Genomic DNA, 55,354 nt, shown 5'->3' with positions numbered 1-55,354 from the left:
CGATCTCGGTGACGGTCTCCCCGTCGTGGTCCCCGAGGGGCGGGGCGACGGGCACTCCGAGTGACTGGAGGCGCCGCGTCGCGCGGTGCTGGCGGACGATGGTGGCGCGGTCGCGGGTGGCGTCGTCCGAGTGGTGCTTGAGGAAGTACGAGCCCCGCGTGGTTGACACCCGGTAACCGTGGTTGAGCAGGCCCTGGGACAGCGGGGTGCAGGTGAGCGGCTCACCGGCGTCCGGGTAACGGCGAAGCACCTCGCCGACCGGGGGAACCGGCGGGGAGGCTACAGATGAGCGCGACACGCGTCAGATGTTAGATCACGCTGCGTTGCGGATCCGCCGGCTTGCGTGGAAGTCCAGAGTGTGCACCGTGACGAAGTGAGGTTCGAGCCAGAGGTACGAGGGGGTGAACGGTTCGCCGTTGACCTCGACGGGGGAGGGGCCGAAGCGCTCGCGCTGCGCGGGGGTCGGCTCGCCGATCCGGGCCGGGCCGGTGAACTGCACGGACCACAGGTCCTCGGTCCCGGCGGGGGCCGCGTTGAAGTTGTCCGCGCCGTAGGCCACGACCGCGCCGTCGCAGGCGCCGTGATGGCCGAGGCCGCTGTGCATGCGCAGCACGACGCGGCCGTCGATGACGATGTGCCGGGCCACCGTCAGGGTCGGGAGGGCCCGGATGCTGGTCGCCAGACGGCCGTAGGGGACCCGGCCGAGCAGGTCGATCGCGTGGAGTTCCTCGTAGGACATACCTCCCACTGTCGGCCACGCCGTGAGGGCCGGATAAGAGGCCGGGGCCCCGGTTCGCCCGGGACCAAAGTCCCTCTCAGCGCTTCTCCGCCTGGAGCCGTGCCACATACGCGGCGGCCTGCGAACGGCGCTCCATGCCCAGCTTGGACAGCAGGCTGGACACGTAGTTCTTGATCGTCTTCTCGGCGAGGTGCAGCCGCTCGCCGATCACCCGGTTGGTGAGGCCCTCGCCGATCAGGTCGAGGATCCTGCGCTCCTGGTCCGTCAGGTTCGCCAGCCTCTCGTCCCCCTGGCCCCTCTTCCCGTCGCGCAGCCGCTCCAGCACCCGCGCGGTGGCCACCGGGTCGAGCAGCGACTTGCCGGCCGCCACGTCCCGTACGGCCGCCAGCAGCTCGTTGCCGCGGATCGCCTTGAGCACGTAACCCGCGGCGCCCGCCATGATCGCGTCGAACAGCGCCTCGTCGTCGGCGTACGAGGTCAGCATCAGGCAGTGGATGGACTCGTCCTGGGAGCGGATCTCGCGGCAGACCTCCACCCCGCTGCCGTCCGGCAGCCGTACGTCGAGCACGGCCACGTCGGGGCGGACCGCCGGAATCCGCACCAGCGCGTCGGCCGCCGTGCCGGCCTCGCCGACCACCTCGATGTCGTCCTCCATCGACAGCAGCTCATGGACCCCGCGCCGGACGACTTCATGGTCGTCGAGCAGAAAAACGGTGATTTTTCCTTCTTCGCGCACAATCGCAGTCTCACACACTCACCTCTTCCCTGCCGCTGTCGGGCGGGATAACGTGCCGTTGTTCCGGCGGCCTGCGAGGCTGTGATCAGTGCTGTGACCAGCGAGAGTTCCCGAATTCCTCGATTTACTTGGATATCCAAGCAAAATCGCAGGTCAGGAAGGGTTTCGCAGTTACGGGACCCACTGGGTAACGTGCCTTGGACAGGGCGCTCGCCGGGGCACCTGTCACGCCTGTTTCCCGGACCGAGCGGCACCCACCCCGTGCACGGGTACGGACACAGGCGAGCCGCACTGGTCTCCCGGCAGACCCCGGGGGCCGGACCGACGGAGGAGCACGCACGTGACCGTGGAGAGCACTGCCGCGCGCAAACCGCGACGCAGCAGCAAGCGGACCAGCGCCGCGAAAACGCCCGCGAAGACGCCGGAGGGTTCGACGCCCGAACTCGTACAGCTGCTGACGCCCGAGGGCGAGCGCGTCGAGCACCCGGACTACTCGATCGACCTGAGCGCGGAAGAGCTGCGCGGCCTGTACCGGGACATGGTCCTCACCCGCCGCTTCGACGCCGAGGCCACCGCCCTCCAGCGCCAGGGCGAGCTGGGTCTGTGGGCCTCCCTGCTGGGCCAGGAGGCCGCCCAGATCGGCTCCGGCCGGGCCCTGCGCGACGACGACTACGTCTTCCCGACCTACCGTGAGCACGGTGTGGCCTGGTGCCGGGGCGTCGACCCGACCAACCTGCTCGGGATGTTCCGCGGCGTGAACCACGGCGGCTGGGACCCGAACAGCAACAACTTCCACCTGTACACGATCGTCATCGGCTCGCAGACCCTGCACGCCACGGGTTACGCCATGGGCGTGGCCAAGGACGGCGCGGACTCGGCCGTGATCGCGTACTTCGGGGACGGCGCCTCCAGCCAGGGCGACGTCGCGGAGGCGTTCACCTTCTCCGCCGTCTACAACGCCCCGGTCGTCTTCTTCTGCCAGAACAACCAGTGGGCGATCTCCGAGCCCACCGAGAAGCAGACCCGGGTGCCGCTCTACCAGCGCGCCCAGGGCTTCGGCTTCCCCGGCGTCCGGGTCGACGGCAACGACGTCCTGGCCTGCCTGGCCGTCACCCGCTCCGCCCTGGAGCGGGCCCGGCGCGGCGAGGGCCCGACCCTGGTCGAGGCGTTCACGTACCGCATGGGCGCCCACACCACCTCCGACGACCCGACGAAGTACCGGGCCGACGAGGAGCGCGCGTCCTGGGAGGCGAAGGACCCGATCCTGCGCCTGCGCACGTACCTGGAGAAGCAGGGCGCGGCCGACGAGGCGTTCTTCACCGCCCTCGACGAGGAGAGCGAGACCCTCGGCAAGCGCGTCCGCGAGGCCGTACGGGCGATGCCCGACCCGGACCGGATGGCGATGTTCGACCACGTCTACGCCGACGGCAACCCGCTCGTCGACGAGGAGCGCGCCGAGTTCGCCGCCTACCAGGCATCGTTCGCCGAGGAGGGCAAGTAACCATGGCCGTGGAAAAGATGTCCCTCGCGAAGGCGCTCAACGAGTCGCTGCGCAAGGCCCTCGACACCGACCCGAAGGTCCTCATCATGGGTGAGGACGTCGGCAAGCTCGGCGGCGTCTTCCGGATCACCGACGGCCTCCAGAAGGACTTCGGCGAGGACCGCGTCATCGACACCCCGCTCGCCGAGTCCGGCATCGTGGGTACGGCGATCGGCCTCGCCCTGCGCGGCTACCGGCCCGTCGTCGAGATCCAGTTCGACGGCTTCGTCTTCCCCGCGTACGACCAGATCGTCACGCAGCTCGCGAAGATGCACGCCCGCGCGCTCGGGAAGATCAAGCTCCCCGTCGTCGTGCGCATTCCGTACGGCGGCGGCATCGGCGCCGTCGAGCACCACAGCGAGTCGCCCGAGGCGCTGTTCGCGCACGTCGCGGGCCTGAAGGTGGTCTCCCCCTCCAACGCGTCCGACGCGTACTGGATGATGCAGCAGGCCGTCCAGAGCGACGACCCGGTCATCTTCTTCGAGCCGAAGCGCCGCTACTGGGACAAGGGCGAGGTCGACACCGAGGCCATCCCCGGCGCGCTGCACGCCGCCGCCGTCGCCCGCACCGGCACGGACCTCACGCTCGCCGCGTACGGCCCGATGGTGAAGGTCTGCCTGGAGGCCGCCGCGGCCGCCCAGGAGGAGGGCAAGTCGATCGAGGTCGTGGACCTGCGCTCGATGTCCCCGATCGACTTCGACACCATCCAGGCGTCCGTCGAGAAGACCCGCCGCCTGGTCGTCGTCCACGAGGCACCCGTCTTCTACGGCTCCGGGGCCGAGATCGCCGCCCGCATCACCGAGCGGTGCTTCTACCACCTGGAGGCGCCCGTGCTGCGGGTCGGCGGCTACCACGCCCCGTACCCGCCGGCGCGCCTGGAGGAGGAGTACCTGCCGGGTCTGGACCGGGTGCTCGACGCCGTCGACCGCTCGCTGGCGTACTGAGGAGAGGAGCGTGACCACGATGACCGACACTTCCAACGCTGCTCGCTTCCGTGAGTTCAAGATGCCCGACGTGGGCGAGGGACTGACCGAGGCCGAGATCCTCAAGTGGTACGTCCAGCCCGGCGACACCGTCACCGACGGCCAGGTCGTCTGCGAGGTCGAGACCGCCAAGGCCGCCGTCGAGCTGCCGATCCCGTTCGACGGGGTCGTCCACGAACTGCGCTTCCCCGAGGGCACCACGGTCGACGTGGGCCAGGTGATCATCGCGGTGGACGTGGCGCCGGGCTCGGACTTTGCCGCCGCGGAGCCCGAGGCCCCTGCTCCGGCCCCCGAGGCCGAGGCGCCGAAGGGCCGTCAGCCCGTCCTGGTGGGTTACGGCGTCGCCGAGTCCTCCACGAAGCGGCGGGCCCGCAAGGGCGCCGAGACCGCTCCCCCGGCCGCCGCCCCCGCGGCGGTCCAGGCCGAGCTGAACGGCCGGGGCACGGCCGCGGTCCCGGAGGCCCGCCCGCTGGCCAAGCCGCCGGTCCGCAAGCTCGCGAAGGACCTGGGCATCGACCTGGCGACGGTCACCCCGACCGGCGCGAACGGTGTCATCACCCGCGAGGACGTGCACGCGGCGGCGACGCCGGTGGCTCCGGTGGCGCCTTCCGCGCCGGTGCCGTCCGTCGAGTCCCCGGCGCCCGTGTCGGAGCCCGTCCCGGCCGGCGCCCGCGAGACCCGTATCCCGGTCAAGGGCGTGCGGAAGGCGATCGCCCAGGCGATGGTCGGCAGCGCGTTCACGGCTCCGCACGTCACCGAGTTCGTGACCGTCGACGTCACGCGCACGATGAAGCTGGTGGCGGAGCTGAAGGAGGACAAGGACATGGCGGGGGTGCGGGTCAACCCGCTCCTCGTCATCGCCAAGGCCCTCCTGGTCGCGATCAAGCGGAACCCCGGGGTCAACGCGGTCTGGGACGAGGCGAACCAGGAGATCGTCCAGAAGCACTACGTGAACCTGGGCATCGCCGCCGCCACTCCGCGCGGCCTGATCGTCCCGAACATCAAGGACGCCCACGAGCAGACGCTGCCGCAGCTGGCCGCGTCCCTGGGCGAGCTGGTCGCCACGGCCCGCGAGGGCAAGACGTCCCCGGCCGCGATGGCGGGCGGCACGGTGACCATCACCAACGTGGGCGTCTTCGGCGTCGACACCGGTACGCCGATCCTCAACCCGGGCGAGTCCGCGATCCTCGCGGTCGGCGCGATCAAGCTCCAGCCCTGGGTGCACAAGGGCAAGGTGAAGCCGCGTCAGGTGACCACGCTGGCACTGTCGTTCGACCACCGTCTGATCGACGGTGAGCTGGGCTCCAGGTTCCTGGCGGACATCGCCGCGATCCTGGAGCAGCCGAAGCGGCTGATCACCTGGGCGTAGGTGGGTACGAGGGGCCCGCGCGATGTCGCGCGGGCCCCTTCGCATGTCCGTGGCCGCCGGACCCTGTGCGTCGCGGTTGTTCTCCGGCTGTGTAACAGGGATGTAGTGGACACATGTGGGGCGCAACGGACCTCGTCCCGGACGGTTCTTGTTGGTCAGAAGCGTTCGCTCGTACGACTTCCCAGCGAGCGGGCGGCACTGTCAACGGACACTGAGGACGGAACAATGCGCGCACACAAGATCACCTTCGCCGCCCTGGTCGTCGCCGCGGGTCTCTCGCTCACGGCCTGCCAGAACGACGACGCCGCCGCGGCGCAGACCGACCCGTCGTTCGTCGCGACCGCCTCCCCCTCCGGCGGCGGTTCGGGCTCGGGCGGCTCGGAGCCGGGCAGCGGGACGGAGTCCGCCGGGACGAGTTCCGGTGGGAAGGACACCGCTTCCGGGGGCGGGTCCGGCGAGCCCGCCGAGGCCGCCAAGTGCCGTACCGACGGGCTGGAGATCACGGCGAAGGACAACTTCATCGACGGCGATCCCGACGGGACCGTCGCGGTGGAGCTGAAGAACACCAGCGGCCAGGACTGCGTGATCGCCGGATTCGCGGGCGTCGACCTCAAGACCGACATGGGCCCGATCTCCGCCGAGCGCAAGGGTTCGCCCGCGGACCCGTACGTCCTCGAGAACGGGAAGACGATCGCCTTCGCCGTCAACTACCCGCTCAATGAGACGGGGGGCTCGGGCGTCCGTATCACCGGGCTGGTGGTGACCCCGCCGAACGAGACGAGGTCGGTCACCCTCGCCTGGCCGGGCAAGGCCTCGCTGCCCGTCACGGACGGTTCCGGCGCCCCGGTGACGGTCGGCCCGATGGGCAGCGCCGGCCAGGGCGGCTGAGCCGGTACGCGTCACCCGGCCTTCCGTGCAGGTGAGGGGTCCGCGCCGAGCCGGTGCGGGCCCCTCGGTGTGCCGGGCGGACTCAGCGCCAGTTCGGCGAACACGGTCTTCCCCACGGTGTGGGGCTCGACGCCCCATCGGTCGGCGATCCCGTCCACGACGAGGAGCCCGCGCCCGTAGCACTCGTCGCTCTCGGCCGCCCGAATCCCGGGCAGCCGCTCGCCCCGGGGGTCGGTGACCTCGATGCGCAGGGCGGTGGCGGTGAGGCTGAGGTGTACCCGGAAGAGCCGCCCGCGGAGGCTGCCGTGCAGCAGCGCGTTGGTGGCCAACTCGGACACCAGGAGGGCGACTTCTCCGGCGCGATCGGCGTACCCCCACGCGGTGACGAGTCGCGCGGCGCGCCGACGGGCGAGGGTGACGCTGCGGGCGGTGGGGGTGTAGTCGAGGCGGTCCTCGTGGAGCGCGGGGTTGCCTTGGGATGCCTCTGCGGTTGCGGACATGGGTGGGCCTCTCTGGGGTGGGGGCGGTGGCATTGCCGCGCCTGCGCTGGGCAGCGCGCGGTGCGCTTCCGCCGGGATCGCTACGTGATCGGCGTGCAACCGAAAGTAGTGGAGGTGCTCCTTGGGCAGCAAGTGATTCGTGCAGAGAATTTTCTGCCCTAATTGGTGTTCGAGCCGTCGGAGCTTCAGACTGAGGCGGATCGTGCGGGAGGGAGTTGTCTGTGGCGGGTAACAACCCGGATCGGGGGCGTACGGTCTCCACCGTGCTCGGACGCCGGCTGGGCGGAGAGCTGCTGCGTATGCGGGAGATGCGGTCGCTGCGCCAGGCGCACGCGGCGGAGGCGCTCACGGCATCGGTCGCCAAGGTCGCGAAGATCGAGCGTGGGCTCGTTCCCATGCGGGATCCGGACGTCAGGGCCCTTTGCCATCTCTACGGTGAGACCGACGAAACCACGATCGGCAGGCTGCTGGCGCTGGCCAAGACCGATCGCGAACGCCGCAAGGCCAGTGGCTGGTGGAACCAGTACCCGGGGCTTGAGGCGATGGTCGAGTACGTGGCGTTGGAAGACATCGCCACAGGCCTGCGGACGTGGCAACTCGCCATCGTGCCGGGCCTCTTGCAGACGGCCGACTACGCCCGTGCGCTGGCTGTGGGCAACGGGTCGTGGGAGGACCTGGACGAGATCGAACCTTTCGTCGAGGCCCGCATGGCACGCCAGGCCCGCCTGACCGGCGACCGCCCCCTGGAGCTGTGGGTGCTCGTGCAGGAGAGCGCGCTCCGTCAACTCGTCGGCGGGCGCCAGGTGATGCGGGATCAACTCGGCCACCTGCTGGACACGGCCCAGCGCCCGAACGTGAAACTCCAGGTCATGCCGTATCTTGCGGGCGCACATCCCGGAATGACGAGTGCCTTCACCATTGTGTCCTTCGCCGAGCCCGGCGCGCTCGACGTGGTTCACATGGATACCACCTCGACCACTCTCTGGCTGGAGAGCGATACTGATGCCGAGCGCCACGACCGGCTCTTCGATCGCATGACGCGAGTCGCGCTCGCACAGCGCAATTCGCTCGTGCTCATCGATGGAATCCGCAAGGAGCTGTAGATCGCGTGCCCGCGTACGAGTTCGTCAAGTCCAGCTACAGCGGAGGAAACGCCGGTCAGGAGTGCGTTGAGGTCGCCCTGAACGTGCCCGGCGCCGTCGCCGTCCGCGACTCCAAGCGGGCCGCCGGGCCCGTACTCGTACTCGCCCCCACCGCGTGGGCCGCGTTCCAGGCGGCCCTGCGCCGGCCGTAGGCGCGCGCTTCCGGTCGTCGCGAAAGGGCGGCGGTGTCAGCGGTGTTGCTCGGGGCCCTGGGCCCTGAGCAGCGCCTGCCAGGTGTCCTCGTCGGCGACGCCCGTGGAGGGCAGGGCGTGGGAGGACTGGAACTCCTTCAGTGACCGCATCGTCGAGGGGGTGTACGTCCCCGTGTTGTCGGTCGGCACGCCCGCGTGGTGGAGGAGGTACTGCACGGCGGTGACGGCGTCCGGCTGGGTGGTGCGGGCGTCGACCGGGACGATCAGCAGGGGCCAGGTGTCCTTGCCCACCTTGCCGTCCGGGTTCAGCCCGTGGGCGGACTGGAACTGCTTGACGGCTTCGGCCGTGGCGGGGCCGTAGTCGGCGTCGACCTTCACCTCGTGACCCCTGGCCCGCAGCAGCAACTGCACCGTGCGGGCGCCCCAGAGGACGGAGCCCTTGCGGACGAGGGGCCAGTCCGCCGCCGGGGAGGCCTGGTTCGTCGTCCCCGCGGCCGCCTTGGCGTCGGTCTCTCCCGGGGCCGGGACCGCCCACCACACCAGGCCCCCGACCACCAGCAGGAACAACGTGGTGATGGCCAGCCCGGGGAGGGTGGCGGAGAGGCGGAAGCGGCCGGTGCGGCGGGGCGCGGGCTTCTCGGCCGGCTCGGGGGCGGAGGGGCGAGCGGTCGTCGTACGCCTGCGGCCGGGGGCGGCCTCGGCCGCCGCGTCGGCCAGGGCGCACGCCCGCGCGAGGTCGTCCGCTGGGGCGCGGAGTACGTCGTGCAGGCGTTCGACGATCCTGCGGGGCGCGTTGGAGGAGTGAGAGGGGTTCAGGTAGCGCGACAGCGTGGTCTGGTCGATCCCGAGCCGTTTGGCGAGTGACTGCTGGGTGGGCTTGTCGCGGCCGTCCCGCGCCGACGCCTCCCACCAGTCCCTCAGGAGTTCGGCGAGGGCTCGTCCCGGATGGTGCCCGCGGTCGGCCCCCGTGGTCTCCGTCATGCGCCTCTCCTCAACTCCCGTATGCATAGCCGCAGGTCAACGCCCTGCATCAGGAGCATGCATAGGCGCATCGACGTGCGGGACGCAGATCGTAATGAAAGCCGCGTTCCGTGCGGCACAGTTGAGGAGCGGCCGGCCCGAGAGCCCCGCGACCCCCACCCCTTCCCACCTCCTTCGCGGCGGTGCTCCTGCCTGCGTGTTTCGCGGACGACGGGGAGATACGGGGGCTCTTCGCCTCAGGAACAAGGAGTTCGGCGTATGCATCCGACATCACCCGTACGAGTGCGTGCCGCCCTGGCCGGAACGGTCGCGGGGGCAACCCTGCTGGCGCTGGGCGGCACCGCTCCCGCGGCCCAGGCCGCGCCACTCTCCTCGTACGCGGTCACCGGCGTGGACACCAGCCATCACAATCACGAGAGGAGCGGGAGCAAGGACACGGCGATCGACTGGAAGCGGGTGGCGGGCGGCCACAGCTTCGCCTTCCTCAAGGCGACCCAGGGCGTCTCCGCCAAGGACGGTTGGTTCGCACGCGATTACGCGGCAGCCTCGGGGACCTCGCTGCTGCGCGCGCCGTACCACTTCTTCGATCCCCGGAGCACGACCGACGGCGCCGCCCAGGCCCGCCACTTCGTCACGACCGTGCGGGCCGCCGGTTACCGGGGCGGCGGGACGGGCGAACTCCCGCCGGTGCTCGACGTGGAGAAGCTCCCCGCCAAGGGCGGCGGCGAGGTCTGCCCGAAGTCGCTGCGCGCCGATCAGGTGAGGGCGTTCCTGAACGTGGTGGAGGAGGAGTTCGGGGTCACCCCGATCGTCTACACCCGCGCGTCCTTCGTGAAGGAGTGCATGGGCGGCAAGGGCGAGGTGTTCGCCGGCCACCCGCTGTGGCTCGCCCGGTACGGCAGTGGCGCGAAGGAACCGCAGCAGGTGCCCGGCGCCGGCCGCGCCTGGACGTTCTGGCAGTACACCGACAGCGGTCGCGTACCGGGCATCGACGGCCCGGCCGACCGCAATGTCTTCCGGGGCAGCGCGGCGGAGCTGCGGGCCCTGGCGCAGGGCGGCAGCGCGCGTCCGTGACGCGCGCACGCCGCAGCCGGTCCGAGGCGAACACCCTCACCGCCCTCACGATCACCACCCCCATCAAGTCGAGGAGTCACCCATGTCCCTGTCCCCCGCTTCCCCCACCGCCCGTGCCCTTCCCCCGGCTCGCACGCCCCGCACGACCCGTGCGGCGGCCCGTCTCCTGGCGGGCGTCGTCGCCGTGGCCGCGCTGACCGCACCCACGTCGTCCTTCGCGACGGAGGGCGGCGCCCCGGCCGCCCGGACGGTCACCACCACCGCTGCGGCCGACTGGCCGACCCTCAGGGCCGGCAGCAGGGGAAGCTCCGTCACCGCGCTCCAGTACCTGCTGAACTCCCGGGGCCGGTCGGTGAAGGCCGACGGCGCCTTCGGCCCGGCGACGACAGCGGGGGTGAAGGCGTTCCAGAAGGCGCAACGCCTGGCGGCGGACGGAGTCGTAGGCCCCCGTACGTGGGAGGCGCTGGTCACGACCCTGCGCGGGGGTGCGAAGGGCCCGGCGGTGAAGGCGGCGCAGACCCTGCTGAAGGCGCGCGGCCAGGCAGTGCCGGTCGACGGCGTGATGAGCGCCGCCGTGACGGCGAAGGTGAAGGCCTTCCAGAAGGCGTCCGGCCTGACCGCCGACGGTGTGGTCGGCGACCGTACCTGGGCGGCCCTGCTGAACGGCGGCCCGTCGTCGGGCGGCAACAGGGCGGCGCTGGCCCGGCAGATCCTGGCCCAGAAGCAGATCGCGCTGGCCACGGTCCACCCGGGCGGCAAGCACGCGGGCTCGACGGCCCGGCAGAACATCGTCGACACCTCGAACGGGAAGGGGGCCCTCACCAGCCCCTGGGGCGACAAGCCCAACCGCCGCGTCCCGCTCGACCCCCGCATGCTGAACGGTCTGCTGAAGCTGCGCACCCAGTACGGCTACCGGATCTCCGTCTCCGAGATCGTCGGCGGCGACCACAGCGGCACCTCCCGTCACTACGCGGGGATCGCCTTCGACGTCAACTACATCAACGGCCGCCATGTGGGCAGCGGTGCGCCGCACAAGCAGTTCATGGCCGCGTGCAAGAAGCTGGGCGCGCGGGAGGTCCTCGGCCCGGGGAACGCCGGCCACAGCCGCCACGTGCACTGCGCCTGGCCCCGCTGACGGGCACGGTCTCCCGCCGGGCCGCCGGGCCGTCAGTTCGCCAGACCGCCAGACCGCCAGACCGCCAGACCGCCAGACCGCCAGACCGCCAGACCGCCAGACCGCCAGACCGCCAGACCGCCAGACCGCCAGGCCGTCAGTTCCCCAGACCGTCAGACCGTCAGGCCGCCGGCCCACGAGCCGACGGCCTGACGCCGCGCCGGGCGCTGCTATCCCCGCCGGGCCTCGGCGTCGCCGTTGACGGTGCGCAGGGTCAGCCGGGGAGTGCGGTCCGACGGCGCGGCGGTCGGAATCGTCAGCGTCGAGCGTCCGTTGACGGTGCGTGCGTCGGCCGCGTACGCGGGGGCGTCGGCCGGCAGGGTCACGCTGACGGAGCCGTTGCGGGTCACGCCGTCGAGCGTGCCGGGCGAGGTGGTGCACCGCAGATCGACGTCGCCGTTGACCGTCTCGGCGTCGACGCCACGCCCCTTGAGGCCGGTCGCGCGGACGGAGCCGTTGCGGGTCACCAGGTGCTGGCGGGCACTCTTCGCCCCGGAGTCCTGCACGGTGACGTCGCCGTTGACGGTGCTCAGGCTCAGCCCGCCCCGTACGGCGCTCACGTCGATCCCGGCGTTGCGCGCCCGTACGGTGAGCGTGACGCCCGTGGGCACGCGTACGAGCGGCATGCCCCCGCAGTTCTCCCTGGCCCGGTCGTCGCCCTCGTCGCAGGGCAGGTCGAGGGTGTACGTACGCCCGTCCCCGTCTCCGTCTCCGTGCGCGAGGACCGAGTCGTCCACCGCCACATGGCCGGCGTCCGTCCCGACGACCCGTACGCCGCCCTGGGTGGTGATGACGAGACGGGCGTCCTGCGCGAGGGTGGCCGTGCGGAATTCCGCTCCCTGTGCGTGGTGCGCCGTCCCGTCCGCGCCGCCGTGACCGCAGGCGGCCAGTGCCAGCAGCGGCAGCAGCGCGCATCCGGTCCGGACCGCGCGTCCGGCATTCCGGTTCTCCCGCCGGGAAGGGCGGCGGCTCGCTTCGCTCCGCGATGAGGTCATGGGACGCGTGTGCCCCGGGAAGCGGGGTTCAGCAGGCCGGGGCCGCGCCGACTCAGGCCGAAGGGGCGATCTCCGCGATCAGGTGTTCGACGAGGGTCCTGATCTCGTCGCGGATCGGGCGTACCGCCTCGACCCCCTGGCCGGCCGGGTCGTCCAGCTTCCAGTCCAGGTAGCGCTTGCCGGGGAAGACGGGGCAGGTGTCACCGCAGCCCATGGTGACGCACACGTCCGACTCACGGACCGCGTCGGTCGTCAGGATCTTCGGCGTCTCGCCGGAGATGTCGATGCCCACCTCGGCCATGGCGGCGACCGCGGCCGGGTTGACGGCGGCGCCCGGGGCGGAGCCGGCGGAGCGGACCTCGACACGGTCGCCGGCCAGGTGGGAGAGCCAGGCGGCGGCCATCTGGGAGCGGCCGGCGTTGTGCACGCAGACGAACAGGACGGACGGCTTGTCGGCCATGGTGGGCGGTCTCCCTTGCTGCGGCTGTCACATCAGTGCGTGCTGATGTGACAGTATCAGCGCATGCTGACTTCAGTCGATCCTGATGTGATCCGGGCGCTGAGCGATCCGCTCCGCCTGAAGATCGTGAACCTGCTGGCGCGCGAGACGCTGTGCACGACCCACCTGGTCGAGGAGACCGGAGCCCGCCAGACCAACCTGTCCAACCACATGAAGGTGCTGCGCGAGGCCGGGATCGTGGAGACCGAGCCGTGCGGCCGCTTCACGTACTACAAGCTCAGGCCCGAGGTGCTGGCCGGCCTGTCCGAGCGGTTCGCCGCGCTGGCCGCCTCGGCGCGCGGCGCCGTCGAGAACAAGAGGGCCTGCCCGTGACCGCCACCGATCCCGCCCCCGCCCGGGAGGAGGCGCCCTCGGTCGTCGGGAAGCTCTCCACCCTCGACCGCTACCTCGCCGTGTGGATCCTGCTCGCCATGGGCGCCGGCCTCGGCCTGGGACGCCTGGTCCCGGGCATGAGCGGCGCGCTCGCGGAGATCGAGGTCGGCGGCGTCTCCCTGCCGATCGCGCTCGGCCTGCTGGTCATGATGTACCCGGTGCTGGCCAAGGTCCGTTACGACCGGCTCGACCGTGTGACCGGGGACAAGCGGCTGATGGTGTCGTCGCTGGTCGTCAACTGGCTCGTCGGGCCCGCCGTGATGTTCGCGCTGGCGTGGATCTTCCTGCCGGACCTCCCCGCGTACCGCACGGGCCTGATCATCGTCGGGCTGGCCCGCTGCATCGCCATGGTCATCATCTGGAACGACCTCGCGTGCGGGGACCGCGAGGCGGCGGCCGTGCTGGTCGCGCTGAACTCGGTGTTCCAGGTGGTCGCGTTCGGCCTGCTCGGCTGGCTCTACCTCGACCTGCTGCCGAGGTGGCTGCATCTCGGTGACGGGCAGGGCCTGGACGTGTCCGTGTGGCACATCGCGCTGAACGTCGTCGTCTTCCTGGGCATCCCGCTGCTGGCCGGCTTCCTTACCCGCCGCCTCGGCGAACGGAAGCTGGGGCGCGCGGAGTACGAGGCGAAGGTCCTGCCGAGGCTCGGTCCGTGGGCGCTGTACGGGCTGCTGTTCACGATCGTCGTGCTGTTCGCCCTCCAGGGGGAGACGATCACCTCGCGACCGCTGGACGTCGCCCGGATCGCCCTGCCGCTGCTGGTCTACTTCGCGGTGATGTTCTTCGGCACCTTCCTGCTCGGCAAGGGCCTCGGGCTCGCGTACGACCGCACCGCGACCCTGGCGTTCACGGCGGCCGGGAACAACTTCGAGCTGGCCATCGCGGTCGCCGTCGCCACCTTCGGCGTCACCTCCGGCCAGGCGCTGTCCGGGGTCGTCGGCCCGCTCATCGAGGTCCCGGTGCTGATCGGTCTCGTACACGTCGCGCTCGCCTGGCGCCGGAGGTTCCCGGCCGACGGGGTGGCGACGGGCCTCTGACGCCGGCGCGGCCGGGAGCCGACGTGGTGACGACGACCCTCCTGACGCCGGGGCGGCGCTCCGGGGTCAGGGGGCGCGGGGCTGCGGCGCTCCACCAGGACGACGTCGCGCCAGACGCCGCGATGCCGCCCGATCCGTTCCCGTGTGCCGAGGACGCGGAAGCCGGCGCGCCGGTGCACGGCGAGGGCGGCGGTTTTCTCGGGGGAAGATCCCGGACCGCACGGTCCGGATCTCCGCCCGCTCCGTGGAGTCGGTCAGCGGCCGTTCCCCCGGCCGCCCGTGAACGCCGTGATGATCCAGATCACCAGCAGGGCGAGGAAGACGATGACGATGATGGTGGGAAGCGCTGACACCCTGGTCTCCCTCGGGGTCGTGTGACCGGTTCCGCCGTGACCCCATGAGGCTCATGGGGCCGACCGGATGGTACGCGCCTGCGGCGGCCTCCACCAGGGTTCCGTCACGCCTGTGGGGCAAGCCGCTTCTCGAACCAATGGCGGGCGTACGGCTCGTCGTTGAAGGCCGGGATCTCGTCGCTGCCGCTGTTCCGACAGAGCTGGACGGCCGCCGCGAGCGCCTTGTCGGTGTCAGGCGGACCGGGCCCCGGCCGTGGGCGACGGCCCGCTCCTCCAGGGCGCGCAGCAGCCGGCTCGCGTAACCGGAGTCGAGCCCCAGCCACGCTCGTACGCTCCGGACGTGGTGAGTCTCGCCGTCCCCGATCTGCCGGAGCAGCCGTGCCCGGCCGTAGGGCGCGTGCCGTCGAGGTACTGGTCCTGGAGCACGCCGGCCCCGCCGGGCTGCGGCCCCGGGTGTCCGGGCTCCTGATGGCGGCCGGGCGCACGGCCGCTGCGGCGCAGCTCGCGGAGGGCGGGGCCGTCCTTCGCGAGCTGGCGCGCGTCGAGCACGAGGCGATGGAGGTGCGCCGTACCGGCTGGTGCCGCGGGAGTGCGTGCCTGGCGTCGCGACGGGGCGAACCCCGGCTACCGCGGCACTAAGGGCTGTCCCGTCATCCCTGGCGGGCGCGCAGCGCCTCCGTGCCCGCGTACCGGGCGCTCGTGCCCAGCTCCTCCTCTATGCGGATCAGCTGGTTGTACTTCGCCGTGCGGTCCGAGCGGGACAGGGAACCGGTCTTGATCTGGCCGCAGCCCGTGGCGACCGCAAGGTCCGCGATCGTGGTGTCCTCGGTCTCGCCCGAGCGGTGCGACATGACGACCGTGTAGCCCGCGCGGTGGGCGGTGGAGACCGTGGCCAGCGCCTCCGTCAGGGTGCCGATCTGGTTGACCTTCACGAGGACGGAGTTGGCGACGCCGGAGGCGATGCCCTCGCGCAGGAGGGTGTCGTTCGTGCAGAACACGTCGTCGCCGGTGAGCTGGCAGCGGTCGCCGACGCGGGCGGTCAGCTCGCGCCAGCCCTCCAGGTCGTCCTCGGCCATCGCGTCCTCGACCGACACGACGGGGTAGGCGTCGATCAGCCGGACCAGGTAGTCCGCGTGCTCCGCCGGGGTGCGGCGTACCCCTTCGCCCGCGTAGTCGTACACGCCGTCGCGGAAGAACTCCGACGTCGCCGGGTCCATCACGAGTCCGATGTCCGTTCCCGGCCGGTATCCCGTGCGCTCGACGGCCGCCACGACGAAGTCCAGGGCCTCTTCGGCCGTACGGAGGGACGGCGCGAAGCCGCCCTCGTCGCCGACGCCCGTGGAGTGGCCGGCGGCCAGCAGGTCGCGGCGCAGGGTGTGGAAGATCTCCGAGCCCATCCGTACCGCCTCGGCGAACGTGTCCGCGCCGATCGGGGCGATCATGAACTCCTGGAAGTCCAGCGGATTGTCGGCGTGCGCGCCCCCGTTGACGATGTTCATCATCGGTACGGGCAGCAGCCGGGCGTCCGGCCCGCCCAGGTACCGGTACAGCGGCAGCCGGTGCGCGGCCGCCGCGGCCTTGGCGGCCGCCAGGGACACGCCCAGGATCGCGTTGGCGCCGAGCCGGGACTTCGTCGCGGTGCCGTCGGCCGCGACGAGCGCGGCGTCGAGGCCGGCCTGGTCCTCCGCGTCCCGGCCGACGACGGCCTCGGTGAGCTCCGTGTTGACGTGGCGCACGGCCCGGTCGACGCCCTTGCCGTGCCAGCGGGCCGGGTCGCCGTCGCGCAGTTCCACAGCCTCGCGGGCGCCGGTGGAGGCGCCGGAGGGGACCGCGGCGCGGCCGAGCGAGCCGTCGGACAGCTCCACGTCCACCTCGACGGTGGGGTTGCCCCTGCTGTCCAGGACGCGGCGGCCGGTGACGGAGGTGATGGCGGTCATGGGAGTGGTCCTTCCCGTTGTCGCGTGCCCGGGTCCGGCTGCGACGACGGTGGCGCGGGACCCGGCGAGACATGACTCTACAGCAATGCTGTTCAGTATTGCTGAGTAGCTTTGCTGAACAGTTCTGCTGTGCAGCCCCGCTTCCACCCCCCGCGTTAAAGTTCGGTATGCCCCTCCCGGAATCCGCCGTCATCGCCGCCGAGCTGCGCACAGCGATGGGCAAGCTCACCCGCCGCGTGAAGCTTGAGGACCAGATGCCGCTCGGCCAGGTGGCCGTCCTCGGCGAGCTGGACCGCAACGGCGCCATGACCACCAGCGAGCTCGCCGCGGGTCAGCGCGTGCGGCCGCAGTCCATGGCGCGCGCCGTCGGGCTGCTCATGGACCAGGGGCTCATCACGCGTCGCGCCCACCCCACCGACGGCCGCAAGAGCCTCGTCGAACTGTCGGAGGCCGGGCGCGCGCTCCTGGAGGAGGAACGGGAGCGCCGGGCCGACTGGCTGGCCCGCGCCATCGACGCGGAACTGAGCGAGGAGGAGCGGGAGTTGCTGGCCCGCGCGATCGGGCTCGTGGGCCGCCTCGCGGCGCACTGAAGCCTCGCGGCGTACTGGCGTCTCGCGGCGCACTGGCGCCCGGGCGGTCCGGGGGCCGGTGCTCTCCGGCGCCGGCCCCCTTCGTCTCACCGCTTCAGCAGGAAGCCGAAGTCGTCCGTGCGTCTGCCGGTCAGGCGGACCGCCGAGACGAGTCCGCCCTCGGCCAGCAGGCGTTCCGTCTCGCCCCGGGAGAGGCCGCAGCCGTCCGCGATCAGGCGGAGCGGGCGGACGGGAATCCGGGCCGCGAAGCGGACCGACACCTCGGCCGCCTCGCGGTCCAGGTGATCCACGCCCCCGGTGTCCAGGCGCCACGCGCCCGTCCAGTCGAGGGCGACGTGGTTGCGGCGCCGGACGAGGCCGTCCTGGAGGAGCTCGGCCGCCAGAGCCGGGTCGTTGGCGTGCATCCGGTCCAGCAGTTCGGGCCGTACGGAGCGGACGTGGGCGCGCTCCAGGACCGTGATTCCCGTGGTGTCCCCGCACCCCGTGCAGAGCGCGAGGAGCCAGGCGTCGAGCAGCTTGTGGTTCGCGTTGACGCGGAACTTGCCGTGCGGCCGGAAGCTGCCGGACGCGCAGGCGTGGCAGCGGCGCAGGACGAGGGGCAGGCGTGTGGGCACGACGGCCCAATGGGTGGGCACAGGTGTACACCGGTTTCAGTGTGAGAAATCCGCAGCGGGAAGCAGCGCGGCGCACAGACGCGACGCGCGACAGATCAGCAGTGGGGAGGTCTCACGCGATGTACAACGGAACGCCCTTCCACGGACGGCAGAGACGGCGGCCGTGCCGCGTACGGCAGGGCCCGGCTGGACGGTAGCCGGGCGGGCCGGTGGGCTGCCACCGGTTTTCGGGCGGCCCGCCGCTCCCAAACCCCTTGGCGGTCAGGGTCGTTGGGATCGCGAAGAACGCGAAGAACGCGAAGAGCGGGTCAAGGGGATCGATGGGGGGAGAGGGACGGCACGCCGGTGGGCCGTTGCCGCGGACGGGGTCGTGCCGGCGGCAGGGTCGTCGGCCGCCTGCGGGGACGGCGGCGGTGCGGCCGGCGCGAAGGCGCCATGCCGGACCGGTCCGTAATCGAGGCGCCGGCCGTGGGCACGGCCACCGGCAAGAGGGCGTGGCCGGCCGAGACCGACCGCTACGGCGGCGTGGAGGGGACGCGGTTCATCCCGGCCACGGGCTGACCGGGGGCGGCCCGCACGCTGTCGTGTGCGGGCCGCCCCAGGGGCCTACTTCTTGAAGCCGTAGTCCATCAGCTTCTTCGCGTCCGCCGTGCGGTTCACCTCGGACGACGAGGTCAGGACCGTGCCGATCACCGTCTTGCCGTTGCGGGTGGCGGCGAAGACCAGGCAGTACTTGGACGCCGGGCCGGAGCCCGTCTTCACGCCGATCGCGCCGCTGTAGCTGCCCAGCAGCTTGTTCGTGTTGGTCCACGACATGTAGCGGTAGCCGCCGCTCTTCGTCGTGACCTTCTGCTTCGTCGACTTCGTCTTCACGACCGTGCGGAACGTGGAGTACTTCATCGCGCTGCTCGCGAGCTTCGTCAGGTCGCGCGGGGTCGAGTAGTTGGAACCGTTCCCTATGCCGTCGAACGAGTCGAAGTGCGTGTTCTTCAGGCCGAGCGTCTTGGCGGTGCTGTTCATCTTGCCGATGAACGACTTCACCCGCGCCGCACGCGTCGTGCCGGAGCCGAACTTGTCGGCCAGCGCGTACGCGGCGTCGCAGCCCGACGGCAGCATGAGGCCGTAGAGCAGCTGGCGGACGGTGACCTTGTCGCCCACGATCAGACGGGCCGAGGAGGCGCCCTTGGAGACGATGTAGTCGCTGTACGCCTTCTGGATCGTGACCTTGGAGTCCAGGTTCAGGCCCTTCTGGGCCAGCACCACGCGGGCAGTCATGATCTTCGTCGTCGAACCGGTGGAGCGGCGGGTGTCCGCGGCCTTGGTGAACAGCGTCTTTCCGGTGCCGTTGTTCATCACGAAGCCGCCCTTGGCGACGATCGAGGGCGCCTTGGGCGCCGCGGCCTGCGCGGTGGAGGCGAACGCGCCGCCCGCGATCAGGGCGCCCGTCGTGAGGGCCACCGTGGCGGTCGCGGAAGTGCGCCTTATGGACTTAATGCCGAGTTTCAAGTTGAACGCTCCAAATGCCCCTGGAATGCGGCCACATAAGGGTGCCGCTGCGCTGATAAGACGAAGGACCGGGCCCCTTGGTTGTGGTCGGGGAGGGGGTGATTTTTTATGACATCCGGGGGCGGGGAACGGGCTTGCGGATGTCGCGGGACGGTTGCGCCCCGTGGCCAGGGGCTACCATCGGCGTCACATCCGAGCCCCCGGGCGCGAGCTCCGGCGCGGGGATCGGCGAGCCGGCCCGACGTACCGCAGCGACAGGTGCGCCGAGCGCCCCAGAGGCCGGAGGTGACCGTGGACGATGTCGTGCGTGCGCAGGAGTCCGTCAGGGCGTACGGCGAGCTCCTCGCCCTCGCCGAGCGCCTGGAGGCGTTGCGGCAGTTGGGGGAGGGCGGGGTCGAGGCGCATACGACGGCCGCGCTGCACGCGGTCCGGTTCGCCGCGACGATCCTGTGGCGGACCGTGCCGGACGTGCCGCCGCCGGCCTACCCCCAGGACGACGAGCGCCTGCTCGAACTGGCCGCGCACTGGCGCGAGGCGGCGCTCGGACTCGGCGAGTTCGCGCCCCGGCGCCCGACGTTGCGGCTGGTGGAAAACGACGGGCCGTCCGCGTAGCGGCTGGGATAACGTCCCCCGGCATGACGCCTTCCCTGCGCAGCGAACGCCTGCTGCTCGAACCGTACGTGCCGGCCGACGAGGACGACTTCGTCGCCCTCTTCACGGACGCCCGGGTCTCCCGGTGGATGGGCGACGGCCCCGAGCCCGAGGACAGCCTCCGCACCCTGTTCTCCCGCGTCTTCACCCACGCCTACGGCGGCGACGGCTTCGACGTCTGGGCCGTGCGCCGGGACGGCCGGATGGTCGGCCACGCGGAGATCAAGCCGTCGAAGGCCGTCGAGGGACACGAGCTGATCTACGCCTTCGCGTACGAGGAGTGGGGACAGGGCCTCGGCACCGAACTCGCGCGGACGATCACCGCGTACGGCTTCGAGGTGCTGGGCCTGGAGCAGGTCCACGCGACCGTGGCGGAGCCGAACGCGGCCTCGCTGGCGGCCCTGCGGAAGGTGGGCTTCCAGCACGTCCGGGACATTCCGGAGGAGGACGGGAGCACGACCCTTCTGCTGACCTGCCGGCGGTAGCGGACCGGTCTCCTCGCTCACATCGTGGACGGGCCGACGCTTGCGTGCATGTTGTATCTATGCTGTGTGCATGTCTGCCCCCGCGCCCTCCACGTCTCCCGGCCCCGCCCCCGTGCCCCCGCCCGCGAAGCGGCCCCCGGCCGCCGAGCGCGTCTACACGCACGTCAAGGACGCCGTCCTGGACCGCCGCTACGAGGGCGGCACCCTGCTGACCGAAGGCGGCCTCGCCGAGGCCGTCGGCGTCTCGCGCACACCGGTGCGCGAGGCGCTGCTGCGGCTCGAGGTCGAGGGGCTGCTCAAGCTCTACCCGAAGAAGGGCGCCCTGGTGCTCGCCGTCTCCGCCCAGGAGATCGCGGACGTGGTGGAGACCCGGCTGCTCGTCGAGGAGTTCGCCGCCCGCAAGGCCGTGCCCGCCTCCCCGCAGCTGATCAGCCGGCTGGAAGGACTCCTGGAGGAGCAGCGGCGGTTCTCCGAGGCCGGTGACCTGGCCACCGTCTCCGTGAAGGACCGCTGCTTCCACGCCGAGATCGTCCGCCACGCGGGCAACGAGATCCTGTCCCGCCTCTACGACCAGCTCCGCGACCGCCAGCTGCGGATGGGCGTCGCCGTCATGGAGGCCCACCCCGACAGGATCGCCGCCAACATCGCGGAACACAGCGAGCTGCTGGAAGCGCTCAGGGCCGGTGACGCGGAGGGCGCCGCCCAGGTCGTGCGCCGCCACGTCAGCCGGGTCAAGGTGCTGGTCCGGGGTGAGGACCGGTGAGTTCCGCCGCACCCACCCTGCCCGGTGACCCGCCCGGCGGCCGGCGCGCCGCCCGGATCTGGGGCATCGGCGTCGCCGTCTACTTCGTCGCCATCATCTTCCGCACCAGCCTCGGCGTCGCCGGACTCGACGCCGCCGACCGGTTCGACGTCAACGCCTCGGCGCTCTCCACCTTCTCCATCCTCCAACTGCTCGTCTACGCGGGCATGCAGATACCGGTCGGCCTGATGGTCGACCGGCTCGGCACCAAGCGCGTCCTCACCCTCGGGGCCGTCCTGTTCACGCTCGGCCAGCTCGGCTTCGCGCTCTCCCCCTCCTACGGCACGGCGCTCGCCTCCCGCGCCCTGCTGGGCTGCGGCGACGCGATGACGTTCATCAGCGTGCTGCGCCTGGGGACGCGCTGGTTCCCGGCCCGCCGCGGCCCGCTGATCAGCCAGGTCGCCGCCCTCTTCGGAATGGCGGGCAACCTCGTCTCCACGCTGCTCATCGCCCGCGCCCTGCACGGCTTCGGCTGGACCACCACGTTCGTCGGCAGCTCACTGGCCGGAGTCGTGGTGCTGGTGCTGCTCCTGCTCTTCCTGAAGGACCACCCCGAGGAGTACGAGCCACCGCCCGCGCAGCACGCCGGCGGCGCGTACATCCGCAAGCAGATCGCCGCCTCCTGGCGGGAGCCCGGCACCCGGCTCGGGATGTGGGTGCACTTCACGACGCAGTTCCCGGCCATGGTGTTCCTGCTGCTGTGGGGCATGCCGTTCCTTGTCGAGGACCAGGGGCTCGGCCGGGGGACCGCCGGTGAGCTGCTGACCCTGGTGGTGCTCTCCAACATGACGCTCGGCCTCGTCTACGGGCAGGTCATCGCCCGCCACCACGCCGCCCGCGTCCCGCTCGCGCTGGGCACGGTCGGCACGACGGCCGCGCTGTGGGCGGCGACGATCTTCCACCCCGGGGACCACGCGCCCATGTGGCTGCTGGTCGTCCTGTGCCTGGTCCTCGGGGCGTGCGGGCCCGCCTCGATGATCGGCTTCGACTTCTCCCGCCCGGCCAACCCGCCCGAGCGCCAGGGCACCGCGTCCGGCATCGTCAACATGGGCGGCTTCATCGCGTCGATGACCACGCTGCTCGCCGTCGGTGTGCTGCTGGACGCGACCGGCGACAACTACCGGGTGGCGTTCTCGTCCGTCTTCGTCCTGGAGGCGCTCGGGATCGCGCAGATCCTGCGGCTGCGCGCGAGGGCGGCGCGCCGGGAGCGGGAGCACCACGTGGTCAGCCGGGTGGAGGCCGTGCACGTGCCTGCGTGAGAGCGCGAGAACGGCGGCGCGCCCGTCCCCCCTCGGCGGGGGCGGGCGCCGTTGTGTGCCGGTGAGCTGCCCCGGGCCCTACGGGGTGACGGCGAAGTGCCGGAGGATGGCCTCGGCCAGGTCCTGGTCGCCCTCGGCCTTGACCCGGTCCGCGACCGCGGCGGGCCGGTCCCGGCCGCAGGCCAGCCGTACGTACGTCTCCCAGTCCATCGAGAGCGTCACGACCGGACCGAGCGAAGGGGCCACATCCAGCGAACCGCGTCCCTCGGCGTCGACCCGTACCGTCCGCAGGAACTCCAGCGGCCCGTGCACGTCCAGCACCACCGCCGAGTCGGCCGGCGCGCCCGCGCTCCCGGCCACCACCTTGGGCAGCCCCTGCAGCAGGACGTCGCGGGCGACGAAGGCGCCGGGGGAGTCCAGGTTGCCGGGCCTGCCCAGGGCCGTACGCAGGTCCTGCTCGTGCACCCAGACGTCGAACGCGCGCATCCGCAGCGCCGTCTCCAGGGTCTGCTCGGCGCCCAGCGGCGCCCGCACCATGGTCTCCGGGGCACGCGTCTCGTTGCGCAGCTGCCGGGAGCGGCGAATGATCGTGTACTCCAGCTCGGAGGTCATCTCCGGCGCGGTGTGGTGACGCCTGACGTCGACCTGCATCTCCATGTAGCGGGCGAAATCGCTCTGCACGTGGAAGAGGTCGCGCGGCAGGGTGTGGATCGGACGCGGGTCGCCGAGCTGTTCGCACTCCATGCCGATGACGTGCGACACGATGTCGCGCACGGACCAGTTGGGGCAGGGCGTACGGCCGTTCCAGTCGCCCTCCGCGAGCGGGCCCACCAGCTCGGCTATCGACTCGATGGAGTGGGTCCAGGCATCGGCGTAGGTCTGGAGGCTGGAATGGACGGTCACGGGACCCCTCGTGCGGTTCTGCGGTGCATGGGCAACTGGGCGCGGACGGTCGGGCTGCGGGCTGCGAGCGGCGATGAGGTTCGGTGGCTAAGTTACGCTGCGAGCAGGCACCCCGGCAGTGCTTTCGTGTGACGATCGTAGGCCCGTGTTGACGACTCGAATGCCAGGACGGTGGTAGTGTGCGCGCCTCCCTCATCCAGATCGCAGTAGACCCGGACGAACCCGTGGATTCCCGCCGGGAACGCGCCGCGTCCCTGGTCGTGGCCCAGCGCGGCGCGGATCTGGTGGTGCTCCCCGAGCTGTGGCCGGTCGGGGCCTTCGCGTACACGGCGTTCGAGGACGAGGCCGAGCCCCTGACGGGCCCGACGCACGACGTGATGGCCAAGGCCGCCGCCGAAGCAGGTGTCTGGCTGCACGCCGGATCGTTCGTCGAACGGGCCGGTGACGGCACCCTCTACAACACCACGCTCGTTTTCTCCCCCGAGGGCGAACGGGCCGCCGCCTACCGCAAGATCCACCGCTTCGGCTTCGACCAGGGCGAAGCGGTCATGATGGGCGCCGGTGAGGACCTGGTGACCGTCCCCCTCCCGGAGACCACGCTCGGCCTCGCCACCTGCTACGACCTCCGCTTTCCGGAGCTGTTCCGCGGCCTGGTCGACGCCGGCGCCGAAACCCTGGTCGTCGCGGCCGGCTGGCCGGAACGCCGCCGCGCCCACTGGACCCTGCTCGCCCGGGCCCGCGCCGTCGAGAACCAGGCATACGTCCTGGCCGTCGGCTGCGCCGGTACCCATGCCGGCGTCCAGCAGGCCGGCCACTCCCTCGTCGTCGACCCCTGGGGCGAGGTGCTCGCGGAGGCGGGCGCGGACGAGGAGGTGCTGACCGTGGAGCTCGACCCGGCCGAGGTCGCCAGGACGCGGGAGCGGTTCCCCGCGCTGAAGGACCGGCGGCTGGGGCCGGCCGCGCGGAAGATCTGAAGCGCGCAGAGCCCCGTGGCTCACGGTTTCACGTGAAACACGGGGCCCGGCACGGCAGATGGCGGGTGGTCAGCCCTCGTGGTCCTTCTCCGCGAGGACGATCACGCACACCGCCACCGCGATCAGCAGCGCCGCGTCCGCGTCCTCGCGCACGAGGTCGATGCCGTACGTGTCGCGGACGGTGAGCCAGCGGCGGGAGATCTGGGCCAGCAGTTCGCCGTCGTAGTCCACGGCGAACTCGCGGTCCAGGATCTTGCCGCTGACGTCCAGCCCGGTGCCGTCCGCCAGGGTCACGCGGTAGTGGTTGCGGAGCGGGGAGAGCCGCTTGCGCTTGATCGTGGCGAGCTGCTCGCCGTCGCGTTCGATCAGCATCGTGTCGCGCAGGCTGAGCAGCTTCTGGCGGATCTCGACGACGATGCGGCCCTGCGCGTCCTTCAGCTCGAAGGTGTCGCGCACCCGCATGGCCTTGCCGTCGACCAGGAAGACCTTGCGGCCCTCCGTGTCCTCGATCCAGTAGTCGTCACCGATGCCGAACAGGCGCTCACGCACGAGAAGTCTCATGGCTCACAGGCTCCCGGACCCACCTGCGGAATGCGGGAACGCCACGGTGATGTTGACTGGTGTCATGGCAACACGTGCACGCGTCAGGGCCCCCGAACTCATCGGCAAGGGCGGCTGGCTCAATACAGGCGACCGGCAGTACACCCTCGCTGACCTGCGAGGACGCATTATGATCCTCGATTTCTGGACCTTCTGCTGTGTGAACTGCCTGCATGTCCTCGACGAGCTGCGCGAGCTGGAGGAGAAGCACCGCGACACCGTCGTGATCATCGGCGTGCACTCGCCGAAGTTCGTCCACGAGGCCGAGCACCAGGCGGTCGTCGACGCGGTCGAGCGGTACGAGGTCCACCACCCGGTGCTCGACGACCCCGAGCTGGCCACCTGGAAGCAGTACGCCGTACGCGCCTGGCCCACGCTCGTCGTCATCGACCCCGAGGGCTATGTCGTCGCCCAGCACGCCGGTGAGGGACACGCCCACGCCATCGAGAAGCTGGTCGAGGAGCTGGAGGCGGAGCACGCGGCGAAGGGCACCCTGCGGCGCGGGGACGGGCCCTATGTGGCACCGGAGCCGGTGGCCACGCACCTGCGCTTCCCGGGCAAGGCCCTGCTGCTCGCGGACGGGGGCTTCCTGGTCTCCGACACCACCCGGCACCGGCTGGTCGAGCTCGACCCGGACGGCGAGACCGTGCGCCGGCACTTCGGGGCCGGTGAGCGCGGGTTCGCGGACGGCGGGCCCGGTGACGCCCGGTTCAGCGAGCCGCAGGGACTCGCCCTGCTGCCCGACGGGCGGATCGCGGTCGCCGACACGGTCAACCACGCCATCCGCGCGCTCGACCTCACGACCGGCGCCACGACCACCCTCGCCGGCACCGGCCGCCAGTGGTGGCAGGGGGCACCCACCAGCGGCCCGGCCCGCGAGACCGACCTCTCCTCGCCGTGGGACGTCGCCTGGTTCGACGGCCGGCTCTGGATCGCCATGGCCGGGGTGCACCAGCTGTGGACCTACGACCCCGAGGCCGGCACCGTACGGGTCGCCGCCGGGACCACCAACGAGGGCCTGGTCGACGGGCCCGGTCCGGAGGCGTGGTTCGCCCAGCCGTCCGGGCTCGCGGCGACCGAGGAGCGGCTGTGGGTCGCCGACTCGGAGACGTCCTCGCTGCGCTGGGTCGACCGCGAGGGTGCCGTGCACACCGCCGTCGGCACCGGGCTCTTCGACTTCGGCCACCGGGACGGCGCCGCCGGGCAGGCCCTGTTCCAGCACCCCCTCGGCGTCACCGCCCTGCCCGACGGGTCCGTCGCCGTCTGCGACACGTACAACCACGCCCTGCGCCGCTACGACCCGGCGAGCGGTGAGGTCACCACGCTGGCCACGGACCTGCGGGAGCCCAGCGACGCCGTGCTGGTGGACGGCGACCTCGTCGTCGTCGAGTCCGCCCGGCACCGGCTGACCCGGCTGCGGCTGCCCGAGGAGGCGGTACGCGTCGCCGAGCAGGCCCACCGCACCCAGCGGGCGGCCACCGAGATCGCCCCCGGCGCCCTCCGGCTCGACGTCGTCTTCCAGGCGCCGGCCGGGCAGAAGCTCGACACCCGGTACGGGCCGTCGACCCGGCTGCTGGTCTCCTCGACGCCGCCCGAGCTGCTGGCCGACGGCGAGGGGGCGGGCACCGACCTCTTCCGGGACCTGGTCCTCGCGGACGGCGTCACCGAGGGCGTCCTGCACGTCTCCGCGATGGCCGCGTCCTGCGACGACGACCCGGCGAACGAGTACCCGGCCTGCCACGTCCACCAGCAGGACTGGGGCGTCCCCGTCCGCGTCACGCCCGGCGGAGCGGCCCGGCTGCCGCTGGTGCTCGCCGGCATGGACGAGGGCGGGGACGCCGGCACACAGGGCTGAGGCGCGCCGGCGGGAGCGGGCGGCGGCCGGGAGCGGCGCCCCACCCGCGGCCGGTCGCCGTTCCCGGCCCGGCGGGCCGCTCCCGCGTCAGCCGTCCGCCGCGAGCCGGCGGGCCGCCTCGTCGCGGCGGCGTACGTGGTCCGGCCCTGCCGTCACCCGCAGCAGCGCCTCCAGGGCCCGGACCGCGCCCTCGTCGTAGCCGGCGTGCTCCGCCTCCGCGGCGGCCTCGTCCAGGAGGCGGATGCCCTCCTCCTCCGCACCGAGGGCGAGGTGGGCCTCGCCGCTGACGGACAGGAGCAGGACCCGGCGGGCCGTCTCCTCGCGTTCGGGGCCGAGGGCGAAGGCGGTCCGGGCGGAGTCCAGGGCGTCCTGCGGGCGGCCCGCCGTGAGCTGCATCCGCGCCAGATGCTGGAGCGCGAGCATCTCCGTGTGGGCATCGGGCTCCGCCCTGGCCAGCTCGAGCGCCCGCTCGCAGCCCTCCAGCGCCACGTCCAGGCCGCCCTGTTCGGCCTGCACGATGGCCAGGTTGATCAGCGCGGTCGCCTCGCCGAGCCGGTCACCGGCCTGCCGGGCGAGACCGGGTGAGGGTTCGAGGAGGGCCACGGCCTCGCTGGTCCTGCCCTCCTCCGTCAGCACCCAGCCGAGCAGACTGCGGACCCGGGACTCGGCGTACGGGTCCTCACGGCTGACGGCCGCCGCCAGGGCGAGTTCCAGCATCGGCGCCCAGCCGTCCCGTACCCGCCACACCACGTGCGGCCACTGGAGCAGGATGATCCGCCACGCCCGGTCGTCGAGCCCCGCGGCACGGGCGGCCGCGGCGGCCAGGGTCAGGTCCTCGCGTTCGGCGGCCAGCCAGCTCATGGCCGCTGCCCGGTCCGTGAAGTCCCGGGTCGCGGCGGGCCTGCGGTAGTCGTCGGGCAGCACGAAGCAGGGCTCGCCGCCCGGTTCCGCCGTGTCGGCGGCGGCGAGCGCGGTGGCGATGTAGTGGTCGAGCACGCCGATGAGCGCGTCCGGGCCGGCCGCCGGGTCGAGTCCTCGCGCGTACAGGCGCACCAGATCGTGCAGTATCCAGCGCCCGGGCCCCGCCTCCGTGACCAGATGGGCGGCGGCGAGCCGTTCCAGCGCGGCCCCGGCGGTGACCGGGTCGCCGCCGGCGAGCGCGGCGGCGGTGTACGGGTCGAAGTGGCTGCCCGGGTGGTGGCCGAGCCGGGCGAGGTGGTGGACGGCGTCCGGCGGCAGCCGCTGCACGGTGAGCCGCAGCGCGGCGGAGACGCCGGTGTCCTCCACGTCCAGGCAGGACAGCCGGCGGCGCTCGTCCGCGAGTTCGTCGGCCATGGCGGCCAGTGTCCACTGCGGCCGGCCCGCCAGTCGGGCCGCCGTCACCCGCAGGGCGAGCGGCAGTCCGCCGCAGAGTTCGGCGAGCCGCCGGGCCGCCACCGGTTCGGCGAGGACCCGTTCCTCGCCGAGGACGCCGGCCAGCAGGGCGGTGCCGTCCGGCGGTTCGAGTACGTCCAGCGGGACCGGGACGGCGGCGTCCGAGGCGATGAGCCCTTCCAGCCGGTGCCGGCTGGTGACCACCGTGACGCAGTCCGCCCCGCCCGGCAGCAGCGGCCTGACCTGGGCGGAGGCGCGGGCGTTGTCGAGGACGACGAGCAGGCTGAGCCGGTCGGTCAGCGAACGGAACAGGGCCGCCGCGCCCGCCACGGACTCCGGTACCCGCCGGGGCGCCACCCCGAGCGCGAGCAGGAACTCCCGCAGCACTTCGAGCGGGGTGGGCTCCGCGGTGTCCCCGAACCCGCGCAGATCCGCGAACAGCCGCCCGTCCGGGAAGGCGGTGGGGGTCCGGCGCGCCCAGTGCAGCGTCAACGCGGTCTTGCCGACCCCCGCCGGGCCGGTGACCAGGCAGACGGGCGCCTCGCCGGCCGCCGCCCGGGAGAGCGCGGTCAGTTCGGCCCCGCGGCCGTGGAAACCGCGCGGCGCGCGAGGCAGCAGATCGGCGGGGACCGGGGCGCCTCCGGCGTACGGGGAGAGCGGTGTGTGCGTCGGCACGACGGGCGTACGAGGCCCGGGCGGCGGCCCCGCCTGCTGGACGACACCGATGCGCGCGGCGTCGGCGGGCGGGGGCGCGTCGGCCCGCGGCGCGGCGGACCCGTGCGAGGCGCGGGGCGCGCCGGCCGCCGTGGCCGCCGCACCCGTGGGCGAGGCGCTCCTGTTCGTCCCGGCTCCGGGGCCGGCCGGGTGCCCGAGGCCGCTCGGCGCTCCCGGGGCATGGGCCGGCCCGCCCGAAACCACAGGCGCGCCCTCGTCCCCCCGCAGGATCCGCGCGTACGCGTCGGCCAGTTCGCGGCCCGGGTCGATGCCCAGTTCGTCCGCGAGCAGGCGGCGGGTGCGGTGGAACCAGTCCAGGGCCTCGGACTGGCGGCCCGAGCGGTACAGGGCGGCCATCAGGCCCGCCGCCAGGGATTCGCGCAGGGGGTGGGCGACGGCCTCCGTGCGGAGGACCGCCGCCGCCCGGTGGTGTTCGCCCAGGTCGCCGTAGGCGCGGGCCAGTTGCTCGACCGTCGAGAGGCGGGATTCCTCCAGGGTGTGGGCCGCCGCCTGCAGCGGGGCGCTCGCGTAGGTGCCGGTGAGGGCGGGGCCCTCCCACAGCGACAGGGCCTCCTTCAGCATCAGCACCGTGTCGGCGGGATCCCGCTGTTCGCGGGCCAGCATCAGCAGTTCCTCGAACCGCTGGGAGTCCAGCAGGGTCTCGGGCGCCCGGAGCACGTACGCGTCGCCGAGCGTCGCCAGTTCGACCCCGTACGCCTGCGCGTCCGCGCCCATCAGGAGGGCGCGGAGCCGGGAGACGTGGCCCTGGATGACCGTGCGGGCGTGCAGCGGCGGCTCGTCGTCCCACAGACAGTCCGTCAGGCGTGCCATGGACACGGGGGTGTTGGCGTGCAGCAGGAGGGCCGCGAGCAGGCTGCGGCGCTTGGCGGGGCCGAGGGGCAGTGGCCCCGTCAGTGTGTCGACGCAGACGGTGCCGAGCAGCCGGAACTCCACGAGCGGCTCCCCTTCCGGGTCTGACGCGCCCGGTGCCGGGTCACGGACAAGCGCCCAGAATATAGGGGATTCCGCCGTGGTGTTTCGGAGATGTGGCCGGATCGTGCCCGGTCACAGGCGCCGTTCGTCCTCGGACACGACCGTCGTGGTGGGCGGCACGACCATGCGGCGGCGCCGGATGACGCTCGCGTAGACGAAGACCCCGATGACGCCGACGATCATCATGATCCAGCCGACCAGGTCGACGTTGACGGTGTCCATGTGCCAGTCGGTCGCGAAGGCCAGGATCGCTCCCGCGCCGATGAGGATGATGCATCCTCCGAGTCCCATGAGTTCCGCCTCCTCGGCGGCCCGGGACCTCCGGGCCGTGTACGGAGCGCGTACCCGGCCCGGAGAGGAGCATGCATGGGCGGGAGGCCGGGTGGCCCTCCCGCCCCGGGCCGTCAGCCGGCCAGGAACGCCGCCAGGGCGTTCGCCAGCAGGTACGGGTCGTCGGCGCCGCACAGTTCACGGGCGCTGTGCATGGACAGGATGGCGACGCCGATGTCGACGGTCTTGATGCCGTGCCGGGCGGCGGTGATCGGGCCGATCGTCGTGCCGCAGGGCATCGCGTTGTTGGAGACGAAGGTCTGCCACGGCACGCCCGCCTTCTCGCAGGCCGCGGCGAACACGGAGCGGCCGCCGCCGTCGGTCGCGTACCGCATGTTGACGTTGACCTTGAGGATCGGTCCGCCGTTGACGACCGGGTGGTGCGTGGGGTCGTGGCGCTCCGCGTAGTTCGGGTGGATCGCGTGGCCGGTGTCGGAGGAGAGGCAGACCGTGCCGGCGAAGGCGCGGGCGCGGTCCTCGTAACCGCCGCCGCGGGCGAAGACCGAGCGCTCCAGGACCGTGCCGAGCAGCGGCCCGTCCGCGCCGGTGTCGGACTGCGAGCCGTTCTCCTCGTGGTCGAAGGCGGCCATGACCGGGATGTACGGCAGCTCCTCGTCGGGCTGCCCGGCGACGGCGGCCAGCGCGGCGGTCGCCGCGTGCACCGAGAGCAGGTTGTCCATGCGCGGACCGGCCACCAGCTCGCGGTCGCGGCCCAGGTAGGACGGGGGCTCGACGGGGTGCGGCATCAGGTCCCAGCCGGTGATGTCCTCGGCGGCGACGCCCGCCTCCTCGGCGACGAACCGGATGAGGTCGCCCTCCTCGACGTCCCCGAGGCCCCAGATGGGCTGCATGTGCTTCTGCCGGTCCAGCTTGAGCCCGTCGGTGTTGGCCGACCGGTCCAGGTGCACGGCGAGCTGCGGTACGCGCAGCAGCGGGCGGTCGACGGAGACGAGCCGGTCGCTGCCGTCGCGCAACGTGATCCGGCCGGCGAGACCGAGGTCGCGATCCAGCCAGGTGTTGAGCAGGGTGCCGCCGTAGATCTCCACGGCGACCTGGCGCCAGCCGTACGCGCCGGTGTCGGGCAGCGGCTTGACCCGCAGGTTCGGCGAGTCGGTGTGCGCGCCGACGATCCGGAACGGGGTGTGCGCCCCGGCGCCCTCCGGCACGTACCAGGCGACGATCGCGCCGCCGCGCAGGACGTACTTGCCGCCGGTGCTCCCGTCCCAGGCCGCGGTCTCCTCCACCTGCCGGAATCCGGCCTTCTCCAGCCGGGCGGCGGCGGTGGCCACGGCGTGGTACGGGGAGGGGGAGGCCATCAGGAAGGCCATCAGATCGTCGGTGTGGCCGCGGTCGAAGCGGGCGGAGGAACTCATGTTCTTCACTGTAGCCAGACCTGGCCGAAAGGGTTCACCACCGCATCCCCGCCCTTGCGGGGCATTGTCCGGTCGGCCCGGAATGACGGGGCCGCGACCGGTGTCCGGCTCGGGAACAGGGGCGGTTTCTCGCCATTCGCAGCCTGCCGATGTCGTACGGACGGACGGCTCGAGCCGGTCGTGGCGGACGCCGGTGGAGACGTACGGCCTTGCCCCTCGCGTCGTACTCGTACGTCGACAGCGCCGCCCCCGGAAGCGTGTCCGGGGGCGGCGCTGTCGACCGATCGTGCTGCGGTGTCCTAGTGCCGCGGCAGCCAAGGTTCGCCCCGTCGCGACGCCATGCACGCACTCTCGCCGCACCGGCCGAAAACCCGAGTACGTCCAGTACGAGGGCTTCCGGCCGGCACGCCGAGAAGTGGGGTCTCCCCTGTTCGAGCGGAGCCGAGAACTTGGGGACGCACCTGACGCCGCTCCTTCCGGGCAAACCCTGGCTGCCGCGGCACTAGAACGCGGCCTCGTCCAGCTCCATCAGGGAGTTGTCGACCGACTCGGCGAGGGCGCGCTCGGCGCCGACGCCCGGGAGGATGTTCGCGGCGAAGAACTTCGCGGCGGCGATCTTGCCCCGGTAGAAGGGGACGTCCTTGGCGGAGGCCGTCGGCAGCTTCTCGGCGGCCACGGCCGCGCCCTTGAGCAGCAGGTAGCCGACGACGACATCGCCGGAGGCCAGCAGCAGGCGGGTGGTGTTCAGGCCCACCTTGTAGATGTTCCTGACGTCCTCGCCGGTCGCGGTGAGGTCGGTGATCATCGTGCCGACGATCGCCTCCAGGTCCACCGCGGCCTTCGCGAGGCTGTCCAGCGCGCCGGACAGCTCCTCGTTGTCCTGGGAGCCCGCGAGGAACTTCTTGATCTCCTCGGAGAGCGCGTTGAGCGAGGCGCCCTGGTCGCGGACGATCTTCCGGAAGAAGAAGTCCTGGCCCTGGATGGCCGTGGTGCCCTCGTACAGCGTGTCGATCTTGGCGTCACGGATGTACTGCTCGACCGGGTACTCCTGGAGGTAACCGGAGCCGCCGAACGTCTGGAGCGACTGCGCCAGCTGCTCGTACGACTTCTCGGAGCCGTAGCCCTTCACGATGGGGAGGAGCAGGTCGTTGAGGCCGTGCAGCGCCTTGGCGTCCTCGCCCGCGGCCTCCTTCTCCTGGATCGCGTCCTGGACGGAGGCGGTGTAGAGGACGAGGGCGCGCATGCCCTCGGCGTACGCCTTCTGCGTCATGAGCGAGCGGCGCACGTCGGGGTGGTGCGTGATGGTGACCTTGGGCGCCGTCTTGTTCATGAACTCCGACAGGTCGGTGCCCTGGACGCGCTCCTTGGCGTACTCCAGCGCGTTGAGGTAACCCGTGGAGAGCGTGGCGATGGCCTTCGTGCCGACCATCATGCGGGCGAACTCGATGATGCGGAACATCTGGCGGATGCCGTCGTGCTTGTCGCCGATGAGCCAGCCCTTGGCGGGGTGGCGGTCGCCGAACGTCATCTCGCAGGTGTTGGACGCCTTGAGGCCCATCTTGTGCTCGACGTTCGTCGCGTACACGCCGTTGCGCTCGCCCAGCTCGCCGGTGGTCCAGTCGAAGTGGTACTTCGGGACCAGGAAGAGGGAGAGGCCCTTGGTGCCCGGGCCGGCGCCCTCGGGGCGCGCCAGTACGTAGTGGAGGATGTTCTCGGACATGTCGTGCTCGCCCGAGGTGATGAAGCGCTTCACGCCCTCGATGTGCCAGGAGCCGTCCTCCTGCTCGACGGCCTTCGTGCGGCCCGCGCCGACGTCGGAGCCGGCGTCCGGCTCGGTCAGCACCATCGTCGAGCCCCACTGCTTCTCGACGGCGATCTCGGCGATCTTCTTCTGCGCCTCGTTGCCCTCCTCGAAGAGGATGCCGGCGAACGCCGGGCCCGAGGAGTACATCCAGACGGCCGGGTTGGAGCCGAGCACCAGCTCCGCGTAGCCCCAGATCAGGGAGCGGGGCGAGGTGGTGCCGCCGATCTCCTCGGGCAGGCCCAGGCGCCAGTACTCGGAGTCCATGAACGCCTGGTACGACTTCTTGAACGTGGCCGGGACCGGGGCGGTGCTGGTCTCCGGGTCGAAGACCGGCGGGTTGCGGTCGGCGTCGGCGTAGGAGTCGGCGAGCTCGTTCTCCGCGAGGCGGGCCACCTCTTCGAGGATGCTCTTCGCGGTGTCGACGTCCATCTCCGCGAACGGTCCGGTGCCGTACAGCTTGTCGCGTCCGAGGACCTCGAAGAGGTTGAACTCGATGTCGCGGAGATTCGACTTGTAGTGCCCCATGGGAAGGCTCCGTAATCAATAGCAGTGGCGCGCAGCGCCCCGTGGAGGGGTGGCCCGGACGTATCAGGTGACCTCTACGATGATGCTACCCGCCAGTAATAAGACGCAACCCCCTGAGCCCCGGATGTGGCCGATTACTCTTTGCCCCATGTACGGCTACGACCAGAACCAGGGCGCGCAGCAGCCGATGGGGGGCGGCTACGGCGAGCAGCCGCTGTATCCCGAACCCTCTCCGCCCTCGCTGGGCGACGCGGTACGGGCCTTCACGACCGGCTCGCTGTCCGCCGAGGACTTCCAGCAGATCTTCGCGACGTCGAAGGTCTACTGCCCGCGCGGTGACAACCCCGGCTTCCTCGCGCTGCACAACACCCAGCAGCCCGTGATCCCGATGTTCACCACGCTCAAGGAGCTGCGGCTGTACGCGGGCAAGGAGTCCAAGTACTTCGTGATCACCGGTGCCGAGGTGATCGACCTGCTGCCCACCGGCTACGGCTTCGTCCTGGACATGGAGGGCGAGCACCGGATCGTCTTCGACGCCAAGGCCGTCGAGCAGATGGTCGACTTCGCGATGCGCCGCATGTACGGCTGATCCGCCGCCGATCCGAGGCTTTTGGAAGGGGTCCGTACCGCTGTCGGTACGGACCCCTTCCGGTCGTCCGGGGTGGTGCGGGGGCCCCGGCGGGCGGGGCGGGAATGGATGACGCCTTGCAGGATGTTCACCATTCAACTAAATTGGTGGCAGTACAGTCCCCCGGAGGTGGCTCCCATGCCCGCAGTGACCGTCGAGAACCCGCTGACCCTGCCCAAGGTGGCCGCTTCCGGTGACGCCGCGGCCCGTCCCGTGCTCGCCGTGACCACGGCGCCGAGCGGCTTCGAGGGCGAGGGCTTCCCCGTCCGCCGCGCCTTCGCCGGCATCAACTACAAGTACCTCGACCCGTTCATCATGATGGACCAGATGGGTGAGGTGGAGTACGCGGCCGGCGAGCCGAAGGGAACGCCCTGGCACCCGCACCGCGGCTTCGAGACCGTGACGTACCTGATCGACGGCAGCTTCATCCACCGCGACTCCAACGGGGGCGGCGGCACCATCCAGAACGGCGACACCCAGTGGATGACCGCCGGGTCCGGGCTGCTGCACATCGAGGCGCCGCCGGAGTCCCTGGTCATGTCGGGCGGCCTCTTCCACGGTCTCCAGCTCTGGGTGAACCTGCCGAAGGCCGACAAGATGATGGCCCCGCGCTACCAGGACATCCGCGGCGGCCAGGTCCAGCTGCTCGCGTCCCCGGACGGCGGCGCGCTGCTCCGCGTGATCGCCGGTGAGCTGGACGGCCACCAGGGCCCGGGCATCACGCACACCCCGATCACGATGATCCACGCCACCGTCCGCCCCGGCGCCGAGGTGACGCTGCCCTGGCGCGAGGACTTCAACGGCCTCGCGTACGTGCTCGCCGGGCGCGGCTCCGTCGGCGCGGAGCGCCGGCCGGTCCACCTGGGCCAGACCGCCGTCTTCGGCGCCGGCTCCTCGCTGACCGTGCGCGCGGACGAGAAGCAGGACGGCAACACTCCGGACCTGGAGGTCGTGCTGCTCGGCGGGCAGCCGATCCGTGAGCCGATGGCGCACTACGGGCCGTTCGTGATGAACAGCCAGGCCGAACTGAAGCAGGCCTTCGAGGACTTCCAGGCCGGCCGCCTCGGCACCGTGCCCGCCGTCCACGGCATGTGACCGGCGGCCGGGCCCGTGCCGCCGTCGTGCGGCCGAAAGCCCGGCTCGCCGCGGTACGACCGGCAGTCCCGGCCCCGCCGCCGTCGTGTGACGCTCCGTCACTCGTACGGCGGCGCGGGCGGGACACCGTACCCCCGACGTGATCGGCTGGAAGGGTGCAGACCCAGAAGCCACTCCTGCCCGACGGCGCCCGGCGGACGGCCGCCTGGTGCGGTGTCGTCCTGCTGGTCACCGGTGTCGCCGCCGTCGCGGTCTGCCTGTGCATCATCTTCAAGACCGCCGTCACGCCGGTGCTGCTCGCACTGCTCGGTACGGCGCTGCTCGGCCCGGTCCACCGCCGGCTGGCCGCCCACGGGGTGCACCGCTCGGTGGCCGCCGGGATCACCTGCGCGCTGCTGCTCGCCGTGGTCGGCGGCGCCGGCTACATCGTCGTCTCCGCGCTCGTCGAGACCGGCGGCCAGATCGTCCAGTCGCTGAGGGACGCCGGACAGTGGTTCGTCGACCACTTCCCCGGCGCGGACGACCTCGACGTGGACGACCTGGAGGCCAGTGGCCGCAGGCTCGTCGAGAAGTTCGGCGCGAGCGCCGCGGGCGGGCTCCTCACCGGCATCAGCCTCCTCGGCTCCCTCATCGCCACCAGCGTCCTCTCGCTGCTGCTGACCTTCTTCTTCCTGCGCGACGCCGACCGGGCCGCGGACCTCGCCCACACCATCGCCCCGCGCGGCACCGGGGACATGGTCGAGGCGATGGGCCGACGGGCCTTCGAGGCCGTCGAGGGCTTCATGCGCGGGACGACGCTCATCGCCCTGATCGACGCCGTCTGCATCACGGTCGGCCTGCTGATCCTGCGGGTGCCGGGCGCGGTGGGGCTCGGTGCGCTGGTGCTCGTGGGCGCCTACATCCCGTACCTCGGCGCGTTCATCTCCGGGGCCGTCGCGGTCGTGGTGGCGCTCGCGGACCGGGGGTTCGTCATCGCGCTCTGGGCGCTCGGTGTCGTCCTCGCCGTGCAGGTGCTGGAGGGCCACGTCCTGCAGCCGATGATCCAGAGCCGTACGGTCCAGATGCACCCCGCCATGATCCTGATCGCGCTGACGGCGGGCGCGAGCGTGGCGGGCATCCTCGGCATGCTGCTCGCGGTCCCGCTCTGCGCGGCGGCCTTCGGCATCCTGGGCGAACTGCGCAAGGGCGGCGGGCCCGCGCCCGACGCGCCGAAGGAGCCCGGCTGAGGGCTGTCCCGCCAGGGACGACGGGACAGCCCTTGGAAGGCTTTGCGGGGGCGGGGGTCTTCAGAGGCCGTCCGGGGCGTCGAAGGCGTCCAGGTCCGGCAGGGCCGGTTTTGGCTGCTCGGCCTCGTTCAGCTCGAACCAGATCGACTTGCCCGCCCCGCGCGGGTCGACCCCCCAGGTGTGCGCGAGCATCTCCATCAGCACCAGGCCCCGGCCGCTGGAGGCCATCTCGCCGGGCCGCCGCTTGTGCGGCAGCTCGTCGCTGCCGTCGGAGACGTCCACCCGCAGACACCGCTCCCCCGGTGCCCCGGTCGCCTGGGCGACCATCAGCGCGTCGCCGTCCGTGTGCACCAGGACGTTGGTGGCCACCTCGGAGAGCAGCAGCACCGCCGCGTCGACCTGGTCGGGGTCCGTCCAGTCGTGCAGCAGCTCCCGCAGCAGCTGCCGGGCCGTCGAGATCCGCTCCGGTTCGGCCTGGGCGATGGTCAGCGCGGTGCGCCGGGAGAGGGCCGGGGGCGTGGTGGAGCCGTCGCGGCGCAGCAGCAGGACCGCGACGTCGTCCTCGCGCCGGTCGGCGAGCGGCCCGGTCGTGTAGTGCGAGCCGGGTCCGTGGACGGCCTGCACCAGGGCGTCCGCGAGCTTCTCCAGGTCGCCGGTGTGCCGCTCCAGGATCGGCCGGAGGCGCACCCAGCCGGTGGCCAGGTCGTGGCCGCCGGTCTCGATCAGCCCGTCCGTGCACAGCATGATCGTCTCCCCGGCCTCCAGGACGATCCGGGTCGTCGGGTAGTCCGCGTCCTCCTCGACGCCCAGCGGCAGCCCGCCCTCGGTCTGCCGGACGACGGCGGTGCCGTCGGGGGTCATCACCACGGGGTCGGGGTGGCCGGCCCGCGCGATGTCCAGGACCCCGGTCTCCGGGTCGGCCTCCGCGTACAGGCAGGTCGCGAAGCGGGCGGCCGTGCCCTCGTCGTCCTCGCCGGGGTCGGTGAGACCGGACAGGAAGCGCGAGGCACGCGCGAGCACCGCGTCGGGGCGGTGCCCCTCGGAGGCGTACGCGCGCAGAGCGATCCGGAGCTGGCCCATCAGGCCCGCCGCCCGCACGTCGTGCCCCTGGACGTCGCCGATGACGAGGGCGATGCGGCCGCTGGGCAGCGGGATCAGGTCGTACCAGTCGCCGCCGACCTGGAGGCCGCCGCCGGTCGGCACGTAGCGCGCGGCCACGGTCATCCCCGGGATGCCCGGGCCGAGTGAGGGCATCATCGTGCGCTGGAGGCCCAGTGACAGCTCCCGCTCGGTGTCGGCGGCCCCGGCCCGGGCCAGCGCCTGGGCGAGCATGCGGGCCACGGTCGTCAGCACGGACCGCTCGTCCGGCGAGAACGACACCGGGTGCCGGAAACCGGCCATCCAGGTGCCCATCGTGCGCCCGGACACGATCAGCGGCAGAAAGGCCCAGGAACGGCGCCCGAACCGCCGTGCCAGCGGCCAGGTGGCCGGGTAGCGGTCGCGGTAGTCGTCCGGCGTGGGCAGGTAGATCGCCCGGCCCGTCCGTACGACCTCGGTGGCCGGGTAGTCCGTGTCCAGCGGCATGTCGGTGAACGGGCCCTCGTCGCCCACGCTGTGCCCGTGCTGCCCGACGACGGTCAGCCGTTCGCCCTCGACGCCGAAGACCGCGAGGCCGTCCGGCGAGAACCCGGGCATGGAGAGCGAGTAGGCGACCCGCAGTACCTCCGCGGTGGACCCGGCCTCGGCCAGCGCCCGCCCCGCGTCCAGCAGGAACGCCTCGCGGGAGCGCCGCCAGTCACCGGTGATCGGGGTGTGCGACCCGGCGGTGCCGGACTGGGAGTCGGCGACCTCCTGGAGGGTGCCGATGAGCACGTAGTCCTTGCCGCCCTCGCCGTCCGGGGCGGGTCTGGAGCGGCTGCGCACCGTACGCAGGACCCGGCCGCTGCCGTCCACGATCCGCAGCCGCGCCTCGGCGAGGGTGCCCTCGGCCACGGCGAGGCCGACGACCCCGGCGATCTCGTTCCAGTCGACGGGGTGGAAGCGGGCGCGGACCTCCGACTCGCGGAAGACACCGGGCGCCGGGGGGAGCTCCAGCAGGCGGGCGGCCTCCGCGTCGAGCGTGACCGTCCCGGCTCCGTGGTCCCAGCGCCACAGCCCGGTCGCGGTCGCGGCCAGCACATCCTCGGTGCGCATTGCCCCACTTTAAACCGGCATGCGGGAGGAAGGCAGGGGTACGGACCCGCGGACGATCTTGATACGGGCAATGACAATGAAACGCTCCGGTCGCGGGCGGTAGCCTGGGAGGACTGATTCCGCCCCCAACCGCGAAGACTGGATGAACGACGATGCATCGGTACAGGTCCCACACCTGCGGCGAGCTCCGCGCCTCTGACGTCGGCACCGACGTCCGGCTGAGCGGCTGGCTGCACAATCGCCGAGACCTGGGCGGCATCCTCTTCATCGATCTGCGCGACCACTACGGTCTGGTGCAGCTCGTCGCCCGTCCCGGCACGCCGGGCAACGAGGCCCTGGCGAAGCTCACCAAGGAGACCGTCGTCCGGATCGACGGCAAGGTCTCCGCGCGGGGCACCGAGAACGTCAACCCGGACCTGCCGACCGGCGAGATCGAGATCGAGGTCTCCGAGGTCGAGGTGCTGGGCGAGGCCGGCCCGCTGCCCTTCACGATCAACGCCGAGGACGGCGTCAACGAGGAGCGGCGCCTGGAGTACCGCTTCCTGGACCTGCGCCGCGAGCGCATGCACCGCAACATCATGCTGCGCTCCGCCGTGATCGCCTCGATCCGGTCCAAGATGGTGGCCCTCGGCTTCAACGAGATGGCGACGCCGATCCTCACCGCGACCTCCCCCGAGGGCGCCCGCGACTTCGTCGTCCCGTCCCGGCTGAACCCCGGCAAGTTCTACGCGCTGCCGCAGGCCCCGCAGCAGTTCAAGCAGCTGCTGATGATCTCCGGCTTCGACCGCTACTTCCAGATCGCGCCCTGCTTCCGCGACGAGGACGCCCGCGCCGACCGTTCGCCCGGCGAGTTCTACCAGCTCGACGTCGAGATGTCCTTCGTCGAGCAGGAGGACGTCTTCCAGCCGATCGAGAAGCTGATGACCGAGCTCTTCGAGGAGTTCGGCAACGGCCGTCCCGTCACCTCGCCGTTCCCGCGCATCCCGTTCCGCGAGTCGATGCTGAAGTACGGCAACGACAAGCCGGACCTGCGGGCCAAGCTGGAGCTCGTCGACATCTCCGACGTCTTCGCGGACTCGGAGTTCAAGGCGTTCGCCGGCAAGCACGTCCGCGCCCTGCCGGTGCCGGACACGGCGGGCCAGTCCCGTAAGTTCTTCGACGGCCTCGGCGAGTACGCCGTGGAGCACGGCGCCAAGGGCCTGGCCTGGGTCCGCGTCGGCGAGGACGGCACGCTGGCCGGTCCGATCGCCAAGTTCCTCACCGAGACCGACGTCAAGACGCTCACCGAGCGGCTCTCGCTCGTCCCGGGCCACGCCGTCTTCTTCGGCGCCGGCGAGTTCGACGAGGTCTCCAAGATCATGTCCGCCGTCCGCGTCGAGGCCGCCAAGCGGGCCGGCCACTTCGAGGAGGGCGTCTTCCGGTTCTGCTGGGTCGTCGACTTCCCGATGTACGAGAAGGACGAGGAGACCGGCAGGATCGACTTCTCGCACAACCCCTTCTCGATGCCCCAGGGCGGTCTGAAGGACCTGGAGGAGAAGGACCCGCTGGACATCCTCGCCTGGCAGTACGACATCGTCTGCAACGGCATCGAGCTGTCCTCCGGCGCCATCCGGAACCACGAGCCCGAGCTGATGATCAAGGCCTTCGAGATCGCCGGCTACGACCGCGAGACGGTGGAGAAGGAGTTCGCGGGCATGCTCAAGGCCTTCCGCCTCGGCGCCCCGCCGCACGGCGGCATCGCCCCGGGCGTCGACCGCATCGTGATGCTGCTGGCCGACGAGCCCAACATCCGCGAGACGATCGCCTTCCCGCTCAACGGCAACGCCCAGGACCTGATGATGGGCGCGCCCACCGTCCTGGAGGAGGCCCGCCTGCGCGAGCTGAACATCCAGCTCCGCAAGCCGGCCGCGCCGGCGAAGGACGCGCAGAAGTAGCGCCGCCCGACCCGCCTGCCCCGTAAGGGGTTTCACGTGAAACAGCCCCCGGCCGCCACTGGCCGGGGGCTGTCTCACGCGCCGGGACGGCACACAGGAACCCACAGCCCGCTCTCACGCCCCCGCCCGGCCCGGCTGCCTGACGTTCCTCGCATGACAGGGACTCAGGGTCCAGCGCACAAGAAGGACCTGGCAACAGGGTTCCGGGCCCTTCGTGTGCCGTCGGTCGCGAGGGCCGCCGCGGACGCCGCGGAGGGACGGCTGGAGTCATACAAAAAGACGAATCACCTGAACGCGTAAGGCCAGATGGCTCCCGCCCAGGATTGACCGGCTCCCTCTGCGGCAATGACTGGCTGGGCCGATACCGGCGCATTGACCGCTGAGGAGCCACCCGTGTCCGTGCCCCCTTCGCGCGCACCCCTGCGCCTGCCGCACGTCTTCTGCTCCCTGGTCCTGCTGGTGCTGCTCACCGGGTGCGGGACGGGCGGCTTCTCCGGTACGGATCTGAGCGGTGCCACCACGGAGCGGGCGCCGGCCAACGGCGTGCCGGGGCCTCCCGGGACCACCGCCTCGCCCGCCGGGCCACCGGTGCCCGCGGCCTCGCCGCAGCCCACCGAGATCCCGGGCCTCGGACCGAAGACCCGGGCGGCGATCCCGGCCGAGGCACGGCAGGCGTTCGTGGTGACCGGTGAGTCGCCGGACTCCAACAGGTCGACCGCCGTCCTCTACACCCGGGACGGACCCGCCGGGCCGGGCTGGCGGGCCGCGCTGGGGCCCTGGCCCGCCCACAACGCCCTCAACGGCTGGACCGCCGAGCACTGGGAGGGCGATCTGCGCTCACCCGTCGGCGTCTTCACGCTGACCGCCGCGGGCGGCCGCCTCGACCCCCCGGACACGGCACTCCCGTACGACCTCAGCCCCGATTTCGCCGTGACGGGCGAGGGGTTCCACGGGGAACCGCTGGAGGGCTCCTTCGACTACGTGGTCGCCATCGACTACAACCGCCTCCCCGGCACCTCCCCGCTCGACCACACCCGGCCCCTGGGCGAGGAGCGCGGCGGCGGCATCTGGGTGCACGTCGACCACGGGGGACCGACCCAGGGTTGCGTGTCGGTCACCGAGGACCGGATGAAGGAGCTCCTCACGGCCCTCGACCCGGGCCTCGCACCCGTCATCGTGATGGGGGACGCGGAGTCGCTGGGCCGCTGAGGGCTGCTCGCCCGGCGGGCGGGCCGGAGGTCCGCGGCACGGGGGCTGTGGTGGACGCGGCCGACATCCCCGGGTCCTCGGCTCCTTCGAGCCGTTCCGCCGGGGTGAGGACAGGGACCGGACGGGGCCGGTGCCGGACCCCGGCCCGCCGGTCGTGCGGCCGATCGCGACGATCCACGGCCGTACGCACGGTCACGGCGGTGCGGGGCCCCGGGGGGCGGGCTCGCCGTGACCGTACGCCTGCCGGCCGGTCAGGCGCCGGGGGCCGTCTCGCGCCCGGCCACCCAGGCGGGGAGCGCGGCGAGCAGCTCGCGGTAGAACGTGGTGTCCGCGACCTCGCGGGGGGCGGGGCCCGCGTGGAAGAAGCCGGTGTTCGGGGCGTCCAGCTTCCGCAGGAAGTCGAAGCCCTTGGCGTCCTTGTCGCCGAACGCGACGAACTGGAAGAACAGCGGCAGCCGGGCCGCCGCGTCGAGCGCCTGGCGGGCGGCCTGCCGGACGTCCGGCGGACCGTCCGTCTGGAAGACCACCAGCGCCGGGCCGGTCGACCCGGACTTCTCGTAGTGCGCGACGACCTCCTCGACCGCGCGGTGGTAGTTCGTCCGGCCGAGCCGGCCGAGTCCGGCGTTCAGCTCGTCGATCCGGCCCTCGTGGCCGTCCAGCTCCACCGTGCCGGTGCCGTCGATGTCGGTCGAGAAGAACACGACCTGCACGGTGGCGCTCTCGTCGAGGTGCGCGGCGAGCGCGAGTGCGCGGTCGCCCAGGTGCTGGGCGCTGCCGTCCTTGTAGAACGGGCGCATGGAGCCGGAGCGGTCCAGGACCAGGTAGACGGTGGCGCGCAGCCCGGTCAGCCCGTGCGCCTTCAGCCCGGCCTGCGCCGCCTTGTACGCTCCGGCCAGCTCGGGCGCCCGCGCCTTGACCTTGGCGAGGGTGAGGGCGGGCTTGCCGGCGGTGGCGGCCGGGGCCGCCGGAGTCGCCGGAGTCGCCTGGAGGGGTTCCGGGTCGGGCTCCGGGTCCATGTCGATGGTGATCACGGCGGGGGCCTCGGGCTCGGCGGCCCCCTCGGGCTCGGGAGCGGCGACGGTCTCCGGCGCGGTTGCGGCCGCCGGCTCGGGGGTCCCGGCGGGCTCCGGCTCGGTTACGGTCTCCGGCGCGGTTGCGGCTGCCGGCTCGGGGGTCCCGGCGGGCTCCGGCTCGGTGACCGGTTCGGGCTCGGGGGTCTCGCTCGCGGTGACCGGTTCGGGGACGGGGGTCTCGCTCGCGGTGACCGGTTCGGGGGCGGCGACGGGCTCGGGGGCCGGATCGGCGGCGGGGGCGACCGGCTCGGGCGCGCCGGTCTCCGCGACCGTCTCCGGCGCTTCGGTTTCCGCGACTGTCCCGGCGGCCGTCTCCGTGACCGGCTCGGCGACCGTCCCGGCGTCGGTCTCCGCGGCCGGCTCGGCGACCGTCTCCGGCGCTTCGGTCTCTGCGACCGGTTCCGGCTCCGCAGGAGCCACGGGCTCCGCCGCCTCCGCGGTCTCCGCCTCGTGCGGTCCCTTCCCCTGGGCCGGGACCGTCGGGGTGGCCGGGTTGTCGAAGGCCGCCGCCACCAGATCCGACGTCCTCGTGTCCTCGTCGGACGACGCGGGGGCCGGTACCGGGATCCTGGCGGGCGGTTCGTCATCCGCTGCCGGCTCGTCCACCGCCACCGACTCCGCGGGCCGGGAGTGCTCGCCCTGGGGTGGGACGGTAGCCGTCGTCGGCTCGTCCTGTTCCGTGCGGTCACGGCCGAACACCTTGCGCAGCAAGCTCCGAATGCCCATGGGCGAGGCCTTTCGCGTGAGTGAGTGGGGTGCGATGAATGTCCGTACTGCGGGAATTGCTCCCCGGCCAGGGCGGATACGTAAGGTTAGCGGCCGGATAAGGCCTCCCGACGGCATGGCCCGCCCGTGGGACGACCGAGCCGCAACCGAGCCCCGACCGAGTCCTGGGCCCCACACAGACGTTCACGGCACCCGCACCTCACCTGCTCCGCGAGGGCGGCGGGTTGAGGCGGGAACGTACCGCCCGGCCGTACGGCTTACAGTCGGACGCATGGTTTCCGGTGAGGCTCCGCAGGCGGAGGGCAACGTTCGGGTCGATGTCTGGATCTGGTCGGTCCGGCTCACGAAGACCCGTGCGCAGGCCGCCGCCGCCTGCCGTGCGGGTCATGTGAAGGTCGCCGGCGAACGCGCCAAGCCCGCGCAGTCGGTGCGCGTCGGTGACGAGGTACGCCTCCGGCACGCGGGCCGGGACCGGATCGTCGTCGTGTCGAAGCTGGTGAAGAAGCGGGTCGGACCGCCCGTCGCCGTCGAGTGCTTCGTGGACAACAGCCCGCCCCCGCCCCCGCGCGAGGCCGCCGTCCAGGTGCCGGTACGGGACCGGGGCGCGGGCCGCCCGACGAAGAGGGACCGGCGCGAGATGGACCGGCTGCGCGGGATGGGGCCCGGCCCGGCGGAGTAGCGCGGCGCGACGGCCTCGCCGGACCGGTCCGGCGCGGTGGCGCGACGCACCTCAGCGGCGCCCGGGGCGGTGCAGCCCGATCACGGTCTTGCCGCGCGCCCCGCCCGCCCGGTTGCGCTTCAGGGCCTGCGGAGCCTCCTCCAGCGGGAGTTCGGTGTCGATGGGAACGCGCAGGATGCCGTCCGCAGCCCCCGCCGCCAGCACGTCCAGCAGGACCGGGCTCGGGTCGAGCCGGAAGTCGACGCCCCTGACGCCCTCGGGCAGCCGGGCCCCGGCGGCGGCACCTCGCGTGGAGAGCGCGATACCGCCCGGCCGGACCGCCGCGGCGTGGGCGGCGAACCCGTCCGGTGCCGCCGACGCCAGGTCGGCCAGCGCGTCGATGCCGTCCGGGCAGGCGCTCCGCAGCGCGCCGGCGGGCGGGCCGGCCGTCAGGTCGACCGTGGCGGCGGCCCCCAACGACCCCATCCTGGACCGCTCGTCACCGCGCACCGCCGCGATCACGCGGATGTCCCGGGCACGGGCGAGCTGGGTCAGACAGCAGCCGATCCCGCCCGCCGCCCCGACGACCAGCAGGGTGTCGTGGCCGCGCAGCGCCACCGCCTCCAGGATCTGGGCGGCGGCCATCCCGGCGGACGGCAGCGCGGCGGCGGCCCGGGGGTCGAGCCCGCGCGGCACGAGGGTGATGGCGGAGTCCTGCGGTACGCAGACGTACTCCCCGTACGTCCCGCCCGCTTCCGGGGCGGCGGCCGTACCCGTCACCCCCGCCCGCCCGAACACCGCATCGCCCACGTGGAAGCGGTTCTCCCCTTCGCCGATCATGTCGACCCGGCCCGCGTAGTCCACGCCGAGGACGAACGGGAAGGACCGGGGCGCCGGGGCGAGGTCCCCCGCAGAGCCGTCCACGACCTGCCAGTCCAGCGGGTTGAGCGAGGCGTACTCGATCCGTACCCGGACCTCGCCGGGCCGTGGCTCCGGTTTGGGCAGCTCGACCAGCACCGGGTCGGCCCGCAACGCGCTGACAGCGATGGCTCGCATCCGTACACCTCCCGGTCGTGCCGCTCCGGCGGGAGCGGCCCCGTCCCTACGCAGGCCCGTTCATATGCAGCCCTGTCCATACGCAGGCCCGTTCATATGCAGCCCTGTCCATACGCAGGCCCGTCCATACGCCGGTCCTGTCGGCCCGCCGGTCCCGTCATTCCGCCGGGGCCGGCAGCACCCGCCGGGCCCGGATCCGCGCCGCCGCCGCGCACGCCGCGACGGCCAGGCCGAGTCCGAAGACGATCCACACCGTGGTGCGCAGCGAGCCGGTCAGCGCGTCGTAGACGGCCGCCGCGGCGCCGGTGTCGCTGGCCGGGACCTCGTCCAGCACCCGGTTGCGGGCCAGGGCGAGCAACCCGCGCAGCACCAGCGCGCCGAGCGCGAAACCGGCGCCCGTCACGGCGGTGGCGGCCAGCGCGGCCAGCGCCCGGGCCCGGCGGCCGGGTCCGCCGCGCACCCAGGCCAGTGCGACGGCGAGCAGCGCGAACACCAGGGTGCCGACGGCCGGCCACACACTCGCGGTGCGCAGCCACCGGAAGCTCTGCCGCAGCTGGTCCGCGCGGTCGGCGGAGACCAGCTGGATGTCGGTGTGCTGGACGGGGATCCGGTCGGCGAACGGCACCCCGTTGTCCACCAGGTTCTGCTTCACCTGCTCAGTGACGGGCGCCAGGTCGATGGTGACGCTCTCGCCGCTCTGCCCGTCCAGCGCGGCGGTGACCGTCTCGTGCGCCGTGCGGTTGGCGGCGGTCCAGGCGTCCTGGAAGGCGTCGGTGGTCGTGAAGGACAGCACGGCCTGGTGCAGGAAATCGCGGACGGTGTCCTGGAGCGGTCCGACGTCGATCTGCTTCATCGCGTTCTCGGTGATCAGGTCGGCGACGGTGCTCTGCACGTCGGGGTCGTCGGCGAGCGGGGCGACGGCGGCCACGTAACGGTCCGTGTCGTCGATCTCCAGGTCGACCCAGGCGGACAGCGCGCTCAGCGGCACCAGGACGGCCAGCAGCACCACCAGTACCGCCGAGAGAGCCACCGAGAAATACGTCCGCACCTCTCCAGGGAATCCCGGACGGCGGCGGCGCGCCCCGGGCCGTGGGCCATCCGAGTTGCCGGGCGGCGCGACCAGGTGTGCTCTGGAGGGAAAGCGGGGGTGACGGAAGGAGCTCTCTGCCATGACCGCACACGTTTCGGTGCCGGTACGCGGGAGGCCCGCGCCCGCCCGGCACCGCCCCGTCCTCAGCTGGGCCGTCCCGGTCACGCTGGGCGTGATCATGGGCTGCTACGCGACCGCCATCGTCCGCGGCGGCGGGGAGCTCACCGGCACCAGGCTGGCCCTGGGACTCGTCTCCGGCGCCGCGCTCGCGGTGCTCTGCTTCGGACTCGGCCGCGTCCAGAACCGGCTGCCGCTCGAACTGCGGGCTGCCGCGTACGGGGTGCTGACCGGCGCCTCGATCGGCTTCCTCTACAGCCTGTCCGGCGCGAGCATCCTGGCGGCGTCGATGATCGGCCTGGTCCTCGGCGCCGGCGGGCTGGTCGCCGCGTACTACTACTTCTACACGCGGGAGTAGCGCCCGCGCCCGCACGTCCGTCGCCGATCCTTGACCTTCTCCCTGGGGGAAGGCCAAGGATCGAGTGTGCCGGGGCGGGGAGTCCGCCCGGTATGAGGAGGCGTGCGGTGACGGAGGGCGGGCAGGGGCGGGGTCCCGGCGCGGCACTGGTGACGATCGGGGCGTTCGCCCGGCTGTCCCGGCTGTCCGCCAAGGCGCTGCGCCGCTACGACGAGCTCGGCCTGCTCCCACCTGCCCTGGTCGACCCGGTGAACGGTTACCGGTACTACGACCCGGCGCAGGTGCGGGCGGCCCGGCTGGTGGCCTGGCTGCGCCGGATCGGGATGCCGCTCGCCCGGATCAGGGAGGTGATCGCGCTGGAACCCGGTGCGGCCGCCGCGGCGATCCGGGCGTACTGGGCGCGCGTCGAGGCGGAGACGGCGGCCCGCCGTGACCTCGCGGCCTTCCTCATCGACCAGCTGTCGACGGAGGACGTCATGACATCGGTGGGCACACTCGGAATCCGCTATGCGGCCCGCACCGACAGGGGAGCGGTGCGCGAGACCAACCAGGACGCGGTCCACGCCGGTGCCCGGCTGCTCGCGGTCGCCGACGGGTTCGGCGCGGGCGGCGCGGGGGCCAGCACGGCCGCGATCGAGGCCCTGAAGCCGCTGGCGCCGGGCGCGGTGCCGGCGGCGGAGCTGCTGAACATCCTGCACGACGCGGCGGAGCGGGCCGCGCACGCGGTGCGGCAGGCCGTGGCGGGGAGCGGGGCGCCGGAGGAGTCCGGCACGACGCTGACGGCGATGATGTGGACGGGGTCGCGGCTGGGGCTCGTGCACATCGGGGACTCGCGGGCCTATCTGCTGCGCGGGGGCGAGCTGTTCCGGATCACACACGACCACAGCCTGGTCCAGTCGATGATCGACGACGGCTCGCTGACGGAGGAGGAGGCGTTCTCGCACCCGCAGCGGGCGATGCTCCTCAAGGTGCTGTCCGGGGACGGCCCGTACGGCTCCGGGCCCGATGTGGACGTCCGGGACGCGCTGCCCGGTGACCGCTACCTGCTCTGCTCGGACGGGCTCTCGGCGGTCGTCGACGGCGGGGAGCTGGCGCGGGTGCTGGCCGGGGCGGACGGGCCGTCCACCGCCGTGAGCGCGCTGATCGAGCTCGCGGAGGCGGCCGGCGCGCCGGACAACGTGACCTGCGCGGTGGCGGACGTCGTGGAGCTGTGAGTACGAAGGAGCGCGCCGCGCTGTGAGTACGCGGGAGGGCCCGCATCACGCGTGGTGCGGGCCCTCCGGCGGCGCCGTACGTCAGTCGCGGACGACGGTCACCGGGCACGAGGCGTGCTGGGTGACGTGCAGGCTGACCGAGCCGAGCAGGGTCGCCTTGAATCCGCTGTATCCGCGTGCGCCGACGACCAGCAGGTTCGCGCCCTCGGACCGGTCGAGCAGGGCCTGCGCCGGGTTGCCGATCACCACGACCTTGCTGACGGCGGCGGCGCCCGCGGCGCCCAGCGCCTCCTCCAGCGTCTCGGTGAGCGAGACCGTGGCCATGGCCTGCGGGTCGAAGTCCTCCGGCAGGCCCGGCATCATCGACGCCCAGCTGGTGGCTGGGTACTCCCAGCTGTTGACGGCCTCCACCGTGTCACCGGTCAGCTCCGCCTGGCGCACGGCCCAGTGCAGTGCCCTGACCGACGACTCGGAGCCGTCGACGCCCACCACGATCCTGCCCATCTCTGCCTCCAGCTGGGGTTCTGCGGCTGTGCTCGGTTTCGCCCCCGGTCGTGCTCGGTGCTGCTCGTTGCGGCCCGGCACACGTCTTCCCGTACGACTCTAGTCAAAACGGGCGAAACGGCGATTCTCGCGAGTCCGGTCAGGCCGGGCGGAGGGCGGCGAGCTGCTGCTCGAACGGGACCACCTCGTCGTCGAGCCCGGGGGCCCGGGACGCGCCGGAGACCGCGCGGCCGCCCGTGACGGCCTGCGCCAGTTCCCCGCCCGCCCGCCGGATGCGGGCGGGCAGGCCGTCGGCGTACGCGTCGCCCGATGCGCCCCAGTCCTCCGACGCCGCGTACACCGAGGTCGGCAGCGTGACGGCGCGCAGATAGGCGAAGAGCGGGCGCATCGCGTGCTCGAGCACCAGCGAGTGCCGGGCGGTGCCGCCGGTCGCGGCGACGAGCACGGGCTTGCCGGTCAGGGCGGTGTTCTCGACCAGGTCGAAGAACGACTTGAACAGGCCGCTGTACGAGGCGGTGAAGACCGGTGTGACCGCGATCAGCCCGTCCGCGCCCGTGACCGCCGCGAGCGCGTCCTCCAGGGCGGGCGGCGGGAAGCCGGACACCAGGTGGCCCGCGATGTCCACGGCGAGGTCGCGCAGCTCGATCACCCGGACGCCGACCGGGCGGTCCTGCCCGGCCTCCAGTCGCTCCCGGGTGGCGGCGGCCAGCCGGTCGGCCAGCAGCCGGGTCGAGGACGGGTTGCTGAGCCCGGCCGAGACGGCGACGATCCTCAGCGGTTCGGTGGCGAACACGGTCAGCTCTCCTTCGCGAGTGCGGCGGCGTAGGCGGGGTGCAGCGGCGCGGTCTCGGGGACCCCGGCGGGCCGCAGGGCGGCGAACTCCTTGCGCAGCACCGGGACGACCTCCTCGCCGAGGATGTCCAGCTGTTCCAGGACGGTCTTCAGGGGCAGGCCGGCGTGGTCCATCAGGAACAGCTGGCGCTGGTAGTCGCCGACCGCGTCCCGGAACGACAGGGTCCGCTCGATGACCTCCTGGGGCGAGCCCACGGTCAGCGGGGTCTGCCGCGTGAAGTCCTCCATCGAGGGCCCGTGCCCGTAGACCGGCGCGTTGTCGAAGTACGGGCGGAACTCGCGTACCGCGTCCTGCGAGTTCTTCCGCATGAACACCTGGCCGCCGAGGCCCACGATCGCCTGCTCGGCGGTGCCGTGGCCGTAGTGCGCGTACCGCTGCCGGTACAGGTGCACCATCTTCTTCGTGTGCTCCATGGGCCAGAAGATGTTGTTGTGGAAGAAGCCGTCGCCGTAGTACGCGGCCTGCTCGGCGATCTCCGGCGAGCGGATGGAGCCGTGCCAGACGAACGGCGGCACGCCGTCCAGGGGGCGCGGGGTGGCCGTGAACGACTGGAGCGGCGTACGGAACTTCCCCTCCCAGTCCACGACGTCCTCGCGCCACAGCTTGTGCAGCAGGGCGTAGTTCTCGACGGCGAGCGGGATGCCCTGGCGGATGTCCTTGCCGAACCACGGGTACACCGGGCCGGTGTTCCCGCGCCCCATCATCAGGTCGACGCGGCCGTCCGCGAGGTGCTGGAGCGTCGCGTAGTCCTCGGCGATCTTCACCGGGTCGTTGGTGGTGATCAGCGTGGTCGAGGTCGACAGGACGATGCTCTTCGTCTGCGCCGCGATGTAGCCGAGCGTGGTGGTCGGTGACGAGGGGACGAACGGCGGATTGTGGTGCTCACCGGTCGCGAAGACGTCGAGCCCGACCTCCTCGGCCTTCCGCGCGATGGCGACGGTGGCCTTGATCCGCTCGTGCTCGCTCGGCGTCGTACCGGTGGTGGGGTCGGTGGTGACGTCCCCGACGGTGAAGATCCCGAACTGCATGGCGTCCGCCTCCTGCTCGGTTGTTGTTGAACGTTGAACTATCTGGACGCATCGTACAACGGGGGGTGGGGGCGGGGTATTCCTCCGGACGTCGAGGGGCGCCCGGGCCCCCTGCCGCGCTCGCCCCGGTCCGGGGCGCCCCGAAGCGGCCCCTCAGCGCCGCGTCAGCGCCCGCCGTCCCAGCAGCTCCGCCAGCCCCCGTCGCGTCGCGGCGATGATCACGCGGTCCGTGGGCCGCAGCACGTACCCCGGGTGGAGGTTCCATACGAGGGTGCCCTCGCCGGCGGTCCCGGCGGCCACGTCCAGGGCGAGGACCCGCCACGCGCCCGCCCGGAACGCCTGCTCCACCGTGCGGCCCTCCAGCTGCGGGTGCCCGCCGGCCTCGACCGCCGCGAACAGGAGCACCTTGCGTTCGACCGGGATCGCGCCCAGGATCTGCCGGCCCATCATCGCGACGGCGAAGGAGGGCCCGGCCAGGTGGGACACCGAGCGGGAACGGGTGATGGCCTGCGGGTGGGCCGTGCGCAGGGTGCGGTAGACGGCGGTGGCGAACTCGTCGTCGAACAGCCGCAGCGTCACCCGCAGGTCCGGCTTGAGCGAGCGGGCGTAGAGCGCGGCCTCCAGGTTCGTCGTGTCGGCGCTGGTCAGCGCGAGGAGCCCGCGTGAGCGGCTGATCTTGGCCGTCTCCAGCACCCCCTCGTCCGTGACGTCGCCCAGGACCACCGGCACGTGCAGCCGCCGGGCGACGGGGATGCCGCGCGCGTCGGGGTCCTCCTCCACGCAGACCACCGGGATGCCCAGCTCCCGCAGGTGCACCAGCACCCGGGTGCCGATCTTGCCGAGGCCGAGCAGCACCACGTGCCCGGACAGGCCGCGCGGCGGGCGGCGCAGCGAGGAGGCGCTGCGCAGCGAGCCGAACGCCTCCAGGACCCCGGCCACCAGCAGCGGGAGCAGCATGAGGCCCGCGATGCCGGAGAGGATCTGGATGACCTGGCGGGCGGTGGGCTCGCCGATCGCCGGGTCGCCCATCGCGAAGAGGTCGAGCAGGGTGAGGTAGGCGGCGTGCAGCGGGTGGTCGCCCGTGGTGACCGAGGACGCCACCGCGAGCCCGAGGACGGCGAGCCCGACGCCCAGCGCGGACCACCGCAGCCGGCGCGAGAAGAACTGGCTCAGCGGCGCGCTCCGGCCGCTCATCCGGGCCTTCGGGGCAGCCGGTCCGGACTGTGTGACGGCCTCCAGGACGACCGTGCCGCGCCCGGTCGCGGCGGCGATCTCCGCCGGCCCCGGCAGCAGTTGCGGCCCCTCCGCGCCGCTGCTGTCGGAGCCCTCCGCGCCCGCCGGGTCGTGGGTGGTGGAGGAGAGGAGGGCCAGCGTGCACAGGCCGGGGTCGGCGACCTGGCCGCCCCGGGGCGGGGTGCGTTCGGCGGCCCGCAGGAACAGGCCCTCCGCCCGGATCACCCGCGTCGACCCGGCGAGCGCGGTGGCCGCGAGGGCGGGGGCGGCGGTGTCGGCGTCGGACAGGACCGTGGTGGAGGCGTCCGGCGCGGCCGGGCCGAGCCCGGGGGAGGCGAGGGCGGCGGCCTGGTCGAGCAGGGTCTCCAGGTGCTGGCCGAGCTTGCGGTTGTAGAGCCGGATCACCAGCCGGACACGGGGGTTGAGCCGGCGCGCGGTGAGCGCGGCGCGGATGTTGCGCTCGTCGTCGTCGTAGACGAGGGCCACCGCGGCGGCCCCGGCGATCCCCGCCTCCGCCAGCGACTCGTCGGAGGGCTCGGCCGCCTGGAGGACGCGCACCGCCTCCACCCCGGCGTTGGTGTCCCCGTCCGAACCGTGCGGCAGCCCGCCGCCGTTGCGGTTCATCGCGGACGCCATCCGCCCGAACAGCGCGGCGGCCCGCCCGCGCCCGCTCAGCGGCTCGTCAGGCCTGGCCGCACCCGGCTCCGGCGGCACGACGAGGGTGACCCGCTCCCCGTAGACGTACCGCAGTTCCACGGCGAGCCGCTGGGCCAGCGCGTCGTCCCCGCAGACGACCATGTGGCCGGTGAACGGGGAGGGTTGGGGTTGCTGGGGGAAGGTCGACACGTGTCCCAGCATGCCTTGCTCCTTTCCGGTGATCGAGGACGGTCAACGGTCGTCGTGGTGGCTCGCCGGCAGATGCCGAGGGCCGGCGGCGTGGCCGATCGCCGTCTCGACGGCCGCGATCCCCTTCGCGAGCAGCCCGGGGGCGGCCACCGCACGGGCCACGACAGTCCTTGGCGGCCGGTGGTACGGAAACGAGCGGTTTCGGGGGTGAGGCGGCCCGGCGGCGCACAGCGTCCGGGGAGGCCGGACGGGCGCACCGGGCCGGTGAGCGTGACGTGTCAGACGGTGGGGCCGGGGGCCGTACGGCCGTGCGGCGGCAGCGCGGCGGGCGGTGGGCCCGGGGCGAGCGCCCTGTCGTAGGCGGAGACCCGGAAGAACCCCCCGGCCTCGTCGTACGCGTACAGCAGGCCCGGGCTTCCCGAGGTCAGCTCCGCGTCGGCGGGCTCCAGCCGCCGCGCCTGGACGACGGCGGTCGAGCCGTCGGCGGCGGTGACCTCGGCCTGGCCGAAGTCCGTGCCGACCGAGCCGGTACGGACCGTGCAGACCCGGCCCGGAAAGTCCTGGCGCGACGGCGGAGGCCGGTCGGGGAAGAAGCGGCGGAAGTGGCGGACGAGCAGCCGCACTACGCCCCAGGCGAGCAGCAGCGCCCCGGCGAGCACCGCGCAGGCGAGCGCGGCACGGACGGGGCCGGTGGCGTCCGAGCGGTGCACCAGGACCGAACCGGCCAGGGCGGTGAACCAGCCGACGGCGATCATCAGGGACACCGAGACGGTGACCGGGACGCCGCCGACGCCCGCGAGATCGGTGTCGAGGTCCGCGTCGAAGGAGTGGTGGTCGGCCGCGCCGGCCAGGACCAGCAGCCAGAAGGCGATGACGACGACGAGCGGCGCGGCGAAGAGCACGGCCGGGAAGGACAGCGCCGCTTCCAGGAACTCCCGCATCGGTTTCCGCCCCCTGCCGGTCCCGCCGACGGTGCCGCCGGCGCCTCGCGGGCGGGCCGGCGGCGGGACCGGTGCCGCGGCGTCGCCCTCGACGACACCGCGGCAGCCAGGTCTTCCCCCGATCCCCGATCCCCCGTGCACCCCGTGTTTCCCCCGTGGTCCCCCGGTCGGTGCCGACAGGATCGTGTCATCCGGGGACGCCCGGTCGCATTGCCGGAACGCGGCAACGTTCGCCGGTCCTCGGTGCCGGGCACCGGCATCGGCCCCCGTGCGTTGGCCAGGTGTCCGATACAGATCAGGAAACGGAGACGGACGCGTGGCGGAACCGGAGATTCCCAACAGCTTTCTGGAGGGTTACGCCCGAATACTGGGCGAGGCGGCCGTCTCGGGACGGCGGCTGACCCGGGAGGAGCTGGACACCCGCCGCACCCTGGGCAGACAGGCCGCCGAGGCCGGGCACCAGCTCCGCGCCCTGGTCCGCATGCACCTCGCCGAGACCCGCGCCGCCTGGCCGGCCCCCGCCCCCGGCGCGACCCCGGTCTCCCTGGCCGCCGCCGCCGACAGCGTGCTGGCCGCGGCGGAGCAGGCGGTCGACGCGTTCGCCGACGGCTTCGAACGCGCCCAGCGCCTCACCGTGCGCCGCGAGGAGGCGGCCAGGCGGGAGTTCATCGACGACCTCCTGTACGGGCGCAGCGACCTGGGCCGGCTCGCCGAACGGGCCACGCGCTTCGGGCTGCGCCTCTCGCGCGCCCACGCCGTAGCGGTGGCGGCCGGTCCGGAGGCGTACACCGAGACCGAAGCCGTGCCCCGGCAGGTGGAGTCGGCGCTCCTGGCCCGCTTCGGCGGCCGCAAGATCCTGCTCACGACGAAGGACGGGCGGATGGTGTGCATCGCGCCCGGCAGCCAGCCCGACGTCCTGCGCTACTTCGCGAAGCAGGCGCACGCGGCGACCGACGGCGGCCGGGTGGCGATCGGGCGTGCCCACCGGGGCCCCGGAGGGGTGGTCCAGTCGTACGACGAGGCGCTGGACGCGCTGGATCTGGCGGAGCGGATGGAGCTGGACGACCCCGTGCTGTACTCCGCCGACCTGCTGGTCTATCCGGTGCTGACCCGGGACCGGCAGGCCATGGCCGATCTCGTACGCAGTGAGCTCGGCCCGCTCCAGAAGGCCAGGGGAGGCGCCGAACCGCTCCTGAGGACGCTCTCGGTGTACTTCGACGCGGGCTGCGTCGCCGCCGAGACGGCCCGCCGGCTCTCGCTGAGCGTGCGGGCCCTCACGTACCGGCTGGAGCGCATCCACCAGCTGACCGGCTCCGACCCCTCCGACCCCGTGCACCGCTACACCCTCCAGACCGCGGTGATCGGCGCCCGGCTGCTCGACTGGCCGGCCAAGGAGATCTAACGGGCCGGCCCGCACTGCCGGGTTCCGGCAAGGGAGGCCGGCGGCGGCGCGCTCCACGTGCGAGGTCCGATGTCCGCGCCTGGTGCCGCGGCCGGGCCGGGGGGGGGCCGCCGGGCGGCGCCCCCC

The 55,354-nt window shown here is 72.6% G+C and carries 52 protein-coding genes and 1 pseudogene (1 of these 53 cut by a window edge); 27 read left to right on the top strand and 26 right to left on the bottom strand.

Translation table 11 applies throughout. The features are described 5' to 3' along the window. The 3 genes from ABZ564_RS11965 to ABZ564_RS11955 form a co-directional block, all read right to left on the bottom strand. Window positions 1-250 carry the beginning of a phosphotransferase gene (locus tag ABZ564_RS11965; RefSeq protein WP_360853844.1) on the bottom strand. The gene continues 752 nt to the left of window position 1, outside the view, so only the first 250 of its 1,002 coding nucleotides appear in the window; the start codon lies at window positions 248-250; its stop codon lies off the left edge, out of view. A gap of 63 nt (window positions 251-313) precedes the next feature. After that, window positions 314-739, bottom strand: coding sequence for a pyridoxamine 5'-phosphate oxidase family protein (locus ABZ564_RS11960; RefSeq protein ID WP_360853641.1), 426 nt, complete (start codon window positions 737-739; stop codon window positions 314-316). A 76-nt stretch (window positions 740-815) separates the two neighbouring features. After that, window positions 816-1,475, bottom strand: a complete 660-nt coding sequence (locus tag ABZ564_RS11955; protein WP_360853638.1) for a response regulator transcription factor — start codon at window positions 1,473-1,475, stop codon at window positions 816-818. Between the two features lie 340 nt (window positions 1,476-1,815). On the opposite strand from ABZ564_RS11955, the gene pdhA reads away from it, so the two are divergent. The 4 genes from pdhA (at window position 1,816) to ABZ564_RS11935 (ending at window position 6,255) form a co-directional block, all read left to right on the top strand. Further along, complete coding sequence (gene pdhA, locus ABZ564_RS11950; RefSeq protein WP_360853635.1) at window positions 1,816-2,976, top strand: pyruvate dehydrogenase (acetyl-transferring) E1 component subunit alpha; 1,161 nt, start codon at window positions 1,816-1,818, stop codon at window positions 2,974-2,976. 2 nt (window positions 2,977-2,978) lie between these two features. Continuing rightward, the gene (locus ABZ564_RS11945; RefSeq protein ID WP_360853633.1) at window positions 2,979-3,959 is read left to right on the top strand and encodes an alpha-ketoacid dehydrogenase subunit beta; all 981 of its coding nucleotides are present in this window, start codon (window positions 2,979-2,981) and stop codon (window positions 3,957-3,959) included. Between the two features lie 10 nt (window positions 3,960-3,969). Further along, window positions 3,970-5,367, top strand: a complete 1,398-nt coding sequence (locus tag ABZ564_RS11940; protein WP_360853630.1) for a dihydrolipoamide acetyltransferase family protein — start codon at window positions 3,970-3,972, stop codon at window positions 5,365-5,367. A gap of 225 nt (window positions 5,368-5,592) precedes the next feature. Continuing rightward, on the top strand, window positions 5,593-6,255 hold the full coding sequence (locus ABZ564_RS11935) for a DUF4232 domain-containing protein (protein ID WP_360853627.1): 663 nt from the start codon (window positions 5,593-5,595) through the stop codon (window positions 6,253-6,255). Between the two features lie 11 nt (window positions 6,256-6,266). Here ABZ564_RS11935 and ABZ564_RS11930 read toward each other — a convergent pair whose 3' ends face one another. Beyond that, window positions 6,267-6,755: an ATP-binding protein gene (locus ABZ564_RS11930; protein WP_360853624.1), complete on the bottom strand. Its 489-nt coding sequence runs from the start codon at window positions 6,753-6,755 to the stop codon at window positions 6,267-6,269. Window positions 6,756-6,976: 221 nt separating this feature from the next. Between ABZ564_RS11930 and ABZ564_RS11925 the strand changes: the two genes are divergently transcribed. Together ABZ564_RS11925 and ABZ564_RS11920 are read left to right on the top strand one after the other, a co-directional pair. Further along, window positions 6,977-7,858, top strand: coding sequence for a helix-turn-helix transcriptional regulator (locus ABZ564_RS11925; RefSeq protein WP_360853621.1), 882 nt, complete (start codon window positions 6,977-6,979; stop codon window positions 7,856-7,858). A 5-nt stretch (window positions 7,859-7,863) separates the two neighbouring features. After that, window positions 7,864-8,049, top strand: coding sequence for a DUF397 domain-containing protein (locus tag ABZ564_RS11920; RefSeq protein WP_360853618.1), 186 nt, complete (start codon window positions 7,864-7,866; stop codon window positions 8,047-8,049). A gap of 36 nt (window positions 8,050-8,085) precedes the next feature. On the opposite strand, the gene ABZ564_RS11915 is transcribed toward ABZ564_RS11920, so the two are convergent. Then, the gene (locus ABZ564_RS11915) at window positions 8,086-9,030 is read right to left on the bottom strand and encodes a peptidoglycan-binding protein (RefSeq protein WP_360853615.1); all 945 of its coding nucleotides are present in this window, start codon (window positions 9,028-9,030) and stop codon (window positions 8,086-8,088) included. A 258-nt stretch (window positions 9,031-9,288) separates the two neighbouring features. Between ABZ564_RS11915 and ABZ564_RS11910 the strand changes: the two genes are divergently transcribed. Both ABZ564_RS11910 and ABZ564_RS11905 read left to right on the top strand, forming a co-directional pair. Further along, window positions 9,289-10,104 (top strand): glycoside hydrolase family 25 protein, encoded by an 816-nt coding sequence (locus tag ABZ564_RS11910; protein ID WP_360853612.1) that lies wholly within the window; start codon window positions 9,289-9,291, stop codon window positions 10,102-10,104. A gap of 82 nt (window positions 10,105-10,186) precedes the next feature. Then, window positions 10,187-11,239, top strand: coding sequence for a peptidoglycan-binding protein (locus ABZ564_RS11905; RefSeq protein WP_360853609.1), 1,053 nt, complete (start codon window positions 10,187-10,189; stop codon window positions 11,237-11,239). A gap of 209 nt (window positions 11,240-11,448) precedes the next feature. Here ABZ564_RS11905 and ABZ564_RS11900 read toward each other — a convergent pair whose 3' ends face one another. Then, window positions 11,449-12,273 carry a DUF4097 family beta strand repeat-containing protein gene (locus ABZ564_RS11900; protein ID WP_360853606.1) on the bottom strand — a complete coding sequence of 275 codons (825 nt, stop codon included), beginning with the start codon at window positions 12,271-12,273 and terminating at the stop codon, window positions 11,449-11,451. A 52-nt stretch (window positions 12,274-12,325) separates the two neighbouring features. Continuing rightward, complete coding sequence (locus tag ABZ564_RS11895) at window positions 12,326-12,733, bottom strand: arsenate reductase ArsC (protein WP_360853603.1); 408 nt, start codon at window positions 12,731-12,733, stop codon at window positions 12,326-12,328. A gap of 63 nt (window positions 12,734-12,796) precedes the next feature. On the opposite strand from ABZ564_RS11895, the gene ABZ564_RS11890 reads away from it, so the two are divergent. Then, the gene (locus tag ABZ564_RS11890) at window positions 12,797-13,105 is read left to right on the top strand and encodes a metalloregulator ArsR/SmtB family transcription factor (RefSeq protein WP_360853600.1); all 309 of its coding nucleotides are present in this window, start codon (window positions 12,797-12,799) and stop codon (window positions 13,103-13,105) included. Further along, window positions 13,102-14,202: an ACR3 family arsenite efflux transporter gene (arsB, locus tag ABZ564_RS11885; protein WP_360853598.1), complete on the top strand. Its 1,101-nt coding sequence runs from the start codon at window positions 13,102-13,104 to the stop codon at window positions 14,200-14,202. Before ABZ564_RS11890 ends, arsB begins: the two co-directional genes overlap by 4 nt. 74 nt (window positions 14,203-14,276) lie before the next feature. On the opposite strand, the pseudogene ABZ564_RS11880 reads toward arsB, so the two are convergent. Further along, window positions 14,277-14,454: pseudogene (locus ABZ564_RS11880) on the bottom strand (N-acetyltransferase); the annotation flags it as partial. A 479-nt stretch (window positions 14,455-14,933) separates the two neighbouring features. Between ABZ564_RS11880 and ABZ564_RS11875 the strand changes: the two are divergent. After that, window positions 14,934-15,194, top strand: coding sequence for a hypothetical protein (locus tag ABZ564_RS11875; protein WP_360853595.1), 261 nt, complete (start codon window positions 14,934-14,936; stop codon window positions 15,192-15,194). Between the two features lie 11 nt (window positions 15,195-15,205). On the opposite strand, the gene eno is transcribed toward ABZ564_RS11875, so the two are convergent. After that, entirely contained in the window at window positions 15,206-16,492 is a 1,287-nt protein-coding gene (gene eno, locus ABZ564_RS11870; protein WP_360853592.1) for a phosphopyruvate hydratase, read from the bottom strand. Window positions 16,493-16,659: 167 nt separating this feature from the next. Between eno and ABZ564_RS11865 the strand changes: the two genes are divergently transcribed. Next, window positions 16,660-17,082, top strand: a complete 423-nt coding sequence (locus ABZ564_RS11865; protein WP_360853589.1) for a MarR family transcriptional regulator — start codon at window positions 16,660-16,662, stop codon at window positions 17,080-17,082. An 86-nt stretch (window positions 17,083-17,168) separates the two neighbouring features. Here ABZ564_RS11865 and ABZ564_RS11860 read toward each other — a convergent pair whose 3' ends face one another. Next, a complete protein-coding gene (locus tag ABZ564_RS11860) occupies window positions 17,169-17,717 on the bottom strand; it encodes a DUF1062 domain-containing protein (protein ID WP_360853586.1) in 549 nt (182 codons plus the stop codon). Window positions 17,718-18,302: 585 nt separating this feature from the next. Beyond that, window positions 18,303-19,202, bottom strand: a complete 900-nt coding sequence (locus tag ABZ564_RS11855; protein WP_360853583.1) for a serine hydrolase — start codon at window positions 19,200-19,202, stop codon at window positions 18,303-18,305. Window positions 19,203-19,493: 291 nt separating this feature from the next. Here ABZ564_RS11855 and ABZ564_RS11850 point away from each other — a divergent pair, with 291 nt between their 5' ends. The 4 genes from ABZ564_RS11850 (at window position 19,494) to ABZ564_RS11835 (ending at window position 22,399) form a co-directional block, all read left to right on the top strand. After that, window positions 19,494-19,814, top strand: coding sequence for a hypothetical protein (locus ABZ564_RS11850; RefSeq protein WP_360853580.1), 321 nt, complete (start codon window positions 19,494-19,496; stop codon window positions 19,812-19,814). Window positions 19,815-19,837: 23 nt separating this feature from the next. After that, complete coding sequence (locus ABZ564_RS11845; RefSeq protein WP_360853577.1) at window positions 19,838-20,338, top strand: GNAT family N-acetyltransferase; 501 nt, start codon at window positions 19,838-19,840, stop codon at window positions 20,336-20,338. A gap of 70 nt (window positions 20,339-20,408) precedes the next feature. Continuing rightward, window positions 20,409-21,101: a GntR family transcriptional regulator gene (locus ABZ564_RS11840; protein WP_360853574.1), complete on the top strand. Its 693-nt coding sequence runs from the start codon at window positions 20,409-20,411 to the stop codon at window positions 21,099-21,101. Next, on the top strand, window positions 21,098-22,399 hold the full coding sequence (locus tag ABZ564_RS11835) for an MFS transporter (protein ID WP_360853572.1): 1,302 nt from the start codon (window positions 21,098-21,100) through the stop codon (window positions 22,397-22,399). Before ABZ564_RS11840 ends, ABZ564_RS11835 begins: the two co-directional genes overlap by 4 nt. Before the next feature lie 78 nt (window positions 22,400-22,477). Here the strand turns inward: ABZ564_RS11835 and ABZ564_RS11830 are convergent, their stop codons facing one another. Next, entirely contained in the window at window positions 22,478-23,302 is an 825-nt protein-coding gene (locus tag ABZ564_RS11830) for a maleylpyruvate isomerase family mycothiol-dependent enzyme (RefSeq protein WP_360853569.1), read from the bottom strand. 179 nt (window positions 23,303-23,481) lie between these two features. Here ABZ564_RS11830 and ABZ564_RS11825 point away from each other — a divergent pair, with 179 nt between their 5' ends. Further along, window positions 23,482-24,276, top strand: a complete 795-nt coding sequence (locus tag ABZ564_RS11825) for a carbon-nitrogen family hydrolase (RefSeq protein WP_360853567.1) — start codon at window positions 23,482-23,484, stop codon at window positions 24,274-24,276. Window positions 24,277-24,345: 69 nt separating this feature from the next. On the opposite strand, the gene ABZ564_RS11820 is transcribed toward ABZ564_RS11825, so the two are convergent. Further along, window positions 24,346-24,837: an LURP-one-related family protein gene (locus ABZ564_RS11820; RefSeq protein WP_360853564.1), complete on the bottom strand. Its 492-nt coding sequence runs from the start codon at window positions 24,835-24,837 to the stop codon at window positions 24,346-24,348. Between the two features lie 64 nt (window positions 24,838-24,901). Between ABZ564_RS11820 and ABZ564_RS11815 the strand changes: the two genes are divergently transcribed. Then, window positions 24,902-26,731, top strand: a complete 1,830-nt coding sequence (locus ABZ564_RS11815) for an NHL domain-containing thioredoxin family protein (protein ID WP_360853561.1) — start codon at window positions 24,902-24,904, stop codon at window positions 26,729-26,731. 87 nt (window positions 26,732-26,818) lie between these two features. Here the strand turns inward: ABZ564_RS11815 and ABZ564_RS11810 are convergent, their stop codons facing one another. The 4 genes from ABZ564_RS11810 to ABZ564_RS11795 all read right to left on the bottom strand — a co-directional run bounded on the left by ABZ564_RS11810 (window position 26,819) and on the right by ABZ564_RS11795 (window position 33,844). After that, a complete protein-coding gene (locus ABZ564_RS11810) occupies window positions 26,819-29,773 on the bottom strand; it encodes a BTAD domain-containing putative transcriptional regulator (protein WP_360853558.1) in 2,955 nt (984 codons plus the stop codon). A 111-nt stretch (window positions 29,774-29,884) separates the two neighbouring features. Beyond that, a complete protein-coding gene (locus ABZ564_RS11805) occupies window positions 29,885-30,103 on the bottom strand; it encodes a DUF6458 family protein (RefSeq protein ID WP_360853555.1) in 219 nt (72 codons plus the stop codon). A 113-nt stretch (window positions 30,104-30,216) separates the two neighbouring features. Continuing rightward, entirely contained in the window at window positions 30,217-31,515 is a 1,299-nt protein-coding gene (locus ABZ564_RS11800) for a M18 family aminopeptidase (RefSeq protein WP_360853552.1), read from the bottom strand. Between the two features lie 502 nt (window positions 31,516-32,017). Continuing rightward, entirely contained in the window at window positions 32,018-33,844 is a 1,827-nt protein-coding gene (locus ABZ564_RS11795; protein ID WP_360853549.1) for an acyl-CoA dehydrogenase, read from the bottom strand. A 148-nt stretch (window positions 33,845-33,992) separates the two neighbouring features. On the opposite strand from ABZ564_RS11795, the gene ABZ564_RS11790 reads away from it, so the two are divergent. From ABZ564_RS11790 to ABZ564_RS11780, 3 genes are all read left to right on the top strand, one after another. Then, a complete protein-coding gene (locus ABZ564_RS11790; protein ID WP_360853546.1) occupies window positions 33,993-34,433 on the top strand; it encodes an SseB family protein in 441 nt (146 codons plus the stop codon). A 177-nt stretch (window positions 34,434-34,610) separates the two neighbouring features. Next, window positions 34,611-35,567 (top strand): pirin family protein, encoded by a 957-nt coding sequence (locus ABZ564_RS11785; RefSeq protein WP_360853543.1) that lies wholly within the window; start codon window positions 34,611-34,613, stop codon window positions 35,565-35,567. 155 nt (window positions 35,568-35,722) lie between these two features. Then, window positions 35,723-36,793, top strand: a complete 1,071-nt coding sequence (locus ABZ564_RS11780; RefSeq protein WP_360853541.1) for an AI-2E family transporter — start codon at window positions 35,723-35,725, stop codon at window positions 36,791-36,793. 60 nt (window positions 36,794-36,853) lie between these two features. Here ABZ564_RS11780 and ABZ564_RS11775 read toward each other — a convergent pair whose 3' ends face one another. Next, window positions 36,854-38,986, bottom strand: coding sequence for a SpoIIE family protein phosphatase (locus ABZ564_RS11775; protein ID WP_360853538.1), 2,133 nt, complete (start codon window positions 38,984-38,986; stop codon window positions 36,854-36,856). Between the two features lie 152 nt (window positions 38,987-39,138). Here ABZ564_RS11775 and aspS point away from each other — a divergent pair, with 152 nt between their 5' ends. Together aspS and ABZ564_RS11765 are read left to right on the top strand one after the other, a co-directional pair. Then, window positions 39,139-40,920, top strand: a complete 1,782-nt coding sequence (aspS, locus tag ABZ564_RS11770) for an aspartate--tRNA ligase (protein ID WP_360853535.1) — start codon at window positions 39,139-39,141, stop codon at window positions 40,918-40,920. A gap of 393 nt (window positions 40,921-41,313) precedes the next feature. Further along, on the top strand, window positions 41,314-42,129 hold the full coding sequence (locus ABZ564_RS11765; RefSeq protein ID WP_360853532.1) for a L,D-transpeptidase family protein: 816 nt from the start codon (window positions 41,314-41,316) through the stop codon (window positions 42,127-42,129). A 251-nt stretch (window positions 42,130-42,380) separates the two neighbouring features. Here the strand turns inward: ABZ564_RS11765 and ABZ564_RS11760 are convergent, their stop codons facing one another. After that, window positions 42,381-43,928, bottom strand: coding sequence for a VWA domain-containing protein (locus tag ABZ564_RS11760; protein WP_360853529.1), 1,548 nt, complete (start codon window positions 43,926-43,928; stop codon window positions 42,381-42,383). Window positions 43,929-44,199: 271 nt separating this feature from the next. On the opposite strand from ABZ564_RS11760, the gene ABZ564_RS11755 reads away from it, so the two are divergent. Beyond that, window positions 44,200-44,607, top strand: a complete 408-nt coding sequence (locus tag ABZ564_RS11755) for a S4 domain-containing protein (RefSeq protein ID WP_360853527.1) — start codon at window positions 44,200-44,202, stop codon at window positions 44,605-44,607. Between the two features lie 51 nt (window positions 44,608-44,658). On the opposite strand, the gene ABZ564_RS11750 is transcribed toward ABZ564_RS11755, so the two are convergent. Then, a complete protein-coding gene (locus ABZ564_RS11750) occupies window positions 44,659-45,642 on the bottom strand; it encodes an NADP-dependent oxidoreductase (protein ID WP_360853524.1) in 984 nt (327 codons plus the stop codon). Window positions 45,643-45,799: 157 nt separating this feature from the next. Beyond that, window positions 45,800-46,690, bottom strand: coding sequence for a hypothetical protein (locus tag ABZ564_RS11745; protein WP_360853521.1), 891 nt, complete (start codon window positions 46,688-46,690; stop codon window positions 45,800-45,802). Between the two features lie 121 nt (window positions 46,691-46,811). Between ABZ564_RS11745 and ABZ564_RS11740 the strand changes: the two genes are divergently transcribed. Further along, window positions 46,812-47,207 (top strand): hypothetical protein, encoded by a 396-nt coding sequence (locus ABZ564_RS11740; protein ID WP_360853518.1) that lies wholly within the window; start codon window positions 46,812-46,814, stop codon window positions 47,205-47,207. A 107-nt stretch (window positions 47,208-47,314) separates the two neighbouring features. Continuing rightward, complete coding sequence (locus ABZ564_RS11735; protein ID WP_360853515.1) at window positions 47,315-48,421, top strand: MerR family transcriptional regulator; 1,107 nt, start codon at window positions 47,315-47,317, stop codon at window positions 48,419-48,421. An 81-nt stretch (window positions 48,422-48,502) separates the two neighbouring features. On the opposite strand, the gene ABZ564_RS11730 is transcribed toward ABZ564_RS11735, so the two are convergent. The 5 genes from ABZ564_RS11730 to ABZ564_RS11710 all read right to left on the bottom strand — a co-directional run bounded on the left by ABZ564_RS11730 (window position 48,503) and on the right by ABZ564_RS11710 (window position 53,826). Further along, complete coding sequence (locus tag ABZ564_RS11730) at window positions 48,503-48,925, bottom strand: universal stress protein (protein ID WP_360853512.1); 423 nt, start codon at window positions 48,923-48,925, stop codon at window positions 48,503-48,505. Between the two features lie 139 nt (window positions 48,926-49,064). Next, complete coding sequence (locus ABZ564_RS11725; RefSeq protein WP_360853509.1) at window positions 49,065-49,718, bottom strand: FMN reductase; 654 nt, start codon at window positions 49,716-49,718, stop codon at window positions 49,065-49,067. Between the two features lie 2 nt (window positions 49,719-49,720). Beyond that, on the bottom strand, window positions 49,721-50,806 hold the full coding sequence (locus tag ABZ564_RS11720; RefSeq protein WP_360853506.1) for an LLM class flavin-dependent oxidoreductase: 1,086 nt from the start codon (window positions 50,804-50,806) through the stop codon (window positions 49,721-49,723). 153 nt (window positions 50,807-50,959) lie between these two features. Next, window positions 50,960-52,897: an NAD-binding protein gene (locus tag ABZ564_RS11715; protein ID WP_360853503.1), complete on the bottom strand. Its 1,938-nt coding sequence runs from the start codon at window positions 52,895-52,897 to the stop codon at window positions 50,960-50,962. A 266-nt stretch (window positions 52,898-53,163) separates the two neighbouring features. Further along, window positions 53,164-53,826, bottom strand: a complete 663-nt coding sequence (locus ABZ564_RS11710) for a hypothetical protein (protein WP_360853500.1) — start codon at window positions 53,824-53,826, stop codon at window positions 53,164-53,166. Window positions 53,827-54,142: 316 nt separating this feature from the next. Between ABZ564_RS11710 and ABZ564_RS11705 the strand changes: the two genes are divergently transcribed. After that, a complete protein-coding gene (locus tag ABZ564_RS11705) occupies window positions 54,143-55,228 on the top strand; it encodes a helix-turn-helix domain-containing protein (RefSeq protein WP_360853497.1) in 1,086 nt (361 codons plus the stop codon). The last annotated feature ends 126 nt before the right edge of the window (window positions 55,229-55,354 follow it).

The sequence above is a fragment of the Streptomyces sp. NPDC019224 genome (assembly GCF_040632605.1).
GTDB lineage: Bacteria > Actinomycetota > Actinomycetes > Streptomycetales > Streptomycetaceae > Streptomyces.
This window is presented reverse-complemented; position numbering and strand designations above follow the sequence as displayed.

Excerpts from the sequence above, each read along its gene's own strand:
- ABZ564_RS11960 (WP_360853641.1), bottom strand. The coding sequence starts at position 739 with ATGTCCTACGAGGAACTCCACGCGATCGACCTGCTCGGCCGGGTCCCC.
- ABZ564_RS11945 (WP_360853633.1), top strand. The coding sequence starts at position 2,979 with ATGGCCGTGGAAAAGATGTCCCTCGCGAAGGCGCTCAACGAGTCGCTG.
- ABZ564_RS11935 (WP_360853627.1), top strand. The coding sequence starts at position 5,593 with ATGCGCGCACACAAGATCACCTTCGCCGCCCTGGTCGTCGCCGCGGGT.
- ABZ564_RS11930 (WP_360853624.1), bottom strand. The coding sequence starts at position 6,755 with ATGTCCGCAACCGCAGAGGCATCCCAAGGCAACCCCGCGCTCCACGAG.
- ABZ564_RS11915 (WP_360853615.1), bottom strand. The coding sequence starts at position 9,030 with ATGACGGAGACCACGGGGGCCGACCGCGGGCACCATCCGGGACGAGCC.
- ABZ564_RS11910 (WP_360853612.1), top strand. The coding sequence starts at position 9,289 with ATGCATCCGACATCACCCGTACGAGTGCGTGCCGCCCTGGCCGGAACG.
- ABZ564_RS11905 (WP_360853609.1), top strand. The coding sequence starts at position 10,187 with ATGTCCCTGTCCCCCGCTTCCCCCACCGCCCGTGCCCTTCCCCCGGCT.
- ABZ564_RS11900 (WP_360853606.1), bottom strand. The coding sequence starts at position 12,273 with ATGACCTCATCGCGGAGCGAAGCGAGCCGCCGCCCTTCCCGGCGGGAG.
- ABZ564_RS11895 (WP_360853603.1), bottom strand. The coding sequence starts at position 12,733 with ATGGCCGACAAGCCGTCCGTCCTGTTCGTCTGCGTGCACAACGCCGGC.
- ABZ564_RS11890 (WP_360853600.1), top strand. The coding sequence starts at position 12,797 with ATGCTGACTTCAGTCGATCCTGATGTGATCCGGGCGCTGAGCGATCCG.
- eno (WP_360853592.1), bottom strand. The coding sequence starts at position 16,492 with ATGACCGCCATCACCTCCGTCACCGGCCGCCGCGTCCTGGACAGCAGG.
- ABZ564_RS11865 (WP_360853589.1), top strand. The coding sequence starts at position 16,660 with ATGCCCCTCCCGGAATCCGCCGTCATCGCCGCCGAGCTGCGCACAGCG.
- ABZ564_RS11845 (WP_360853577.1), top strand. The coding sequence starts at position 19,838 with ATGACGCCTTCCCTGCGCAGCGAACGCCTGCTGCTCGAACCGTACGTG.
- ABZ564_RS11840 (WP_360853574.1), top strand. The coding sequence starts at position 20,409 with ATGTCTGCCCCCGCGCCCTCCACGTCTCCCGGCCCCGCCCCCGTGCCC.
- ABZ564_RS11820 (WP_360853564.1), bottom strand. The coding sequence starts at position 24,837 with ATGAGACTTCTCGTGCGTGAGCGCCTGTTCGGCATCGGTGACGACTAC.
- ABZ564_RS11815 (WP_360853561.1), top strand. The coding sequence starts at position 24,902 with ATGGCAACACGTGCACGCGTCAGGGCCCCCGAACTCATCGGCAAGGGC.
- ABZ564_RS11805 (WP_360853555.1), bottom strand. The coding sequence starts at position 30,103 with ATGGGACTCGGAGGATGCATCATCCTCATCGGCGCGGGAGCGATCCTG.
- ABZ564_RS11800 (WP_360853552.1), bottom strand. The coding sequence starts at position 31,515 with ATGAGTTCCTCCGCCCGCTTCGACCGCGGCCACACCGACGATCTGATG.
- ABZ564_RS11795 (WP_360853549.1), bottom strand. The coding sequence starts at position 33,844 with ATGGGGCACTACAAGTCGAATCTCCGCGACATCGAGTTCAACCTCTTC.
- ABZ564_RS11790 (WP_360853546.1), top strand. The coding sequence starts at position 33,993 with ATGTACGGCTACGACCAGAACCAGGGCGCGCAGCAGCCGATGGGGGGC.
- ABZ564_RS11785 (WP_360853543.1), top strand. The coding sequence starts at position 34,611 with ATGCCCGCAGTGACCGTCGAGAACCCGCTGACCCTGCCCAAGGTGGCC.
- ABZ564_RS11775 (WP_360853538.1), bottom strand. The coding sequence starts at position 38,986 with ATGCGCACCGAGGATGTGCTGGCCGCGACCGCGACCGGGCTGTGGCGC.
- aspS (WP_360853535.1), top strand. The coding sequence starts at position 39,139 with ATGCATCGGTACAGGTCCCACACCTGCGGCGAGCTCCGCGCCTCTGAC.
- ABZ564_RS11760 (WP_360853529.1), bottom strand. The coding sequence starts at position 43,928 with ATGGGCATTCGGAGCTTGCTGCGCAAGGTGTTCGGCCGTGACCGCACG.
- ABZ564_RS11755 (WP_360853527.1), top strand. The coding sequence starts at position 44,200 with ATGGTTTCCGGTGAGGCTCCGCAGGCGGAGGGCAACGTTCGGGTCGAT.
- ABZ564_RS11750 (WP_360853524.1), bottom strand. The coding sequence starts at position 45,642 with ATGCGAGCCATCGCTGTCAGCGCGTTGCGGGCCGACCCGGTGCTGGTC.
- ABZ564_RS11740 (WP_360853518.1), top strand. The coding sequence starts at position 46,812 with ATGACCGCACACGTTTCGGTGCCGGTACGCGGGAGGCCCGCGCCCGCC.
- ABZ564_RS11730 (WP_360853512.1), bottom strand. The coding sequence starts at position 48,925 with ATGGGCAGGATCGTGGTGGGCGTCGACGGCTCCGAGTCGTCGGTCAGG.
- ABZ564_RS11720 (WP_360853506.1), bottom strand. The coding sequence starts at position 50,806 with ATGCAGTTCGGGATCTTCACCGTCGGGGACGTCACCACCGACCCCACC.
- ABZ564_RS11715 (WP_360853503.1), bottom strand. The coding sequence starts at position 52,897 with ATGCTGGGACACGTGTCGACCTTCCCCCAGCAACCCCAACCCTCCCCG.
- ABZ564_RS11710 (WP_360853500.1), bottom strand. The coding sequence starts at position 53,826 with ATGCGGGAGTTCCTGGAAGCGGCGCTGTCCTTCCCGGCCGTGCTCTTC.